Genomic DNA, 57,671 nt, shown 5'->3' on the forward strand with positions numbered 1-57,671 from the left:
AAAAGAAACAACTGATTTCAAGAAAAATGAAATTAAACTAAATGTTGCATTTTTAGTTGCAGGTGGTTTCGAAGGAACTTTTGAAAGGATTATAAACGAAGAATCTGCTTTTGGGGTTTCTTTATTTATCCCGATAATTGAGGACATTGAACCAAACTTTAGCGTAACACCATACTATCGTTATTATTTTGGCAAAAAACCTGCTGCAGGATTTTTTGCAGAAGGTTTTGGAATGTTGAATTCCTATGATAGTTATATTTATAATGACAATTCATTTAATTCAGACATAGAAACCAGAACTGATTTTGCTCTTGGTTTTGGTTTAGGAGCTAAATGGATTACCAAAAAAGGATTTCTTTTTGAGATAAATGCAGGTGTTGGACGAAATTTATTTAATAGTTCTGATACTGACTTCGAGATCGTTGGTCGAGGCGGAATAACTTTTGGCTACAGGTTTTAATATTTTAAAGAAGGCTTCTCTCTTGAGAAGCCTTCTTTAAAATAGTCTATTAAGCAAGTCTGCACAGCTACTATATTTTCATGAGCCAATTCTTCATTGAAACTTCATTTTCGATAATAGATTTTAAATCTGCAATAGCCACTCGGTCTTGTTTCATAGTGTCTCTGTGACGAATAGTAACCGTTTGATCTTCGATAGTTTGATGATCTACTGTGATACAAAACGGCGTTCCAAGCGCATCTTGTCTTCTGTAGCGTCTTCCTACGGCATCTTTTTCATCATACGTCACATTAAAATCCCAACGCAAATCGTCAATGATTTTATGTGCGATTTCTGGCAATCCGTCTTTTTTAACCAATGGCAAAATTGCTGCTTTAGTTGGAGCCAGAACCGAAGGTAATTTCAAAACAGTTCTTGTGGAGCCATCTTCTAATGTTTCTTCTTTTAATGAAGTGGCAAAAACTGCCAAGAACATCCTGTCTAATCCAACTGAAGTTTCTACTACATAAGGAACGTAATTCTGATTTAATTCAGTATCAAAATATTGTAATTTTCTGCCGGAAAACTGCTCGTGTGCTTTCAAATCAAAATCAGTTCTGGAGTGAATTCCTTCTAACTCTTTGAATCCAAAAGGAAAGTTAAACTCAATATCAGCCGCTGCATTGGCATAATGGGCTAATTTTTCATGATCGTGAAAACGATAATTTTCTCTTCCTAAACCAAGTGATAAATGCCATTTCAAGCGGGCTTCTTTCCAAAATTCATAATGCTTCATTTCATCGCCTGGACGCACAAAAAATTGCATTTCCATTTGTTCAAACTCCCGCATACGAAAAATAAACTGTCGGGCTACGATTTCATTTCTAAACGCTTTTCCAGTTTGTGCAATCCCAAAAGGAATTTTCATTCGTCCTGATTTTTGAACATTTAGGAAATTGACAAAAATACCTTGTGCCGTTTCCGGACGCAAATATAAATCCATTGCTGTATCTGCGGATGCACCTAATTTGGTACCAAACATCAAGTTAAACTGACGCACTTCGGTCCAGTTTCTGGAACCCGTTTCCGGACAAGCAATCTCCAGTTCTTCGATTAATGCTTTTACATCTTCCAAATCTTCATTTCCTAAAGAACGTCCCAATCGTTCCAGAATTTCTCTCTCTTTGGATTTATACTCTATAACGCGAGGATTTGTAGTCACAAATTCCTGTTCATTGAAGGTGTCACCAAAACGCACTCTTGCCTTTTCGATTTCCTTGATTGCTTTTATGTTGAGTTTTTCAGCATAATCTTCAATCAAAACATCGGCTCTATATCTTTTTTTTGAATCTTTGTTGTCTATCAATGGATCATTGAACGCGTCTACGTGACCCGATGCTTTCCAGGTAGTTGGGTGCATCAATATAGAGGCATCAAGACCTACAATGTTATCGTTCATTTGAACCATGGCGCGCCACCAATATTCGCGTATGTTCTTTTTTAATTCTACTCCGTTTTGTGCATAATCATAGACTGCACTTAAACCATCGTAAATTTCGCTTGACGGAAAAATAAATCCGTATTCTTTTGCATGCGAAATTACATTCTTAAATAAATCTTCTTGTTTTGCCATAATACTGCAAAAATATAAAAAGTGAACTTAAAAAAAAGGAAATTGTTAAAGATTGAAGCATTGTTTTGTCTATTTTTATAAATAAATCCCTGATTACATGTTTGAAAGCATTATTAATCTTTTTTTTCCAAAGGTCTGTTCCGGTTGCAACGCCTTTTTAATTGCGAACGAAAATGTGATTTGTACGGTTTGCAGACACGATATTCCGTTGACCAATCATCATTTGAATCCAGAGAATGATGCTTTCAAAAAATTTTACGGACGAATTCCTGTCGTGCATACTTCTGCTTTGTTTTATTTTCATAAAAAGGGAATTGTCCAAGTGCTTATTCATAATTTGAAATACAAAGGCCACGAAGAAATAGGAACAATTCTAGGGGAATGGTACGCTGAGGATTTGAAAAACATTGAATTATTAACAACTGTAAATGAAATTATTCCAGTTCCATTGCATCGAAGGAAACTAAAAGAAAGGGGATACAACCAAGTTACTGCTTTTGGAAAAGCACTTTCCACTCGTTTAAATGTAGCTTACAATGACTCACTTTTGATTCGGAATGTGTATTCAAAAACGCAATCCAAGAAAAATTTACTAGGCAGAACGGAAGGAATCGAATCTGTTTTTGATGTTTCCTTTACTGAAAAAAATCACAACAAACATTTCCTTTTAATTGATGATGTTATTACAACCGGAGCTACCTTAGAAGCGTGTTCCCGGGCTATACTTAAAATACCGGGTGCAAAAATCAGTATTGTTTGTATGGCGATGGCGCAGTCGTAATTTGGATATTTCGGTTCCAAAACATGTATTTAAAACAGAATGATACCTTAAAGCACAGTCGTTTTTTAGCCCTGATTACTTCACCTAACTTTTACTCTTATAGGAGTTCAGTGAACTTTGTTTGAAGTGAAAATCTTTTTTATGCGCCTTTTCGGTGGATAAAAGATTGGAACAGACGAAGTAAATAGCTTGTGAAAACAAGTATGTTACAACTCTAAAGAGCGCACTATTAATTAATTTTATGAAATTATAACGAAATAGAATTTCTATTTCCAAAGTTAAATGATTAAATTTGGATAAAATATTTATAAATCATTAAACAATCATATTATGGCTTTTGAATTACCACAATTACCTTATGCGTATGACGCATTAGAACCTTATATTGATGCTCGTACAATGGAAATTCATCACTCGAAACATCACAATGCGTATACTACCAATCTTAATGCAGCTATTGCTGGAACGGATATGGAAGGTAAGACGATTGAAAATATTTTGATTAATCTTGATATGAAAAACATGCCCGTTCGCAATAATGGCGGTGGTTTTTACAATCATAATTTGTTTTGGACGGTAATGACGCCAAATGGAGGCGGCCTTCCAACTGGAGATTTATTGGCTGCAATTGAAGCTGCTTTTGGAACTTTTGAAGAATTTAAAGCATCGTTCAGCAAAGCTGGAGCAACTCAATTTGGTTCTGGATGGGCATGGCTTTGTGTTCATAAAGGCGGTAAAGTTGAGGTTTGCGGAACTCCTAACCAAGACAATCCATTAATGCCAGGAATAGGTTGTGGCGGAACTCCAATTTTAGGAATGGATGTTTGGGAACATGCTTATTATTTGCATTATCAAAACAGAAGACCAGATTATATCGAAGCTTTTTTCAATGTAATTAATTGGACGGAAGTGGCGAGAAGATTTGCTTTAGAGAAATAAGCTCCCTAACACCCGAAGGGGGAATTAACAAAAGAGGCTAGAAAAAAAATTTTTTTCTAGCCTCTTTTGTTTCCTGCGAAAATATTTTTTATCTGCTTTGATTTCCCTTTAGTGGTTGGGGCTTTAATTTTATTCTAATAAAAAGGGTGGAATTTCTTCCAACCTTTTTGCCCCAAATCTACCACAAACTTAACCTATTAAAAATATGATTGTTATCTATTGTTACCAAAAATGTTAGACGAACAGCTTAGAAAACTGATTAAAAACCACAAGCTGAAACTTACTAGTAAGCTCTAGCATCTTTCCCCTCGTAAAAATTCATAAAAGCTCTATTAACGACCCTATTTCCTCCTGGCGTTGGATAATCACCAGTAAAATACCAATCCCCTAAATTTTTAGGACAGGCAATATGCAAATCTTCTACCGTTTGGAAAATGATTTTTACCTCGGCCTTTATCTCCGGTGAACTCAACATTTGCGCAATTTTATCTGAAACCTCTTGCGGTTGAAAAGGCGCATATATTGCTGTTACATAATTGATAACTTCGGTGTCATTGAAGTTTTCCTGTGCTTTACATTTTACATATACCTCATCAACAATATGATACATGTTTCTTTCTTTTAGCAATTCTAAAGCTGCTTTAAAAGCTACTAATCCTTCTAGTTTTGCCATATCAATACCGTAACAATCCGGATACCGTATTTGCGGTGCAGAGGATACGATTACAATTCTTTTTGGATTCAAACGATCCATCATTTTGATGATACTCATTTTCAGGGTTGTACCTCGAACAATACTATCATCGATTATTACTAAATTATCCGTTGGTTTGATAACTCCATATGTAACATCATATACATGGGCAACCAAATCATCACGGCTGCTGTCCTCGGTAATAAACGTTCTAAGTTTTGCATCTTTAATTGCGACTTTCTCCGTACGAATTTTGACAGAAAGGAGTTCTTGTAATGATTCCTTAGTTAAGGTATTTCTATTTTGAAGAATATAATTGTTCTTTCTTTGATTCAGAAAATCTTGAGCTGCTTCCACCAATCCGTAGAAAGACGTCTCGGCAGTATTTGGAATATAAGAGAAAACTGTATTGTCTGTGTCTTGATCAATTGATTTTAACACCGCCGGAAGTATCAATCTTCCTAATGTTTTTCTTTCCTGATATATTTCAGCATCACTTCCTCTTGAGAAATAAATTCGTTCAAAAGAACAGGCTTTTTTTACTGTTGGAGGAAGAATCTCTTCCATGGAAACCGTACCGTTTTTCTTAATTATTAATGCCGTGCCAGGTTCTATTTCTTGAACTTTTTCGAAAGGCACATTGAAAACGGTTTGTATAACCGGCCTTTCAGAAGCCACAACAACTACTTCGTCATCTTGATAAAAATAAGCGGGACGTATCCCGGCAGGATCTCTAAAGACAAATGAATCACCGTGACCTAAAAGTCCAGCCATAGCATATCCTCCATCTAAATTTTTAGAAGAACGTCTCAAAATTTTAGCAATATCCAAGCGTTCGGCAATTACAGGAGAAGCTTCTCTTTTAGACAAACCTTCTTCTTTACAATCCTGATACAACTGCATCACTTCTTTGTCCAGAAAATGTCCGATTTTTTCCATAACCGTCACCGTATCTGCCATTTCTTTTGGATGCTGACCCAATTCTACCAAATTTTGGAAAAGTTCTTTCACATTGGTCATATTGAAATTTCCGGCCAATATCAGATTTCGATGCATCCAATTGCTTTGACGCAGAAATGGATGAACGCTTTCAATACTATTTTTTCCAAAAGTTCCATATCGCACATGACCCAAAAACAATTCGCCTAGGTAAGGAATATTTTCTTTTTGAAGCGCTACATCATCCGCATATTCAGGATGAGCTGCCATCTCTTCATTTATTCTTTCATTTATTTGTTTAAATACATCTTGAATAGGCTGCGAATGGTTTGATCGTACGCGACTTATGTATCGCTCACCAGGTTCAACATCCATTTTAATACTTGCAAAACCTGCTCCGTCTTGCCCGCGATTGTGCTGCTTTTCCATAAGGAGATACATTTTTTGTATTCCGTAAAAAGCAGTTCCGTATTTCTCTTTGTAAAATTCAAGCGGTTTGAGTAGTCTAACTAGTGCTATTCCACATTCGTGTTGTAAAGCGTCGCTCATTGTGTTGTTGTTTGTTGTTGTGTTATTCTAAAAAATGAATTGGACTGATTTATATGTGGGCAATAATCAAACCAGATAGTATCTCTTCTATTTTTTTAACAAAAAAACCCCGTTTCCGAGGTTTCCATGTATTATAATTCTATGTCAAACTGTGTCAATGATTTAAATTGTTTTAATCTGGACACAACTTCCTCTTTATCTAAATTAACCATCCGCTCCGTTCCAAATTTCTCCACACTAAATGAGGCTAAATTAGAACCGTATATAACCGCATTTTTCATATTCTCAAAAGAGACGTTTTCACTCTGTGTTAAATATCCTGCAAAACCTCCTGCAAAAGTATCTCCTGCTCCTGTTGGATCAAAAACTTCTTCTAATGGCAGTGCTGGCGCAAAGAAAACTTCTTTATTGTGAAACAAAAGTGCTCCGTGTTCACCTTTTTTTATTACTACATATTTAGGCCCCATATTATGGATCTTAGCGGCCGCTTTCACTAAAGAATATTCTCCTGAAAGTTGTCTTGCTTCTTCGTCATTGATTGTAATCACATCAACACGTTTCATTACATCCAATAATTCAGGCAAAGCACAATCCATCCAAAAATTCATAGTGTCGAGCACCACTAATTTTGGTTTAGTTTCCATTTGGTCAATTACGCTACTTTGTACTAATGGATGTAAATTTCCTAACATTACTATATCGGCATTTTTAAAATTCTGAGGGACTTTCGGTTGAAAATCACCCAAAACATTAAGTTCCGTTGCTAATGTATCTCTTGAATTCAAATCGTTATGGTAAAGACCGCTCCAAAAAAACGTTTTTCCACCTTTTACTACTTCAAGTCCAGAAATATCAATGTTTCTTGCTGTCAATAAATCTAAATATTCTTGTGGAAAATCATCGCCAACGACAGAAACTATGGCAGATTGTAAATTAAAAAAAGAAGCCGAAAGTCCTATATAAGGTGCAGCTCCACCTAATATTTTATCCGTTTTGCCAAAAGGCGTTTCTATACCATCAAAAGCAACGCTTCCAACAATCAATAATTTATTCATTTATGTAGATTCAAATTAAGGCGCAAAGATAGGGTATAACTTGTGAAGTTGCAAAGAGTCTGAGGTGTAAAATTTTGCCAAATTAAGAGGTAGTCCTAGACTAATTTACGCCATAATTATTAGAGTTGTTATCCTTATTTGAATTTATGATTTAACCAAAATATTTTTATTTAATAAGTCAATAATAGCCTCATTTTCTTGGTTCACCGCATAATCCAAAGCCGTTTTTCCAAAAATGTCTGTTTGATGCGTATTAATTTTATATTTCAACAAAATTTCCACACATTTTTCCTGACCAAAAGTGGCAGCAAAAAATAACGCATTTGCCTTATTGTAATTTATTATGTCTGGACTTGCTTTGTGTGCCAATAACAATTCTGCTAAGGAAGAATACCCTTTAAAGCACGCACCCATCAAAGCGGAATTGCCGGAGGAATCCTGAATATCTAAATTTGCTTTTTGCGAAATCAAATACGTTGCAACCTCATAATTATTATTGTAAACCGACAGAATAAGCAAACTATAACCAGAGGAATTTAATAAATTTATATCATTTCCTTCCTGTACAAATTTTTCAATCGTTTTTAGATCATTGGTCCTTGCCGCTTCAAAAACATCCTTGTTTTGTGCGTTCAAAAAACCAGAAATTAAAATCAATAAGGTGAAAATTATTTTTTTCATTTTTTTAAAATTTAAATAGTAAAGGAGCGCTAAAAACGCTCCTTTATTAAGTTTCCTTACAATTATTGCATCATTAAAGATTCTAATTCTTTACGATCCATTTTAAGTTCTTTTGCTAAACGCATTCCGTATTCTCTATCCGCTTGATAAAAATGAGCAATCATCTTAGCAACAATTACTTTGTTTTTTACTTGTTTTAAAGCACCTGATAAATTAAAAATTAATGCATCTTGATCTTTCTTAGAAAAAGAACGGTACAAATCGCCCGCTTGTGCGAAATCATTTGGTTTCGAAATTTTTGACTGTGCAGTAGTTGCGTTTGCAAATTCTGATTTTGAATACTTGAATTTTGCATCATCCTTTACCTCCGGTTTATTTGTTGAAGGCTGATAATTTACATCACCAGTTTGAGGGCGCAACGACATATACCCATTTTCATTGTAGGTGTTCACTCCGTTTTTAGGCATGTTTACTGGAATTTGTTGAAAATTCCCTCCTAAACGATGGCGTTGTGTATCAGTATATGAGAACAATCTCCCTTGTAATAATTTATCTTCTGAAGGCTCAATACCTGGAACTAAAATTGCTGGAGAAAAAGCGGCTTGCTCTATTTGCTGAAAATAATTAGTAGGATTTTGATTCAAAGTCATCGTTCCTACTTTTATCAGTTTAGCAATTTTTTCAGGCCAAATTTTAGTAGGATCAACAGCATTAAAATCCAAAGCTAAAAAATCTTCTTTCTTCAACATTTGAACATACAAATCCCATTTTGGGAAATTCCCTTTTTCTATTTCATTACGCAAATCCAAAGTAGCATGTTCAATTTGTGTGGATTGAATTGCATTAGCTTCGGCTTGCGATAAATTACGTACTTCTTGTTGCGGAACCCATTTGTATTTTACGTAGGTTACTTCGCCTTTCGCATTTACCCATTTGTAAGCATGTACTCCATTTCCTTCCATTTGGCGAAAATTAGCAGGGATTCCATAGTCAGAAAATACCCAAGTAAACATGTGCGTTGATTCTGGTACATTGGAAAAGAAATCGAATGCTCTGTTCGGATCTGATGCGCCGTTTGTTATTGGGGACGGTTTAAAGGCATGAACCATGTCTGGAAACTTCATTGCGTCACGGATAAAGAAAACAGGCAAATTGTTTCCTACTAAATCATAATTTCCTTGTTCAGTATAAAATTTAACTGCAAAACCTCGAGGATCACGGTATGTTTCCGGGGAGCCTGCCTGATGTATTACCATTGAGAACCGAACCAATAATGGTGTTTTTTTACCCGCTTTATTTAAGAAATCTGCCATCGTAACATCCGAAAAATCAGAGGCAGCAACAAATTCTCCAAATGCACCAGTTCCTCGAGCATGAACCACTCTTTCCGGGATGCGTTCGCGGTCAAATGCAGCTAGTTTTTCAATCAAATGAATGTCTTCAAGCAGGACTTGTCCATCTTGTCCAATTGTTTTTGAATTTTGATTGTCTCCTACTGGAGCTCCGGAATTTGTTGTCAACGTTTGACCAAGTGTTAGCTGAGTTATCACTAATGCTAGTGATAAGACTAATGCTTTTTGTTTCATAAGGTTATTTTTTTTATTTAATTCATGCAAAAATATTGACAAAAATCATATTGACATAACTGAAATTTTATATCTTTGCTATAGACAATATCTATATATGAATATCCAACAATTAGAATATATAATTGCAGTAGATCGCTTAAAAAATTTCACTAAGGCCGCAGAGTATTGCAATGTAACTCAAGCAACATTGAGCGCAATGGTCAAGAAATTAGAGCAAGAGCTTGGAATAGTGATTTTTGACCGAAAGAAAAATCCAACTGAAACAACCGAAATTGGAATAGAAACTATTGAAAATGCAAAAAAAGTAGTTCTTCATAGCCAGCTTTTAAAAGACAACGCCAAAAAGAGTATTGGAAAAATTGAAGGAAAAATTAGAATTGGAATCATCCCGACAATAGCAAACTCTTTACTTCCAAAAATTTTAAAACCTATTTTAGAAAACTTTCCTGACTTAAAACTAGAAATTTCAGAACAAACAACCAACTCCATTACAAAACAGCTGAAAGAAGGGCAACTTGACATGGGAATTGTTGCGACACCTTTACATGACACTGAAATTGAAGATATCGTGTTATTTTATGAAACTTTAATGGTGTATGGCGACATTGACCCGGTACAGAACTATATTTTACCCGATGAAATTAGAAATCATAAAATCTGGCTTTTGGAAGAAGGTCATTGTCTTAGAGAACAATTTATTAAATTATGTTCTTTAAAGAAAAAAGAAAAAATGGTTGAAAATTTAAAACTTGAAGCAAGTTCTTTTGATACTTTATTGAATATGATTGACGAATTTGGCGGATTAACTTTGATTCCCGAATTATATTACAACACCCTTTCTACCGAAAGAAAAAAACAAGTCAGTTTTTTTAATGCTCCTATTCCGGTTCGTGAAATGAGTATTATTTACCACCGTCCTTATGCAAAAATCAGAACCATTGAAGCGCTTGCCAAAATCATTCACAGCACAATAAACAAAGATTTGATTTCAAATAAATATAAAAAAAGCGAATTAGCAATTACTCAAATATAATAATCACTCACACGTGCTTTCATAAAAAGCATCTATAGAAAGTTGTTTTTGCATTGAAGCCATAACAGCTAAGGCATCACATCTTTCGTTTTGGACATGATTGTTGTGGCCTTTGATCCACTTAAAATCTACTTTGTGTTTTCTGTATACAATTAAAAATCGTTTCCACAAATCAGCATTTTTCCGGTCTGCAAAACCTTTTTTTTCCCAACCCAAAACCCATTTTTTAATTACTGAATCCACCACATATTTAGAATCCGAAATCACCAAAACGGTAGTATTAGGATTTTTTAGCTTTTCGAGACCTGCAATTACTGCCAACAACTCCATTCTGTTATTAGTGGTTCGACGAAAACCTTCATAGAATTCCTTTTTATAAGGTTTTCCTACCCATTCCATAACAACGCCATAGCCACCGTTGCCTGGATTGCCTTTAGCAGCACCGTCTGTGTATATGTGTACGTCGTGAGCAATCAAAATTATAAATTATGAGTTAATAGTCTTTCAATCACTTCCGGAAAATACTTTTGTTCCAATTCATGAATTTTATAGGCCACTTCTTCTGGAGTTTCGTGACCTGATAAAATTATTTTTTTTTGAAAAAGAATATTTCCTTCGTCATAATTTTCATTAACATAATGAATGGTAATTCCGGTTTCTTTTTCATTATTTTCCACAATGGCTCGGTGAATATTCATCCCGTACATTCCTTTGCCACCATATTTTGGCAACAAGGCAGGATGTATGTTTATGATCTTATCCGGATAGGATGTGATGATATTTTCAGGAAATTTCAATAAAAAACCAGCCAAAACAATCAGATCAGGCTGAATTGTATTTATTTTACGTAATACTTCCCCTTCAATAAGTTGTTCTTTAGTAAAAATATTCGTTGCAACGCCATGGTTTTTTGCTTTGTCAAGCACCTTGGCGATGGAGCTGTTTGCAAAGACTGCTTGAACCGTTGCAAGTTTAGATTTTGCAAAATACTTTATGATGTTTTCAGCATTAGTACCCGATCCAGAAGCAAAAACGACAATTTTTTTCATAACCTAGCTTGTTTTAATGATGCAAAAAAAGGGATAAAAAATGAAAATAAATAACATTGTGGCAGCTTTGTTAAAATAAATTTCATAATTTAGTTGTCACATTTATTAACTAAATAGTTGTTTTCAAATAAAGTTTTTTATTTTTGCCAACAAATTAAATTCTAAAATTAAAGATTATGTCAGACATTGCATCAAGAGTAAAAGCGATTATCGTAGACAAATTAGGTGTTGACGAAAACGAAGTTGTAACAGAAGCAAGCTTCACTAATGATTTAGGAGCTGACTCATTAGACACTGTTGAGCTTATTATGGAATTCGAAAAAGAATTTGACATTCAAATTCCAGATGATCAAGCAGAAAACATCGCTACTGTAGGTCAAGCAATCTCTTACATCGAGGAAGCAAAAAAATAATAAATACGCACCCGTTTACAATCTTGTAAGCGGGTGTTATTATTATTTTGAAATTAAATTCGAGATTGGATTTCAATCAAAAAGATATTTATTGTAATACCCATGGCTCTTTTTGTAAAAATACAGTAAAGAAAGCATGGGTTTTATTTGTTTAAAGATAACAAAAAATAAAGAATTTATGGTATTAAGACGAGTTGTTGTAACAGGTTTAGGTGCTCTTACTCCTATTGGAAATAACATTCAAGAATATTGGAATGGACTTATTAATGGCGTTAGTGGAGCAGCACCAATAACTTATTTTGATGCTTCAAAATTTAAAACTCAATTTGCGTGTGAATTGAAAAATTTTAATGCGGAAGATTTCTTAGACAGAAAAGAGGCTAGAAAAATGGATCGCTATGCGCAGTATGCTATGGTTGCCTCTGATGAAGCGGTTGTAGATGCCGGTTTCAATTTTGAAAAATTAGACAAAGACAGAGTAGGTGTTATCTGGGGCTCTGGAATTGGAGGATTAGAAACTTTTCAAATTGAAATGTTGAACTTTGCTGCAGGTGATGGTACTCCTAAATTTAATCCTTTCTTTATTCCAAAAATGATTTCGGATATCGCAGGAGGACATATCTCTATAAAATACGGATTCAGAGGTCCAAATTTTACCACTGTTTCTGCTTGTGCTTCTTCTACAAATGCTATTATTGATGCTTTCAACTATATAAGATTAGGTCATGCTGATGCTATGATAACCGGAGGCTCTGAAGCTGCGGTGACCATAGCCGGAATGGGTGGCTTTAATGCCATGCATGCTTTATCTACCAGAAATGACGATCCTAAAACCGCTTCTAGACCAATGGATAAAGATCGAGATGGTTTTATCTTAGGCGAAGGAGCTGGCGCATTAGTCCTAGAAGAATACGAACACGCTATTGCTCGTGGAGCAAATATTTACTGCGAAATTGGCGGTGGCGGAATGTCAGCTGATGCCTACCATATTACGGCACCGCATCCTGATGGATTAGGCGCTAAAAATGTAATGTTAAACTGTTTGAGAGATGCCGGTTTACAAGCAACTGATGTAGATGGTGTGAATATGCACGGAACCTCTACGCCACTTGGTGACATGGCAGAATCTAAAGCAATACTTCATGTTTTTGGGGAACATGCTTACACGATGAATTTAAATTCGACTAAATCTATGACAGGCCATTTACTTGGTGCAGCCGGAGCAGTAGAAACAATTTCTTCGATACTTTCCTTAAAACATGGACTAGTCCCACCAACAATAAATCATTTCACAGATGATGAAAATATCGACGCTAAACTAAATTTTACGTTCAACAAAGTTCAGAAAAGAGAAATGAATGTAGTGATGAGTAACACTTTCGGTTTTGGAGGTCACAATGCTTGTGTACTAGTAAAAAAATTAGAAATCTAATTATAAATGCGTATAATTAGAAAAATATTTTCAAAATCCCGTTCTCCAGAAGACGGGATTTTTTTTGATTCTATTCAGAAAATTCTAGGATTTGCCCCATTAAACCTTGATTTTTATAAAAAAGCATTCACCCATCGTTCCTCTAATCGCCTTGATATTTTAGGAAATCCAATCAATTATGAACGGTTAGAATTTTTGGGAGACGCAATGTTAAGCTCCGTTATTGCGGCTCATCTATTCAATAAAGCACCTGCTGGTGACGAGGGATATTTGACTAAAATGCGTTCTAAAATTGTGAGTAGGGAGCATTTGAACGAATTAGGGAAAGACTTAAATCTTGTACAATACATAGAAAGTAAAGTGCCACTTCAGCATTTTGGCGAGAACATCCATGGTAATATTTTTGAGTCATTGGTGGGAGCGATTTACTTAGACCGAGGCTATGTATATTGCGAAAAATTTATTCAAAAAAGAGTAGTACTACCTTATGTAGATATTGCAAGACTCGAAGGAAAAGTAATCAGTTACAAAAGTCTGGTGATAGAATGGTGTCAAAAAGAAAAAAAAATATTTCATTATGATATTTTTGAGGACAATGCTATTGATGGGCAACGCTTATTTGGCGTGAAACTTAGCATTGACAATAAAGTGATTGCAAAAGCACGAGCCACATCAAAAAAGAAAGCAGAAGAAAAAGCATCCCAACGCGCTTATTTTGCATTTCAAGAAAAAATGGAAAGAAAATAATTTAATATACACAAAACTATATCGTTTTCGTTTATAAATTAACAAAAACATCACCTTGTGAGCGGTCAATACTTCGATAGAAATACTATATTTACATCTTATTTTTTCATGAAATGGCTATTCTTAAACTTGATCTGGGCGAATTTGACGAAATAGATTACTATCTTATTGCGATTCATACTTCATTAGAGGACTATCGTTTGGCATTTTTTATTAATCAAATGCTGCCTGTCAATCTTAGTAAAAGTAATAGTGAAATTCAAATTAATATTAAAGAAGGAGAAACAGGTTTTTCCAGATTTTATTATGAAGACATTGAAAGCGGCATTTCCTGGAATTTGATTCAAAATAAAAATGAAGTCATCCAGTATAAAAAAGGAAATAACCAAAATCTATTTTCTAACGTGTCCATGGAAGTTTCAACAAAAGTCTTTTTACTTCCTGAATTTAAAAAAGTAGATTATTTTTTAAAAATAGAACATCACGAAGATACCTTAAACGTATCCCAAACGCAACTCCTATTAAATACCATAAACAGCATATCTACTGTTTATATAGTAGATACAAATAAAATAAAATCTAAAAACAATTTAATTTTTTAATACAAATGCTTACAAACAAAAAAACTAAAATTGTAGCCACACTTGGGCCTGCATGCAGTACAAGAGAGATCATAAAAGACATGATCGAAGCTGGTGTAAATGTGTTCCGAGTAAACTTCTCGCATGCGGACTACAATGATGTAAAAGAAAAAATAAGCCTTATACGAGGTTTAAATGAAGAGTTTGGTTATACAACGGCTATTCTTGGCGATTTACAAGGGCCAAAACTTCGAGTAGGAGTTATGGAGGAAGGTGTCGTCGTACACGATGGGGATCTAATTACATTTACAACTGCCGAAGATATTCTTGGAACTGCTAAGAAAGTATTCATGAAATATCAAAACTTTCCAAATGATGTAAATCCTGGAGAAAGAATTTTGCTTGATGATGGTAAACTCATTTTCGAAATCGTGGAGACGGATAAAAAATCAGAAGTTATAGCAAGAGTAATTCAAGGTGGCGAATTGAAATCAAAAAAAGGAGTAAATTTACCTAATACAAAAATATCCCTACCGGCAATGACCGAAAAAGATATTGCAGATGCCATTTTTGCCATTGGCCAAAATGTAGATTGGATTGCCTTATCTTTCGTGAAAACACCACAAGATTTACAAGAATTACAAGAATTAATCGCCAAACATTCAGAACATAAAATTCCAATTATTGCCAAAATCGAAATGCCGGAAGCACTAGAAAACATTGACAAAATTGTTGCTTATTGTGATGGTCTGATGGTTGCCCGCGGAGATTTAGGAGTAGAACTTCCTGCTCATGAAGTACCGTTAGTTCAAAAAGAACTTATTCGCAGAGCCAAAACGGCTAGAATTCCAGTTATTGTTGCCACGCAAATGATGGAAACAATGATTACGTCTCTTACACCAACTCGTGCCGAAGTAAATGATGTTGCTAACTCCGTTATGGATGGTGCTGATGCCGTAATGCTTTCGGGAGAAACAGCAACTGGAAATTATCCGGTTCAGGTAATTCAAAAAATGACACAAATCATTGAAGCTGTAGAAGATTCACCGCTAATCCAAGTGCCACAAAATACGCCACAGATAAAAACAAAACGATTTATCACTAAAACAATTTGTCACCACGCTGCCTCCATGGCTAATGTAATCAAAGCAAAAGCAATTTGTACTTTGACAAATAGTGGGTATACCGCATTTCAAATTTCTGCATGGAGACCAAATGCACATATTTTAGTGTTTACCTCAAATAAGAGAATCCTTACTCAGCTTAATTTATTATGGGGTGTAAAATCTTTCATGTACACTAAAGATGTAAGCACAGATGATACCGTAACGGACATAAATGAAATTGTAAAACAAAAAGGGTTTGTACAAAAAGGAGATTTCCTTATCAATTTAGCAGCAATGCCTATTAAGGAAAAGGGGATGGTAAACACCCTGAGAGTTTCTGAAATAGAATAATAAAACATTCTCATTATGTATTAAAAATCCGTCTGGTTCGATCAACAGACGGATTTTTTTGTTAAAAACACGGTAAAAAATTGATTTTCAATAAGTAAATTACAATTGCACTTTACTTATTGGGTTATGACAGATTTGTCTCAATCTAAAATTGCTATTTTGCTTTTTTATCGTTAGTTCTAAATAGTACACTGATTATGTATCTTTGTTCGTGGATTACGGGGCTCCTTATTTTTAACTTTTGTCAGGCGTAAATAAACAACATTTGTTGCATTTGAACGAAAGGGCGGAAATGTCTTTTTTATAAAGTTACATTAATTAGCTGAATCTAGTACTTTAAACAAAAAACCTTGAAACAAATTCTCTTTAAAAATACCAACATCTCCTATTCCGATACCGGGAAGGGAACCGCTATTGTCTTACTTCACGGTTTCTTGGAAAATAAAGGCATGTGGGATTTTTACATTCCGGAGTTTGCTAAAAAAAACCGCATCATCACCATTGATTTATTGGGACATGGCGAAACGGAATGTTTGAGTTACGTGCAAACGATGGAGGATAATGCTGATGCTGTGCACGCTGTTTTATCGGAACTACGCATCCGTAAAGCCATTTTTGTAGGGCATTCTATGGGCGGTTATGTAGCTTTGGCTTTCGCCGAATTGTATCCGGACACGATAAAAGGATTGGTTTTATTAAACTCGACCGCAAGAGCCGACAGCGAGGAACGAAAAACAAATAGAGATCGGGCTATAAAAGCAGTAAAACAATCTTTTGTCAATTTCATCTCACTTTCCATTGCAAATTTATTCAGTGAAAACAACAGAGAGCGCCTTTTATCAGTAATTGAAAGCGTAAAGAAAGAAGCTTTAAAAACACCCCTTCAGGGAATCGTTGCCTCACTGGAAGGTATGAAAATACGACAAGACAGAGAAGTGTTGTTGCATTTAGCACCTTTTCCTAAACTTTTGATTCTGGGCGAAAAAGACCCGGTTCTAAATTACGAAGAAACCAAAGAACAGATAGAAGGCACAGCCATGAAACTGGTGACTTTTCCGGACGGACACATGAGTCACATTGAAAACCAAGACGAATTGTTGAACGTATTATTAGCTTTTTTCAAAAGCATCTAAATCATTCCAGGTTTCAAATACCCTTTTTCCACCAATTCGCTTTTGTCTTTTAAATGATGCATTTTTCCTTCTTTCATAAACGCCAGTTTTGTGGAGACTTTTATCACATTTTCATAATTATGATCTGTGATAATAATGCCTTTTGTGCTGGACATTGCAGTGATTAATTCATTAATTTTTTCAATCATTATGGGTGATAAGCCATTGTATGGTTCGTCTAGTAAAGCAAATTTAGATGCATTATTCAGGATTAATTTAATTTCTAAATACCGTAATTCTCCGCCAGATAAATGTTTTATTTTTTTCTCTAACATCGATTGAATCATATCGTCAGCATAAAAATCCTGTAATTTATCTTTGGCAATAGCCAATTGAATAGTCTTTTTTATCGAAAATGAATTTGGAATAAAATTATCTTGAGACAAATAACTGATTTCGTTTAGCAAATCACTAGTTTTTGATTTCACGTTAATTGTCAAAGTGCTTTTGTAAAACTCGAAGATATTGGCTAGTTTTCTGATTGGGAATTTTGTTTAAATTAGTTTTTCTTCAAAAGGAATGTTTTCATCTAAAATTTCGCTTAATAAAAGAACCATTTGCTCTAAATAATTACCTAATATTTCTTCATTTATAATTGCATTTATTTCGTTGATTTCTTTAAAATTAAACGCAAGAAAACCTGCTTTTAAATTCTTAAAAGAAATTATTCCTGCTTCAATTGGTTTTCCTTTAGCGTCATGCTCATACATATAAGCATACGCCAGCACCTGAATGATTTTGTCGCTTTTAATATCTTCAGTAAGTCCTTTCCATGATTTCAGTGTAACGCTTGCTTTTTCTACTTTTCCGGTTTTATAATCGATAATTCGAATGATTCCGTTGCGCTCTTCAATCCGGTCTACATTTCCTTTTATCAATACCGGAAAAGGCAAATTAGGATGATTTATAATTCGCTCGAATGTTTGTTCCAAAGCTATAATTTTTATTGCATCACCATTCTTGATACTTTCCAGTTCCACTTTCAGGAAATTGGAAACATTGCGCTTGGCGACTTCAAATGCCAGCAAATTTTTACCCTTTTTGATTTCACCTTCTTTGTACACCAATTTGAATTGTTTCAAAACCTCTGTATCTATTTGTTTGAAACAATTTAGAATATCACTTTCTGATATAAATTTATCAATTAAAGGCTCGTATAAAACTTTCAAAGTTTCGTGGATAATAGTTCCCAAGGTATTCAAGGCAATATTTTCCTCTACTTCTTCGACTTCGCTGATGCGTAAAATCTTCTGGAAATAAAACTGAATTGGATTCCGGATATAACTCGTCATCGCCGATGGAGAAAACCCTTTTTCGGCTATTTCTTTCAATCGCAGCATAACACGTTCTGATTTTGGAATCACCATAGGCTGATACGCTGTTTCGGGTAGCACGGCATTATAAATTTCGTGAGTCAGCGTATGATTTTTTTGTTTTTCGACTTCAAGTTGCGTGATGAATCTGCTTTTTTCTCCTGCATCCAATCCTTCACTTTCGGTATTATAAATTAAATAAATGTTCTTTGCTCTTTGTAATAGATGATAGAAATGATAGGTGTAAATTGCATCTTTTTCTTTGAATGTGGGCAAGCCCAATTCGCGTTTTACATCATAGGGGATAAACGAATTTTGCGATTTTCCGGCCGGGAATTTCCCTTCATTCATCGAAGTGACAATAACGGTGTCAAAATCTAATACACGGCTTTCTAAAACGCCCATAATTTGCAAACCATTGAGCGGTTCTCCTTCAAATGAAACCTCGGCCAAATCAATAACTTGTTTGTAAATGGCATAAAGAGTTTCGATTTTATCGATATGTTCGTGCTTTGAATAATAATTAATTAGTTTGTTAATGACTTTAAAAATAGCAAAAACAAAAGCTTTGGTGATTTTTTCTTCTTCGTTGTCGTTACTTAAATTTCCTTTGATGGTTTGCAATAATTTTGAAATGGTCTCTAAAACTGGAATCGAACCCTTTTCCCATTTTTGGAATAATAAAAGAAATATTTCACTTGGAATTCCATTCAATTCCATCAATTTATGATGCGTAATAAAAGTATAATTATTTTGGTTAATGGTTTGGACTAGCACGCTGGTTTTTGCGTATGGTTCCACCAAGGGATGGGTTAAAATATCTAAGATATCTTTGTAGTATAAGACATAGCTTTTAGCATTTCTGGACAATGCATTTGTGTGCATTTTGAATAATTTAGCAGTCAAAATCTGCGCTGGATTGTTCTTGCTGGAATATCCCATCGTAATATTCAAAGCGCCAACACTTGAGGGTAATGAATATAAAAGCGGTACCAAAAGATTTTCTTCGCCCAGAACCACAGCAACTTTATCTAGCGTTCCATCAGTTTCTAGGCTTTTGGATTCAATGATGATATTCTCGATAATACTCCCGGCTATTTTGGCTTGACCAATTGTTTTGGGTGTGCCAATGACCTGAATGTTTTTAGTTTGAGAAAAATCATTTACAATCCATTCAAATGGATGTAATTTATAATGTTTCCAATTTTCTTTAAAACGTCGTACAAACAAACCAGCATCATGATAGGGATCATTGAGAAAGGTTTGGTCTGCGTCCCAATATATTATGGCTTGATCAGAAGCGATGAGATGTTGGATTATTTTTTCTTCGGCTGCATTCAATGCATTAAAACCCGCAAAGACGAATTTTTTGTCATGTAGGGAATTCGCAAAATGATTTATGTTATGCACTGCTTCACGATAGATTAATCCTTGATAGCCGATTCCCTTGTTCAGTAAATGAGCGTACAATGATTGATAATAGTTGGGCAGTAGTTTCCAAAAATCAATATATTTTTCTAATAATGCCGTTTTGTTTTCTACTTCAATTCCCCATTTTTTGATATCTTCAATGTCTTTCAGATAGGAAAGAACATGGGATGGATCTAGTAAATAGCGGTCAATTTCATTGAAGTCCTGCAGGACTGTTTTGGCCCAATTGGCAAATAATTCAAAGGATTGTTGATTTGCTGTAGCGGTAATAGATAAATACACTTCATAGAATTCGAATAATAATTCGATAGGATCTATAGTGCGGATACCAGCTATGTTTTGAACAAAATCCTCAATACTTATAATTTCGGGTGAAATTATGTTGGTGGCGACTTGTTTCTTTAAGGCTTCAATCAGGAATATTTTAGCTCGTTTGTTTGGTAAAACAACAATCGTATTGGAAAGAGTGTCAGCGTATTTTGCGATTAAAACCGAAGCTATTTTATCTAGAAAAGAAGTATTTGTCATTTTATAAAAATAAAAAAAACGCCTCGATAAATCGAGGCGTTTTCTAAAAATTTTTGAACAATATTATTTTTGCAATAACAATTCAGTTCTTCTGTTTTTAGCTTTACCTGCAGCAGTTTTATTTGTTTCAACTGGAGTGCTTTCGCCAAAACCAACAGTATTTAAGTTTTCAGCTTTTATTCCTCTTTCGATCATAGCTTCTTTAACGATATTAGCTCTATCTTCAGAAAGTTTTTGGTTGTATTCATCTGAACCATCGCTATCTGTATGTCCTTCAATGCTAAATTTCGCATTTGGATAATTTTTCAGGATTTCTGCCATTGCATCTAATCTAGCTGGAACATCTCCAGTTTTGAAAGTTGCTTTACCAGAATTAAAGTAAACTGCTCTAGCTTGAATTTTAAGATTGTCTAAAGCTTCAGTAGTTACTTCAGGACATCCTTTGTTGCTAGCTGGGCCAGCAATAGTAGGACACTCATCATCTTTGTCTAGAACACCATCTCCATCAGTATCTGGCCATGGGCATCCACCGTTTTCTTTAGGACCTGCAACTGTAGGACATTTGTCATCTTTATCAGCAACACCGTCTCCATCTGTATCAGGACATCCTTTTAATTCTTTAGGACCAGCTTCATTTGGACAAGCATCATCTTTATCAGCAACACCGTCTCCATCTGTATCAGGACATCCTTTTAATTCTTTAGGACCAGCTTCATTTGGACACTCATCTTCACTGTCTTGAATTCCGTCTCCATCTGTATCAGGACATCCGTTGAATTCTTTTAAACCAGCAACTTCTGGACAAGCATCATCTTTGTCATATATTCCATCACCATCTGTATCTTTTCCACCAAATTTGAAGATAATACCGGCAGAGTGTTGAAAATGGGATGGAGCATCAGGAGTTGCAAAATCAATATCTCCTTCAGTTCTATCTCCAAAAGCTTTTTTATATCTTGTAGAAAGTTCTAAACCAACATTTTCCGAAAACCATAAAGTTAAACCAGCACCTGGATTTAAAGTTCCAAAACTACTGTCTCCAAAGAATGTATATCCACCACCAATAGAAAGAGATGGGTCAATAACTTTAGATTTAATCAAATTCATGAAGCTGTATCTGATCGTAGCATCAACACCATAGTACATTAAATCACCAGGATTAGTGACATGATATCCTCTAGAATCAGCACCTACAGTACCTGGAGAAAAAGTTACAAACTTATCAATTTTGTTTACAGATCCAGTAAGACCAAAAGAGAAATTATCTCCTACGTATTTGGATACACTTAAATAGGATACAGAAGGAAGAACGTTCCAGTTTGTTTTTGCGTCAAATGGTTGAGAAAAATGACGGTCTAGCCAATTATTACCACCTTCAGCACCAGCTTTAGTGTCGACGGCATTTACTCCAAAAGAGATTGCCCATGGGTTGTTACTGTCTTGTGCGTGAGAACTTAAACCCATCACCATCATCGCAGCAACTAAAATTTTGTTAAGATGTTTCATACTTAATTTTTTTAATGACAAATTAGTTAATTACTTGCAAAAATAGGACGTAAATTTTAAACTACAAAATGTTATGTTAAAAAAAACTTACAAGCAAGGCTAAAAGTGCGAATTATACAACATTTAGCTCTTTTCCTACCGCTACAAATGCATTTATTGCCTGATCTAAATGCGCTTTTGTATGTGCCGCAGAAAGTTGTACTCTAATTCTTGCTTTATCTTTAGGAACTACTGGAAAAAAGAAGCCTATGACATAAATTCCTCTTTTTAATAATTCATTTGCCATAGTTTGAGACAATTTTGCATCATATAACATCACCGGTACTATTGCAGAATCCCCATCAATTATATCAAAACCTGCTTTTTTAATCCCATCTCTAAAATAATTAGTATTCCATTCTAGTTTGTCTCTAAGTGTTGTATCTTTTTCTAAGAGTTCAAAAACCTTAATGGAAGCTCCAACGATTGCTGGTGCTAAAGAATTTGAAAATAAATACGGTCTGGAACGTTGGCGTAATATTTCTATAATTTCTTTTTTAGCGGTCGTATACCCTCCCATGGCGCCACCAAGTGCTTTTCCTAAGGTTCCCGTAATAATATCTACTCTTCCCATGACTCCTTTTAACTCAAGTGTCCCTTTTCCGGTAGCACCAATAAATCCGGCAGCATGGCATTCATCAACCATAACCATTGCGTCATATTTATCGGCCAAATCACAAATTTTATCCAACGGAGCTACAACGCCATCCATGGAGAAAACACCATCCGTAACAATTAATTTGAAACGGGTACCGGCTTCTGTAGCCTTAATCAGCTGCTTTTCCAGGTCTCCCATATTGCTATTTTCATAGCGATATCGCGTCGCTTTACACAAACGAACACCATCTATAATAGAGGCATGATTTAAACTATCCGAAATAATACAATCCTGATCTCCTAATAAGGGTTCAAAAACACCTCCGTTTGCATCAAAAGCGGCTGCATAAAGAATGGTATCTTCTGTGCCATAAAACTCAGAAATCTTTTTTTCTAAAGTTTTATGAATGTCTTGTGTTCCACAAATAAAACGCACCGAAGACATTCCAAAACCATGCGTATCAAGAGCGTCTTTTGCAGCCTGAACAACTTCTGGATGGGATGACAAGCCAAGATAATTATTGGCACAAAAATTTAAAACCGTTTCTCCTGTCGAAATCGTTATTTCTGCATCTTGTGGTGAGGTGATAATGCGCTCTGATTTGAAGATTCCATTGTCTTCTATTGTTTGTAATTCTGACTGTAAATAGTCTTTAATTTTTCCGTACATTTTTTATGTTTTTAAAATTCAATTTTGCGAATAATTCATTTTTTAGACTACAAATTTACTACATCGATTTCTTTTCCTATATAAATTAGTACTTTTTTTACCACTTTATACCCCATTAATTCAATTGCATTTTGATATTTTTCTAATTGTAAGTGGTATTTAGGATTATGTGTTCCTGTTTTATAATCCAACAGCAACACTTCTTTATTTTTTGTCAAAACCATTCGGTCCGGTTTTATAGTCTTTCCTTCCTTTTGAATAATTGTATGTTCATTCAGTACCTCGTTCCCTTCCGAAAAATAATCGGTTAGTTCTGTATGAGTGACAATTTCCTGTATGGTACTGTAAACGGCTTCCTTTTGTTTAAAAACCATGAGTCCGTTTTCAATCGCTTTTGTTATAGCTAAATCTATATCGTTTTTCGTTTTCACAAAAGATAAAATCTCATGAATGACGTTTCCATAGGCAATGGCTTCCTGTTGTTGTGTTCCCCACATCAATGCTTCTCTTTGTGCAATTTTGATGTTTTTTGGATTCAAAATTTCCAAAACTAACGGAATTGTTTTGGAGGTATCAATGTGTTTTTTTTCTTTTGATAATTTAGCGATATCCCCAAAATCATATTCCAATTTATCGGTTTCGAATTCCCCTTTGCTCTCTAAATAATTAATAAAAAAAGCACACATATTATTTTTTGGAACTTCCCCTTTACTGGATAAATTCATATTTGAAATCACATACAACTGTTCCTCCGCTCTGGTCAAAGCCACATAAAGCACATTGATATTGTCTAATAATTCTTCCTGTTTCTTTTGATTGTAAATCTCAGCCGCTTCCTCTCCAAATCCTTCTACGGCGCTATTGTTATCAATTAATACTTTTGACAGGCCAAAAATTCCTCCTTCAGCATTGAGCCACAATTTATCTTTTGGTTTCCTGTTGTAATCTTCCTCTGCAAATGGCATAATGACGACCGGAAACTCCAATCCTTTTGATTTATGAATTGTCATAATCCGAACGGCATTATTTCCTTCTGGTGAGGGAATACTAAATTTTTGTGCGTTTTTATCCCAGAAATTTAGAAAGTCAGAAATTCCTGCTTGGTTGCGAATGTCACGTTCCAGAACTATGTCTAAAAAATATTGGACGTAGGCATTCCCCTCCCCAACCTTCCCCGAAGCGGCAGGAGCCGACACCGATAAGTTGGAGTCTTGAATTTCTTCTCGTTGAATTAATTCTTCTTTTATTCGTTTTAAAACTTCCGAAATATTCTTTATAACCTGTTCATTGGTAAATCGAATGACTTTATACCCTAATTTATTTAGGGTAATTGTTCTATTATTATCTAACTGAACCTGCTCTTCGGTAAAATGATAATCCTCATCCACTTCAACAACCAGTTTTTTCGATAAACAAACAAAATGGACAATGAAATCAGCTATCAGATGGTGTTGCCTGAATTTATAATCTTCAAATGATCTAGATTTAAACTCCATCCAAAGAATTTTCTCAGTATGTATTGATTCAATACGATGGAATTTATCCTTACGATTAACCACTTCGTCATCCTTTTCTTTGGAGAGGGCCGGGGAGAGGAACTTTGCAATAATAACCTCCACCGCTTCATACAATGATTTTTTTCTAATGTCTTGAAACGACAATGAAATATTAAAACTCACCAGCCAATTTTCGAAATCCGTTTCCTGAAACAATGCCATTCCTTTGGCAATGAAATCAGCAACAGGTAATCTGTCCTGAATATGCGTTCCTATATAGTAAAGGAAATTCGCCTTAGCTTCTAAATCAGCGTTGTTTTTCAGGTATTTTAATAAATGAATAATCAATCGTACTTCAGTAGCATTTTGAATCATTAACGTTTCCGAGGATAAAAGCGGTATTCTTTGCTCTGTCAAATAGTTCGCAATCGCAATTCCCTGATTTCGTTTCCGGGTAAGAATGACAATATCTTTGTATTCAAATCCTTTTTGAATTACTTTTTGAATCGTATTCATCGTAGCCAAAACATATAAATCGGTTTTATCTAAAGCTTCTTCGTCTCCAGAAGCTTCCGGATTATCATTTGTTTTTTCCACTTTTGGGATAAAAGAAATATTCACATAACCTCCTGTTTTGTCATTGGTTTTTTGGTGGCTGTGATTTTCATACAACTCTTTGTAATCTAAATGAGCAAATTCACCGGACAACAATTTAAAAAATTCATTATTAAATTCGATTACCTGCGAATAACTTCGGTAATTTTTATCAAGATGTTCAAGTTTTTTATCAGGATTATTGAACGGGTTTTGATCTTTACTCAATTCAATAAACTGTTCGGCTTTTCCGCCGCGCCACCTGTAAATAGACTGTTTGGGATCGCCCACAATCATCAAGGTTCCTTTTTCTCCATAATTATCCTGTCCGGAAAGGGCATTATCAATAAGCGGAATCAGGTTTTGCCATTGCATCTCCGAAGTATCCTGAAATTCATCGATAAAAAAATGGCGGTAGCGTTCCCCCAATCGTTCGTATATAAAAGGCGCCGGCTGGTTTTGAATTTCCCTATGGATTATGGCATTAAATTCTGAAATGGAAAGTACATTTTGTTCACTTTGTATTTTGGCTAATTCATTACTTACCGTATTTAATAAGGAAAGTGGTGTAATGTTTTTCAGGAAGGCTTTATAGAAATGGATCTTTTCGAAAGCTTTGTAAACTTTGTCTAAGAATTGCAATAAATCTGGAATTATGTTTTCAATAATCGCACGATCTTTTGCCGTTTTATTTATGGCTATATCATCCAACTTACGAAAAATTTTATTCTTCGGATTGAATTTCCCCTGTTGAATACTATTGATATGATTGGGAAAAGTTCCTCTAGAAAAAGATTTTACATCAATTCCATTGGTATCAATCAGTAACAAAGCCGCTGTTGCAAAAACAACAGTCTGTTTTTCTAAATCTTTACTGGCTTCTACTAATTTCTTTTTTATTGCAACGAACTCAGCGATGGATTTATCCTGAAACTGCGTGATTTCGTTTCTGTTATTTTCATTGAGGATCAAACGGCCTGTCTCTAGAATTTCACGGGAAATATCCCAAGATTTATCATCGTCAGTTTTTTCCATCGTGAAATCGATGAGCAGTTTTGTTAACGTTTCATCTTCACCGGCCTGAGCAATTATAGCATCTACAGCCTCAATTAATAAATTTTCAGTGTCTAGGGTGACTTCAAAAGTCATGGGCAAATTCAAATCATGCGCAAAGGCCCGAATTACTTTATGCGTAAATTTATCAATCGTAGAAATATCAAATGCAGCGTAGTTATGAATAATATGCTTGATGATTTGCTGTGATTTAGTTTTGATTTCGAGGATCGAAAGTTCTGTATCTATTGCTAAATCTTGCATCAAGTCCTGTGCTTTGTGGCTGGGCTCGTCTTTTGCAAATTCAGAAAGACTACCCACAATTCGGCTTTTCATTTCGTGCACCGCTTTGTTGGTAAACGTAATGGCCAGTATAGTGCGATAGGCATCATTTTTTTTTGCAACAAGAATAATCTTGAGGTACTCTTTGACAAGCGCATAGGTTTTTCCGGATCCAGCTGATGCATCGTATATGGAAAATGAAGGTCTTTGCATGTTGCTATTATTATACGCTGTGAGTTATACAAATTAATACTTTTTTTATAAAAAGAATCCTTTTTTATGGTCTTCAAGTACAAAAAACCAAACTGCTTGTGCTTCCTTTTCAGGGTTGTGTCTTAATGAAAAACAAAGCAAGTAACAGGGAATTTTTCTTTTGCCAAAAGTGATTAAATAAATTTTCTAATGCTCATCATAATCCCAATGTGAAGCCCTTCATGAAAATCATTGAAAGCCATTGCATCCTGAGCACTTTCTAGCGTATACCCTGTTGATGTAGGATATTCAGTGAAGTTTTTGAAGTTTTTATTTTCAAAATCAAGTTTAGTTTGATTGATAGTTTCAAATAACAAATCCTTCATTTCGGCTAATTCTTCTTGTGTTGCAATATGTTCTGGCTTAGTTCCTTTTTTATATTTTTCTACCATTTCCTCAGAAACCATCATCGGTAAACCCGATAATTTATACACTAATACTTGCTGTGTCACTATTATATGACCGATGTTCCAAATCAGGTTATTGTTGAATCCTTCCGGAATCGTGTTAAGTTGCGCTAAAGTATATCCTTTTAAAAACTGTGAAACTATTTTTCGGCTGGTTAAAGTAATGTCTAATATTTGATTCATTTTTTTATTTTTTGATAAAAATAATCATTTTCCGTGTCAAATGAATTTTCTTTGCACAAAGAAATTGCTATTTATATGGACATAATATATTATCTCGCTTCTTGCGACACCTGCAGAAAAATCATAAAATCACTTCCTAAAGAGCATGATTTTAAGTTTCACGACATCAAACAAGATCCAATTACTGTTGCCGAATTAGAACGAATGCGCGAACTTTCCGGAAGTTATGAAGCGCTTTTTAGCAAAAAAGCACAACTGTACAAATCGATGGATTTAAAAAATAAATCCTTGACCGAAGACGATTATAAAAAATACATTCTGGAACATTACACGTTTTTGAGTCGCCCTGTATTTATCATCAAAGACAAGATTTATATCGGGAATACCCAACAAAATATGTTGCAGGTAATGAAAGCCTTGGCATAATGTCCAAAAGAAATCTTGCACTAATTGGTGCCACTTTTGTCTCTATTATTTACGGAGTCACGTTTACTATTGCCAAAGATGTCATGCCGTTGTATATTGATGCCTATGGTTTTATACTGTTGCGCGTAGGTGGTTCAATGATTTTGTTTTGGATCATTTGGCTTTTTATGCCGAAGGAGAAAATTGCCTTCAATGACTTTCCCCGAATTATTGCCGCAGCTTTCTTTGGCGTAGCATTTAATATGCTTACATTTTTCAAAGGATTAAGCCTTACTTCGCCTATTAGTGCTGCAGTTATCATGGTTTCGACACCAATGATTGTGTTGACGCTTTCGGCTATTATCATGAAGGAACGCATGCGAAAACGAATGGTTTTTGGAATTATACTTGGTCTGATAGGGACTGCTTTTCTTATTCTGTACGGAAAATCCATTGGCAGCGCCACAAACGCTGGATTGGGGAATTTTCTGGTATTGGTCAATGCTATTTCCTATGGATTTTACCTGATTATCGTCAAGAAATTAATGGATAAATACAATGCGTTTACGTTTGTAAAATGGATTTATTTATTTGGATTTATTATGGTTTTGCCTTTTGGCTGGAGCCAATTTCAAACGGTGGGCTGGGCTTTGGTTCCCATGGATATTTGCTGGAAAATTGGATTTGTTGTCGTCATTTCTACATTTCTGACCTATTTGCTTAATTTGCTTTCGATGAAAGAATTAAAACCAACGACGGTTGCCGTTTTTATTTATTTGCAACCGCTATTTGCCACTATTTTTGCGATAAGCTTGGGCAAAGACGAATTGAGTTTGGTAAAAATTGGTTCGGCAGTTTTGATATTTATCGGCGTTTATTTAGTGACACAGAAAAAGAGTGTGCAGTAATCAGCTGTTAGTGTTCAGCGCCTAAATTGCAGGTTATTGTCTTTTATAACGTTCGTTGGGCTATTTATATCAACTCAAAAATTAAAATTTGATTACTAAATATGTACTTATGCCGAGTCACTGTTTACTAAAAACGGACCACTGACCACTTTTTTAGTATCTTTGACCTCTTTTAGAAAATTATATGATACAATCAATGACGGGTTTTGGCAAAGCTACTTTGCAATTACCAACCAAAAAAATCACAGTAGAAGTAAAATCTTTAAACAGTAAAGGTTTGGATTTGAATGTGAGAATGCCTTCGCTGTATCGCGAAATGGAATTGGGTTTACGCAACCAAATCGCACTGAAGCTGGAAAGAGGCAAAGTAGATTTTTCTGTTTTTATCGAAACTACCGCCGAACAAACTTCTACGAAAGTAAATGTGCCCATTGTAAAAGGGTACATCAATCAGTTAAGAGAAGTGTATGCTGACGCAGATGAAACGGAACTGATGAAAATGGCGATCCGTATGCCGGACACCATGAAAATAGAACGCGATGAAATCGATGAAAACGATTGGGTACAAATCCAAACCGTTATCGAAGAAGCCTTGCAAAACATCTTGACCTTTAGAAGAGATGAAGGAATGTCTCTTGAAAAAGAATTTCAATTGCGCATTGGCAACATTAGGCAGTATATGACGGAAGCTTTGGCACTTGATCCAGAACGTGTTCAGGCAATAAAAGACCGTTTGCAAACTGCAATTGCTGAACTTAAAGTGAATGTAGACGAAAACCGTTTTGAGCAGGAATTGATTTATTATTTGGAGAAATTAGACATCACGGAAGAAAAAGTACGTTTGACGAATCACCTGGATTATTTCTTGGAAACCATCAACGGAACGGAGGCCAATGGTCGGAAATTAGGTTTCATTACCCAGGAAATGGGACGTGAAATCAACACGATGGGTTCTAAATCCAATCACGCACAAATGCAGAAATTAGTCGTTCAGATGAAAGACGAATTAGAAAAAATAAAGGAGCAGGTATTGAACGTATTGTAGAAAAGAGTTGATTAACAAATTTAGATTTAATGCTAAAAAATATAATTCTAACTGACGACAAGTTTTTTGAGAAAAAGAAGGGACTAACAAAAATTAAAACAGATAGTTCTGGTTGGTTAGTATATTATTTAGATGAAAATTTAGAAAAATGGATTGAGGAATATCCAAATTCAGAATATCACGGAGGGGGAATACCTCAATTAAGATTAATTGACAAATTCTCTTGGGATAAATAATATCTAATTATATTTAGATAAACACACACTGAGGGAAAATAAAAAGAGGGTGAAATTGCTTCGTTCCTCGCAATGACTTTAAAATGAAAAAAGGAAAATTAATCGTATTCTCAGCACCGTCAGGATCAGGGAAAACCACCATAGTTAGGCATTTATTAAGCAAAGAAGATTTGAATCTGGAGTTTTCTATTTCGGCAGCCTCCCGCGAGCCAAGAGGCGAAGAGGTAAATGGAAAAGATTATTATTTCATGTCTACCGAAGACTTTAAAAAACACATCAAGAACGAAGATTTTTTGGAATGGGAAGAAGTGTATCGTGATAATTTCTACGGAACTTTAAAAAGTGAAGTGGAGCGCATCTGGGCAAAAGGAAAAAATGTAATTTTTGATATTGATGTCTCTGGTGGATTGCGCATCAAGCATAAATTCCCGGAAGAAACGTTAGCCGTTTTCGTGAAACCACCAAGCGTAGATGAACTAAAAAGAAGATTAAAGGAACGTTCTACCGAAAGTGATGACAAAATCAATATGCGCATCGCTAAAGCTTCTGTTGAATTGGCTACAGCGCCACAATTTGATGTGATTATAAAAAACTACGATTTAAATATTGCTTTGGAAGAAGCATATCAATTGGTAAAGAATTATGTAAACAATTGAAATAGTGAATAGTGAGAAGTGAAAGGCTTCTTCTCACAATTCATTATTCACGACTCACTAAAATAAAATGAAAATAGGACTTTATTTCGGAACGTTTAATCCCATTCATATTGGACATCTTATCATTGCCAATCACATGGCCGAGCACGCAGATATAGACCAAGTATGGATGGTGGTTACGCCACACAATCCTTTGAAGAAAAAAAATACTTTGCTCGAAGATTATCATCGGTTGCAAATGGTGCATCTTGCCACCGAGGATTATCAAAAAATCAAACCTTCTGATATTGAGTTTAAATTGTCACAGCCCAATTATACAATAAATACCTTAGTTCACTTGCAGGAAAAATATCCCAATTACGAGTTTTCGTTAATCATGGGCGAAGACAATTTAAGGTCGTTGTACAAATGGAAAAACTACGAAGCTATTCTGGCGCATCACGAGATTTATGTGTATCCTAGACTCGAAAACAAAGACCAAACAGGCGAAGCCATTTCTTCGGAAGCAGAAAATACAACTTTCAATAATCACCCAAAAACCCACCTGATTGATGCTCCGGTGGTCGAAATATCGTCATCATTTATTCGGGATAATATCAAAAAAGGGAAAAATGTGCAACCTTTATTGCCTGCAAAAGTTTGGGAATGTATTGATCATAATAACTTTTATAAGAAGTAATTACGCCAGAATTATTTTTAATTCCAATTGAATATTCTCAAAAACAGGACTCAAATTATCGTTTTTACCGGATAATACAAACACATCCGTACTTGGCATTTGCTTGCTGTTCCACAACAATTGGATTTTCTTCTCTGCAATTAAATTTTTTGCGTTTATATCCCAAACAACTGCTATTCCGGTATTTTTCGAAATTATTTCCAGCATTTCATACTCCGAGGGAATGATATAATTGGGAATCATTGAGGGCCTTTTTTTATTAAAAACATATAGCCAAAACAACTTTATATGCGGAATCTGTGCATTGTGGCTGAACCACTTTTGGTCATTCAGCCAAAATTCGGTTGCCGTGAAATCTTTTATTTTGATATTGGACTTTAATTTGGAAGCATCGATCGTATTAGACCCAATAAGGATTTGTTTAATTTTTCCAACTTTTTTCTGAATCGTATCAAACGTGTCATATTGTTTGGTCACAATTGCAAAATCCAGTTTTTTAGAATCCACCAATTCAAAAAGCGTGTCGTTTTCATGAAAGCTGAAATCGATATATTCAAATTTCGCTATCAAACAACTTCCCACGCTGCGCATCAAGTGTTTCGAAATACCAATTGAAATTAATCTGTTGGCATTGAATGCTTTGGCGCGAAAACCATTCTCCACATTTTCCAGTCGGTCTAATGCTTCGATAATTAAATTATTGAGTAACTTAGCATATTCCGTTGGTTCCACACCTTTTGACTTTCGATTGAAAAGTTTGTATCCTACATGCGCTTCCAACATTGATATTTGTTGACTTACGGCAGGTTGACTGATAAATAATTCCTTGGCCGCCAACGAAAAATTACCGTTTTTATAAACCGATTTAAACGTTCGGTACCATTCGAGATTAACCATGATATAAATATATTTATCACAAACATAATTTAAATTATTTTTACAAATAACATATTCGCCCTAAATTTGTAAAAACAAAATAAGAAATGAAGAAAGTTGCATTTTTTGCCGTTATAGCATTAACAGTAAGTTGCATTACAGCAACTGCACAAAATAAAAAAAGTATGAAAAAAGTATTATTTGTTGTTACGAGTCACGATAAACTGGGTAACACGGGAGAAAAAACAGGATTTTGGACGGAAGAGCTTGCTGCACCATATTATGAATTAGCAGATAAAGGAGTTGTTATTGATATTGCTACCCCGTTAGGAGGACAACCACCTATAGATCCAAAAAGTGAAGATCCATCTGCAGCAACTGAAGATACTAAACGATTTGATGCTGATACCGAGTTATTGGCAAAACTAAAAAACACACATAAATTAGCCGATGTAAAAGAGTCGGATTATGATGCCGTTTTTTATCCAGGAGGTCACGGACCGTTATGGGATCTGGCTACGGATGAAAACTCAAGCGCTTTGATTGAAGCTTTTTACACGAATAATAAACCTGTCGCTTTTGTATGTCATTCACCAGCAGTCTTGAAAAATGTAAAAGTAAATGGAGAGTTTCTTGTAAAAGGCAAAAAAGTAACCGGATTTTCAAATACCGAAGAAGAAGCGGTGGGATTAACCAATGTTGTTCCATTTTTACTAGAAGATGCGTTGCAAGCTAACGGTGCCAAGTATTCAAAAGTAGGGGATTGGCAACCGTATGCAGTAGAAGATGGATTACTGATTACAGGACAAAACCCAGCTTCGTCTAAAATGGTTGCAGAAAAATTATTAAATCAATTGAATTTAAAAAAATAAAAACATGTTAAACTTCGAATTATACAATCCTACTAATTTAATTTTTGGAAAAGGACAAATTGAAAAACTTTCGACTTTAGTGCCACAGGGCGCAAAAATTCTTTTGGCTTATGGAGGCGGAAGTATTTTTAAAAATGGAATCCATGAACAGGTAGTTAATGCTTTAAAAGATTTTGAAATCGTAGAATTTTCTGGAATCGAGCCAAATCCACATTTTGAAACATTGATGAAAGCCGTAACCATTATTAAGGAACAAAACATCGATTTTATCCTTGCCGTAGGTGGGGGATCTGTAATTGACGGGGTAAAATTCATTTCGGCTGCCGTGAACTTTGAAGGAAACCCTATTGATATTCTTCAAAAACAAGTATTAACTAAAGATGTATCTAAAACAATTGCTTTTGGAACAGTTTTAACGTTACCAGCAACAGGAAGTGAAATGAATTCTGGCGGTGTAATTACCATTGAATCTACACAAGAAAAATTATCATTTGGAGGTAGCGCCTTGTTTCCAAAATTTTCTATTTGCGATCCAACCGTCATTGAATCTTTACCTAAAAGACAATTGCAAAACGGAGTTGTTGATGCCTATACCCATGTTTTGGAGCAATATTTAACTTATCCACATGAAGGATATCTTCAAGATAGAATTGCTGAAAGTATTTTGCAAACCTTGATTCAAGTTGGTCCTGATGTTGTTGAGAATCCTAAAGATTATGCTTTGGCTTCTAACTTTATGTGGAGTTGTACGATGGCTCTAAATGGATTAATCCAAAAAGGTGTCCCTTCAGATTGGGCTACGCACATGATTGGTCATGAATTAACCGCTTTGTACGGAATTGATCATGCCAGAACATTGGCGGTTGTAGGTCCAAATTTATACCGCGTAATGTTTGAAACCAAAAAAGGAAAATTGGCACAATACGGAAAGCGTATTTTCAATTTGACGGGAACCGAAGATGAAATAGCAAACGAAGCGATCAATAAAACAGTTGAGTTTTTCCATACAATGGGAATGGAGACTAAATTATCGGATTACACCAAAGATTTTGATAAAACGGCTGATTTTATAGTAGAACGTTTCAAAGAAAGAGGCTGGTTAGGATTGGGCGAAAAAGAAAATATTACTTTAGAAAAAGTAAAGTCAATTGTTGAAATGAGTTATTAGTGCAACAACTTATTCCTACTTAAGGCAGTTTAAATAAAAAGGCGTTCTCATTTTGTATGGGAACGCCTTTTAAAATTCAAATATATAACTAACTAATTCAATTCTATTTTTTTTGTTAAAATAGTAACTATAATAAAGCACTAACGGGATTAATGTATTTATATTGTGTTTAAAGATTAAATGTTTTAAATTTAATTTAATATATTGTGACATTGCTGTTGAAAACCCTAGTAAACCCGAGATTTAAGGCGATGCTTTTGTGGCTTGATTCATAGTTTTTAAGTACTTTTGAGTAAATTCAATAAAAAATGACTGAAAACATAAAATTTGCAGTAATTGGTGGCGGTAGTTGGGCAACAGCCATAGCTAAAATGTTATGCGTAAATCTTACCGAAATTTCATGGTACATGCGCAACGATGCTGCTATAGAACACATCAAGACCTACAAACACAATCCAAATTACCTAAGCTCTGTTGAATTTGATACCCAAAAATTGAAGCTAACCAATGATATTAATGAAGCAGTAGCCTATGCGGACTACATTATCTTTGCTATTCCTTCCGCTTTTTTAGAGGGTGAATTAGAAAAATTGACTGTTTCGTTGAAAGATAAAATTATTTTTTCGGCTATAAAAGGGATTGTTCCTGAGACCAGTTTGATTGTAGGGGAACATTTTCATGTGAAATATGATATTCCTTATTATAATATTGGTGTAATCTCTGGTCCTTGTCACGCAGAAGAAGTGGCTATGGAACGGTTATCATATCTGACAATTGCTTGTGGCGACTCTGATAAGGCAAAAATTATTGCCGATACTCTCGCTGGAAATTATATTAAGACTAAAATTACGGATGATATTATAGGAACTGAATATGCTGCGATGTTAAAGAACATTTATGCCATTGCCGCAGGAATGGCCCATGGACTGGGTTATGGAGATAATTTCCAATCCGTATTGATGAGTAATGGGATTAGGGAAATGAAAAAATTCATCAAGAAAGTCCATAAAATGAAGCGCAACATCAATGATTCTGCTTATTTAGGCGATTTACTGGTTACAGGCTATTCCGTTTTTTCGAGAAACAGAATGTTTGGTAATATGATAGGTAAAGGCTACACGGTGAAATCAGCAATGATGGAAATGAGCATGGTTGCTGAAGGATATTACGCTACTAAAAGTGCTTATAAGCTAAATCAGGCTTATGGTGCCAAAACACCTATTATTGATGCCGTTTATGAGGTTTTATACGAAGGAAAAGATGCGAAAACCATATTTAAGAAACTGACAGACAAACTGGATTAATTCTGCTATATATTTAATAATCAAAACACAATCACTTCATGAGCGAAAGATGGAAATATCAAATTAAAACTGGCGGAATTTGGGGTGTATTTATGACAGTTTTCAATGTGTTATTCGACATTAAAGAAATCCCTTTTTCAGTGCAGGTTGCTACCCCTAATTTTTATATTCGAGCAGCTGCTTATGTTGGTGTAGGAATTTTTGTTCTAGGTTATTTTACATGGAAGTCCAAAGTTAAACAACAAAATCGCTAAATCATTTTTATGGGTAAAAGGTGGCGATTTCAGATTAAAAACGGGATGGTTTGGGGAGTTATTCTTTCTTTAAGCTTGCTCGTTTTTGACTTATTCGAACGCTCTTTTGAGGATGCTTTTTTCTCCAAAAGAAACCTGTTCCGAACGCTTTATTTCATCTTATTCGGAATATTTGTAATAGGATATTTAAATTGGAAGAAAAAAAATAAACGCGACAATAGTGCTGATTTATCTCACGATAACACCATCAATAAATAAAATAGGCACTTCTTCGACTGCTGATTCGCAGATGGATTGTGCTTTGAAAATGTATTTTTTATCGTATAGTTTGTCTCCGATAAAGAAAGTCAGCATGAATTCATTGTTGAGTGCTAAAACGCTTTTTTCAATCATTTCGATTTTCATTACTGAAACTGGCGGAACTGCTACAAAAGCGTGGCGCAAGAGGGATGTTTTTTTCATTTCACCGTTGATGGTTCCAAATGCCTTAGAAACAACCATGACGCTTTCGATTAAAAAGTCACTGTCATTTATTAAATAGGCGTACCATACTTTTTCCATGAAATCGTCGCTCCATTCTTGGACTGCAGCTAGGAATACGTTTTCTACTTCGGGGGTGATGATGTCGGATTTCATTTGATTGTTGAGTGATGATTACCGATTTTTGATTTCAGATTTAAACTTCTAAAATCAAAAATCAGTGCTCTTAAATTTTTATATACTTGATTTGAATTGTTCTAAGAAACGCACGTCATTTTCGTAGAACATACGGATATCGCCTATTTGATACAACAACATGGCAATTCTTTCGATTCCCATTCCAAAGGCAAAGCCGTTGTATTCCTCAGGATTGATGCCGCAATTTTTTAAAACGTTTGGATCCACCATTCCACAGCCCATGATCTCTAACCATCCGGTTCCTTTGGTTATTCTATAATCAGTTTCTGTTTTAAGTCCCCAATAAATATCAACTTCAGCGCTTGGCTCCGTAAAAGGAAAGTAGGAGGGACGCAGACGGATTTTTGATTTTCCGAACATCTCTTTGGTAAAATACAAAAGGGTTTGTTTTAAGTCGGCAAAAGAAACATCTTTGTCTATATAAAGCCCTTCCACTTGGTGAAAAATGCAGTGAGAACGAGAGGACACGGCTTCATTACGAAAAACTCTTCCCGGAGAAATGGTCCGAATTGGCGGTTTATTTTCTTCCATGTAACGTACCTGTACGGAAGACGTGTGTGTGCGCAACAAAATATCAGGGTTGGTTTGTATAAAAAATGTATCTTGCATGTCGCGTGCCGGATGGTATTCCGGGAGGTTCAATGCGGTAAAATTATGCCAGTCGTCTTCGATTTCAGGACCTTCGGAAACATTGAAACCAATATTTGAAAAGATATCAATAATTTGGTTCTTCACCAATGAAATAGGATGGCGGGAACCAATAGTTATTGGTTCAGCCGAACGCGTGAGATCCCCGTAAAAGCCGTTCGTTTCTTCTTTGTTTTCTAAAGCTTCCTGAAGGGTTTTTACTTTGTCTTCGGCAGATGTTTTGAGCAGGTTGATTACTTGTCCGAATTCCTTTTTTTGATCGTTAGGCACATTTTTGAATTCCGCAAAAAGGTCTTTTAAAAGCCCTTTGCTTCCTAAGAATTTAATTCGGAACGTTTCTAGTTCTGCTGGGTTTTGCGTTGAAAAAGCATTTGCTTCGCCAATATATTCTTTTATCTTATCTATCATTTTCATTCCAATAATTAATTATGCAAATTTAGTGATTTTTGTTGATAGGGACAAGTCACGACTGGTCCGTACAATAAATAATATCAATCAATAAGTTTCTTCTCCAGGAAATAATTCACAATGGCTTCTTTCATTAAAACGGATTGTTCTCCAGCTTTTAGCGGTGGTAATTCCTCTTTTACTTTGTAATGTGGCCAACCTTCCTCGTCAAAAAATTCAAATTCATAGAATCCATAAGGCTCTAATAACCTGCAAATCGCGATATGCATTAGGTTTAGTTTTTCGTCTTTCTTGTATTCGTTGTGTACTTTCCCGAGTTCTTGTACGCCAATTAGATAAATAATAGCGTCTAAATCTAAATCTTCTCCTTGAGAAAATTGATTGGAAAGTATATTTACGAGCTGTTCCCAGCGTTCTTTAAGTTGTGTGTCTCTTGACATTTTTGTTTAATTATGAATTATGTGTCATGAGTTATTAATTCATTTATCATAAAATTATTTCGCGCAAAGATAAGAACTTGAAAATTGACTATGGTAAAGAATAATTCTTTTATATTTGCTGTTTGATCGTTGCAAATTAATTAAGTATGGGATTTTTTGATATCATTTTGGGTGTATTGCTTGCTTTTGCTTTTTACAAAGGCCTTCAAAACGGTCTTTTTATGGAGTTAGCATCACTAATTTCACTACTGGCCGGTATTTATATTGCAGTACAATTTTCTTCCTATATGCGGGACATATTAGTGGGATTTGTCAAATGGAATCCTAATACCATTCAAGTAGTAGCTTTTGTTCTTACGTTCATTATTGTAGTTGTTGTGGTTTCAGGTTTAGGTAAATTACTGACAGGAGTAGCTGATTTTGCTTTTTTGGGCTGGTTGAATGCTTTGGGAGGTGGTTTTTTCAGGGTGCTGAAAACTGTTTTGATTCTGGGTATTGTTTTCGCGGTTTTCGAGAAGATTAACTACAACCATCTGTTGGCCAAAAAAGAGACACTGGATAATTCTCTTTTTTATAATCCAATCCAAAAAGCAGCGCGATTCATGTATCCTTCACTACAGGAATGGTATGGTAGTTTGAAAAAAAAGTAAGTAGTAATGCGTTTTTAGTCGCAGCCTCAAAAAACAGGGGTGAAATCTGGATCAGTTGCCTTTTAAATCTGTAATTTTTTGTTTAAGCTTTTCGATTTTGTCTTTAAAGCGCTCAATGAGTTTTTCAGAGCGTTCCTTTATAAAAGTTGCATTGACCGTGACAGCTGCATGTTGGTTTTTGTAACTGCTATTTTATTTTCAACTAGTCCCGATCTAATAATAATTGGATCGGGACTTTTAGTATTATAGGCTTGTCAATTTCTTTAAATCAGCAATTGTAGCTGTTGGGTTTTCTGCTTTAAAAACATAACTTCCAGCTACCAGAACATCAGCTCCGGCTTCTACAAGTTGTTTTGCGTTTTTGTTGGTAACACCACCATCAACTTCTATAAGTGTAGTCGCCCCTTTTTTATGGATTAAATCTTTTAATTTTTTAACTTTTACGTACGTATTTTCGATAAATGATTGTCGGCCAAAACCTGGATTTACACTCATGATGCAAACCAAATCAATGTCGTTGATTACATCTTCTAGCAAGTCAATATTTGTGTGTGGATTAATGGCGACTCCAGCTTTCATTCCTTCGGCTTTGATGGCTTGCAGTATTTTGGTTTATTGGACAGACAGCACGGCCAATATCGAACTCCTTTTTCTTTTGGATATCCATACCATAGGAATAGTTTTTATGATCTCTAGAACAAACCATCAGGACTTAACGTAACCTTACAGCCGTGTCAGGAACACTTCTTTTACAGTTTCATTGGCAGTAAAAGGCGATCACTTACAGATCCAGTTTTCTTATTTTGGAAAGTTTCAACAGGACGATGTCTTTAAGAACCATTTTTAGTAGAAAAAAATTACTCCACTACTATAAATTCTCCTTGAGCAACACTTTTACAAGGTAATTCATCTGCTTTGCATCCCAGGAATAGAGATATTGCCATTAGAATTCCAATAATTTTTAAACTTTTGTGTATTCTTTTCATAATCATTTTTCTTTTAATATTATATTAATAAGTTTCCATTCATTTCCTAGCGTAATAACATAAGAGTTTGGATTGAGATTATTGAATACTACCTCACCATTTGTAATTTGTTTGGTTGAAACGGTCTTGCCATTACTTGTCATTACTACCGGGGCTCCTTCTTGTTTAGAGACAACTTTTATTACACCATTTACATTGCAAACAGCATCTTTTTTATAGAACAAAGTAGGAGTGCTTATTTGATTTACATTAACTGTATAACTGCTAAGACTTGATTCATCTTCAGAAAGGACTTCGTATGTTATTGCAGAAGAAAAATTATCCATAATTTCCTGCGATTTTTGTACAATTCTGTTTTTTAACAGCTTTCCCCCTTTACTCAAAGTAAATACAGGCTTTAGGGTAGCTATATTGGAACTGTCATACAGGCTAATGATTACCTTCCCACCATTAATTACCGATGACAAACTTTTTATGTCCATAAAATTGAAAGACAGAATTTCAGACTTGTCGTTTAAAGCAGGTTCGGCAATGCTATAGGATTGAAATAAATTCCCTTTGTGCTCATTTACTCCAAATTTTACTTGCTTGCTTACAGCCGTTATTTTATTAGTGGTACTGTCGTATAACTGGAAGGATACAGCTTCATCTTGTGTATTTGAAAACACGGTGAGGTAAGCATAATAATTGGCTTCACTAGCAACATAGGTTAAACTACTGATTCCTCTGCAACTACTGCCGACAAATGCGGCAACTTTGTCATTTTTGCCAATTAACTGCTTCCCATCCACATTAAGTTTTGCCATAAAAGTCATGGTGTATTGATAGCCACTCTCATTCACTGACCAAGTGGGAACCTGCGCGAATAATGCTTGGACAGAAAGGAAAAATAGTATAAATAAAAATGTTGTTTTTTTCATGAAAAAGATATTTATTCCGGAAAAGAATTTCTTAAAATAGAGCTTTTCCGGAATTATTATTTTAGTTTTTTATTATTTTTTCTGTTATTACTTTACCCTTAATTTGTACTTGAAGGAGATAAACACCACTAGGCACCGCAGGACTGATTTTCAATACTGCAGCATCCGAATTGATTTTAAAAGCGTCTTCAAATACGATTTGACCGAGTATGTTATAAATCAAAATTGTAGCTTCACCTCTTTCTTTGGTTTCAACTGCTATCTCTAGGTCATGATAAAATGGATTTGGGAAGATACTTATTTTTTCTTCCGATAAATCAATTAGAATTGGATCAGCAATACTACCCAAGATAGCATCTGTAGAAAAACGAATCGATTTGGTCGTCGCTTGGGCGCTATTCCCTTTACCAATATAGGCTGTAAGTGTTTCTGGTTGATTGCCATAAATAGTTATAAAAGCCAGATTTGTACCTTCAATATTTTGAGTCGTAGTGTTTCCTCTTAATTGTCCGGTTTCATTGTAAAAGGTAAGTTTTTCAAAACCAGAGGGTAATTTTACTACTGCACTCATCGTATTAAGGAATTGAGCATATTGATTTGACAATACCTCAGATTCTTTGCCGCTTTCAAGTCCTTTATTTTTAGAAATCATTTTGGCACTTGTTCGGTTTAAATATTCGGGATACGTAAACTTTTGTGCTTTACTTGTTTTTAGCATATACCCTTCACCCGCTTTTAAATATGACAGAGATCCTTTCCATCCAATATTGGGACTGTATATAGCAAATGAGGATTGGGACTTTATGAAATCACCATCACTAGCATCAAGATTAGCTAAAGCATCCGAAACGGGTACATTTTTTGAAACTACAAAGGGAAGCCAATTCCAATTTTGTTTCAAATCAAAAAACCAAGTATTTAAATCTACAGGAACACCTTTGATGTTTAATTTTTGCGCCGTTGTCAGTTTAATTTTATACATTTTGTTTGTTGAAATACCACCATTACTTGATACAGTCCCCGACCAGCCACTTTCAGTTGGATTAACTGCATTAACCTGATAAGCATCAAATAGTGCCGGAGCATTTGATTTTATCAAATCCGAAGTGTTGAGAACGAGAGTTTTTGTAAGGGCATTTAAATTTCCGAATCGAGCATCAGTTACGTTAAAAGAGGTCCATGTCCAGCCTTGGTTAAAAGAGATTTGCTGACCAGTTACGTTTGTATTATTAAAGATAGCGGGGCTGGTATATGTTCCAATAACTTCATCTGCCATATATGGGATAGTGAATACGTTGTTTAAAGTGGCTTCTTTTAATTTTCCATCGGAAGCATCCCAAATATAAAATGAAATATTTTCTCCGCTAACTTCGTTACTATACACCGTTAGATATACTAAATATTCCTTAAGACTTGGGTCATAGATAACACTTGCTTTTCCGCGAACTTCACCGTTAACTGCCGCAACCACCTTATCATAAAGGTCATCCGAAAAAAAAGCATCTAATTTTACTTTTCCTATGATGCTCATTGATTGGCTAAACTTGCTGGGATCAAGTTCTAATATAGGTTCTTTTTCCAATACCCTTAAGTCTAACTGTATTTTTTCGTTGTAACCATAATCTGTAGATAGGGATAAAACAGTATTGTAATTTCCAATTGCCAGATTATTATCAACTGTTGCTTTCAGCGTAACCGTTGTGTTTGACGCAATAGTTCCAGATTTTGCTGATAGCGTTAACCAATTAGGCAAGTCAATAGTGTAAGGTTGTGACATTCCTCCCCGGTTAATTATGGTAATGTCAAAAGTCAAATTTTCATTGGCTCTTTTCATTAAATTTACAATGTCATTGTGTCCTTCTACAAACCATTTTACTGGGTTTTGATTAATGAAGGCGCTCCAGGTTACTGGTGATTGTTGCCTGTTATCCGCCATATCATTAAGATTAGAAACCGTAATGTTAGCTACTTTTCCTTCTACGCTTGCCCAGTCTGTAATTTGTGGGTTCAACACTATTGCATCTCCATTTATTACAGCGTTTACAACAATTGATTCTGTAGGACGAATCGGTTTAATAGCAGGGGTTTCATCAGAAAAAGCAAGTGGTTTACTGTCTAATAAAGCGTAACTGCTTCCTTTTTCAAAAGCGTTTTGCGGATAATAATATGTGGGGCCATTCGCGTTTGCTGTTTCCGGTTTATTGAATGTAGAATATAATAGCAGTCCGGTACTTTTAAAATCGAGCTCATGGTACTGATCCGCCTTTATTTGCTCGGCGCTACGAGCCATATTCCAAAGGCACAATTCGTCCATTAAACCATTATACTTATTATCTATTCTATCGAGTGGGCTGCCGATTTGACCCCGGGCGCCAACGAAAATCTTACTGGCAGAAAATCCTCCTAAATCAGCACTTGCATAAGAACTTAGCTGATTACCATCAACATACATTCGCATGGTTCCATTTCTGGTTAAACTCAATGCAATATGATGCCAGCTGTTGTCGTTTAATTTAATACTGCCAAAAGGGAATGTTTTTGCTTCCGCTTGCAGTTCAATGTTACCGGCAGCATTCAGGTTTATTGCCCATTTATTTCGAAATCCATTGCTTTCGATTGCATCCGTAGCATCACCTTTACCATTAGATAATAGGGTTGCTGTGCCAGCTTGATTGGTTTTCATCCAAAAAGAAAGTGTGGCATCAATTTCTTTAGAAATAATTACTTTTGAAGCTTCTGTAAAATTTAAATAATTTGTACCATTAAAAGCATAAGCCGATCCTTTAGGAGTAATGTCCCAATTGGTATTGGCAATAACAAGATGTTTAAATCGGGCCAAATCATTGGCAATAATGCCATTTCCTTCATTTATTGGCCAGTATCCTAAAAGGTCTGTCTCGTTACCATTCAATACGACGTTCATATTAGCTACAGCAGCTTCTTTTGTTATACTGCGCTTCCAGAATCGTAGATCGTGTAGGTTCCCTTTAAAGGTGTTCCCTCCTAATACCACAGGATTCTCATTGGTGAAGTTTAACTTTGTGCTGGGCGTGCTTGTCTTTTTTTCCTTGTCATTTTCTATGATACTCAATTTATTGGCAGCAGCATCATAAGAAAGTGCATAGTGATTAAATGTATTGTCTTTTGTGATAGTGGCACTAATGCTTTGACCACCAATTGTGTATTTTAAATCACTATTTGTCAATTCTATTTTAATTCCGGTATTTTGACTTAATAGGGTAGAAGTTCCAGCCGGACTTGAATTTTTCAGCCAAAACTCGATGCTAAAATCTCCGGTTGTAATAGCAGGTTTATTGATGGTAGCCGTATTGCTTGAACCATTAAAAGCGAGTGACACCTCATGTTTTACCGGGCTTTGGTTTTTTTGAACTAAAAATTCAAATTTAGTTACTGTACCATTGGTTTTAATTGGCTCATTAAATCGTAAGGTAATATCATCACCAAGATTTAATATACCATTTTTTGGTGTAGGTGTGCCAAAGAGAACAGGAGCCGTGAGATCCACTTTCCCTTCTATAATTTCCGATTCGTAGGCAGTTTGGTTATTGCAACTTGTACGGGCATGAAGTTCATAGCTTCCATTGGCTAAACCTAGTGCGGCAATGTCCCAGGCATAATTTAACTCAGTACCTATTATAAGTTCTATATTGGAGTCTCCGCCAGTTTTAGCACTATTATAATCTTCCTGGGTTTTAAAATACGTTCTTAATCCAATCCAATTGGGTGTACCTTTTAGACGATATTCTAAATTAATCTTTTGGAAACTGGCAAAGCTGGTATTGTAACCCCCTAATTTAATATTTATGGGTTTAGTTACTATGCCATTATAGGCAGTATTCAGGTTCATCAGCCAGTTGTTTGACGGCGCCATAATCGTTACCGGAGAACAAGCAGGCACAAAAGTTGCCGATACCAGCACAGAAGCTACAGCATTTCCGTCGCAAGCAGATTCAAGAGACACGCTGATATTTTTATAATCAAACTGATCTTGTTTTACTTTTTTAAGGGTCATGGTGTACAATACCGTTTTCCCTGCTGGAACATTTACAATTGTTCCATTAGGCTCAATGTTGATCAGCGCATTACCTGGGTTTGTAGTTTGGTCTACCACAAGTTTAAAAGAAGCGTCTTTATTAATGGTGCTCGTATTGCGTAGTTGCAAAACAAACTCAGCATTCCGACCATCAAATACCCCTGTTACATCTGCTACTTTTACTGTTATTTCAGGTTTCTCTAAAGCGATGGTTGCTATTGATAGCGCTACACGATCAGATTCGGCAAGATCAACGATAGCCCCTGAGGTGTTTGTTACATTGGCATGAGTTGGGTTGTAAAAATGAGAAAGTTCTGCGCCCTCATAAGGACAAGAGGTTTCTCCCCCTTTGGTAATAAAAATAGGGCCGTTTCCATCAAAAGCGTTAATTACATCAACACTAAGTGAATTGCCTGAATCATTATCTTTAAGCGTATAGCTTATGTTTGTGGTTTCATTGCTACTGTCCTCACTGGAACTTCCAGATCCGGATCCGCTGCTTGTGCTTGTTTCCATTCCAAAACCAGCCTCGTTGACTGTAGCCCCAAGAGCTAAAGCGACTGAAGCATCAATTTGTAAATCGTAAGAGAGCGAATTAGAAGTTAAACGTTCTATTTGAAACCCTTTTGTAAATTCACCGATACCGGCATCAAAAGAAATATTTTCATAAAAGGTAGTATTCAATAAATCCTTAAGCTGCTTATCTGAGGCCGATAAAGTTTTAGTTACCGGGTCTTTCAAGCTTTCTATGATCGAATTTAAGGATGTTTTCAGTTTATCCTTGTCTGTAAGCGCTTGATATTTTGTCAATTCATTGTTTAAAATTATTTTTCTCCAAAGCTTAATTGAGGAATTATAAGCGATTTTTGTAAGAATACCATTCGTGTTTTCAACAAGAGCTTTAGAATCAATTTTACTAATAATGTCTAAATACTTTGGTATAACTTCATTTAATATGTTATGTTGAGAATAAACAAACAATGTTTTTTCCGGCGATTCTTTGAAATACATTGCTTTATTAATCTTAGGGTACAATTTTGTAGTATTTGATGCAGTTCCAGATGTGTAGGCAACCGAAATTGGTGTTGAATTAACTGTAGTTGAGGCAACTAATTCATTATAGGTTCCATAAAATTGGTTGGCCGATGTTCCAATATACAAATCGGCATCGCTACCAATCCAGCTTGGATCGTCACTCGTAGAAATAGTTTGATTAAAGCTATAGGTATTGGTTACACTTTTTCCGTTTGTTGAGGATTGCGCCATAGTAACCCCGGTAGAAATATCGTTAGTGGTTTCTGTTTTTATTACCGGCCCTAACATTCCGCCCCCTAAGCTTAGTTCGAATCCAAGAGAAATAGTTGCGCTTGATTCGCTGCCTGCATTTTTACTTAAAGTATTTTCTTTTGAAAAACTAAAAGAACTTCCTTTTTCTATAGTGGCCGAACTGCTTGATCCCGGCGGATCCCGCAATACAAAGTCAGGTAATTCCGGACCCGCAGTTACAAAGGTTTGTGTGCCATCAGCCACGCCTCCCAAAACAATACCATCTGTTTTATAACCCGTTAATGGATAATCAACCCCATCATTTGATCTGAATTTTAAATCAATGGTTCTTTTAAAGTTGGTAGCCGCATCTGTGTTAGGCGTTCCTCCTTTAAAAGTGTATATCAATATGCTTGGATCCTTGGAAGAAATAACAGATTTTTCACTATTTTCCAAGGCTAAATTATTGGTTGCAATTAAAGTACCTCCTTCTACCGGAACAGTGCTGATAACAGGTGTAGTAGCACTTTTGTCATAGTTATAATACAATTCCTGTCCTTGAACCTCAATCGTATAGTCGCCAAATTGACTGTAAATTGGGGTCTGATTTGGCGAAACGGTGTAGGTTGTACCACCAGAAATTATAGTTCCATCAGAAGTTTGGCTTAATACCTTGTGCACAGGCTTGGCAACATGAGTAAATTTCAGAACTTCCTGATAGGGCTTTCCTGTTATGGTGTCTTTTCCCTGAATAAAGGTTGGATATTGTAATCCTTTTATACCCGTAAAATTTATTGTTTTATCCGCGTCTAAAATGGGGGTATTGTCTGGATTTTTACCACTGGTAAATATCAAATCATTTTTAGATAGCATGTAACTTAAAGGCAATAGAGAAACACGGTATTCTCCTGTTTTATTATTGGTTACAAAATTTGTTTTATACTCTGGTGTTATACTGGTTGCGCCAGATGGGAGGTAACCAAGTGTTAATTTTGCACTTCCAATATTATTTTCAGAGGTATAAATTACCGTTCTATCTATTCCGCCTGCGTCTTTATAGGAGTAGGTTTTTTTTCCATCATATCCAAAACCAATCTTTTTATCGGCTTGTATAGTTCCGCCTACAACTCTTCCTACTACAAACACTTTGGTATTATCTATAAAGGTAATAGGCTCGTCACGGTCTTCATAAAAATCTTGGTAAGTATTGGCATAAGTGGTCACTCCGTTTACAGTAGTACTGTCTTTTGCTGGGTAACGCCCCTGTAAAGCAAAAGTATGCCCACTTTTAGTTATACTAATAGCATGTTTACCTATCGGTACTTCAATAGTAAATCGACCATTAATATCTGTTTGGATAGGAATATTGAAGGCATCAATGGCTTGCACATTATCAATAAATACGTTTGCCCCTGGAACCGGAATTTGCGCATATCTATTCAATTGTGTTTCCCCATTGGCAATTTTCACGGCCCAATATTCTCCTTTTTGATATTTACGGTCACCTTTAATATAAGCATTGTAGGATTCATTTTCTTTGATGTCTCCTGTAATTGGAGCATCTGAGGTAGCAGGGAAAACGCCTCTGCTATCATAAACCGCAATTCCTTTAAATACAAACGAAGATTTATCAATAAAGTCTATTTTATTAACCACTGTAGAACCTACGCCTAAAAAGGCTAACTGTTGATTAGGATTAAATGCATGTTTTCCAAACGAAGGGATAATGGTAAAAGAATCTCCATTTCCGCTGTAGGGAATAGCTGATATCACATAATTCCCAAACTCGTCTGTTACACCTAAAACACCTAGCTGACTATTTGTTGGGATGTTGGTGCCTGTATTATCAAATGTTGGTGTTTGAGCAATGGTTAATAGGGAATTACTCAGTTTTGCATTATTACCATGGAAATTAAAACCGGTATGGGCAATATCATAAGCGTAATCACCAATTTTTTCATTGGCACTAATATAGGTGTTTAAAAAAGCTTCATTCCCCTTCAAATAACGGCGATAATCGCGTCTGATTTGAGAAGGACTCAATGCTGTTTCCCATACTCTAAATTCGTCTAAATAAGCTGTTTCTCCTCCTCCCATTTTAAATTGCGTCCAGGTTTGTGGCTGTCCTTTAGTTGAGATGTTTAATTTAACAGGTGAATTTGTAATATCTATTCTAACTGGCGGTAATCCAGTCTTTGCTAAAATAGTAGTCATTTTAGCCCTATACGCCTCATTAATTAAGCGTCCGTTAATATAAAAATCAACAGCTTTATTATCTCTAATGACCGCACTAAAATGTGTGAAAGAGTTTGTTATAGTGTTTATCGGCAAAAGAATATCATCACCACTATTATCGATCTCACCACTTGGGTAATGTCCAAAAACTGCAACATATTCATTCCCTATCAATAATTGAATATATCCTCTACTAGCATCATAATAAGCTCTAAAATTCAAAGATTCGTTAGCATCACTTTCCAAATTGTATAACGTCAAGACCGACTTCCAATCATTTACTGGTTTTGCCCATGCTTGTAATGTGATAGAATCTTTTAAATTTTTATGCAATCTTGGCACCGAAACATAACCACCAGCCAGTACTTTTAAAGAACTACCGAATTTTAAAGAATTACCTGTTGGATTAGCAACTACCAATACATCTTTCACCGGATTTCCGCCTGTAAAAGTAATATTACCCGTAACTACACCTGTGGGGTTTCTGTAACCTACGCCTGTAATATAAGTTGAATATAGAATTTCTAAACCATCAATTTCTACGCCTTTTGCCGCTATTTTATAGCGATATAATTTGCCGCCGTCAGTATTAGCATCTACAAAAGTTCCCGCATCTGCCGGTAGTGTTTTTAGTGATTTTCCCCAATCTGGATTCACACTATTAATATCTTCTGTACGATACACAGATATGCTCACAATTTTCTCCCTGTTCATTTTCACATCCCAGTTGATCTCAATACGATCACTGAAATAGCCTTTGGATACCGTGAAAGCATCTTCTGAAAAAGTGCTATAACGGTAGCGAATGCCCCAGGGGAAACCTAAATCTTGTTTGTAGTATTGTGTAGGATTGTTGGTGTATGGTTTATCAGTTACCCCCATATAAGGCAAGCCAACCTGCAGACCTACCTTTTGTATGGTAAATGTTTTATTTACGCCATTCACCTTTTGGGTTAATGTGAGATTGAGATTCTCTTTTTGAGAAGCGGCAGCGCTAATTACAGAAGTTACGCCCTTTTTTTCTTGAGCAACTAAGTTGCTAAACCCAAAAAGCACTAAACACAGTACAAGAATATATTTCATTGTAGTAAAATTTTGTTAGGAGAATAAGGAACAGGGCAAGAAATCAGGTTAGATTATATTTTGATAATATAGTTTACACCATAGTTGATAGGGCGGGTTTCAGTTCCTCCGGTTGTATCAGTATTACCAGAAACAGTGTGAGTGTGGGCTCCGTCAGCTGCAATTGATTTCGAAAAACCTAAATTTGGTTCTGAGCCACTATTGTTATTATTATCTGAATTTGCAACGGTATATTTACTATCCATAGCTAAAACTTTATTAAAGACATTATCTTTATTATGATCATGTTCTCCCACATTATTGGTGCTTAAATTTACCCCATGCAAATGCGATTTAAGATCATCTTGTTGAACAATTTTTAATAGTGACCCAGTACGTCCGTTACCATTGCCGGCACCACGCAAAAACATCGATCTTAAGTCTGGTGTATTTGTGGTACCTAATAATGTTCTTAGGTTTAAAGTATTTGTAGTAATAGTAATGGCACTACCATCACAAAGCAGCCAGCCGTTTGGCGCTACGGTTCCTATAAAAGGCATAATTGAACCGGTGGGTACTCCATTTTGCGCATATATAGCATACGGAACCGCTTGCAATTTTTCATTAGAGAAAACTACACTTCCCTGCACAACCTTTAAATAAGCAGATTGCGTACTGATTTGATTATATTGTAATTGGTCTATATCCAATACATAAGAGAATACACCAAAATTATCGGTTCTTACATTTGCCGTTTTGGTTAAAATAAGTTGTTCACTATTGCCAGCACCTAAATAATATACGGTAAAAACAAGGGCCAATTGGTCAATGTTAGCTATAGCCGCATTGGTTTCATCACGGGCAATTCCTTGAATAGACATTCCAGATGAAGTTACATTCGTTTGGGCATTTGCATTTACGGTGATAAGAAGTACAATAAAAACGGTAAGAATTAGGTAGATTTTTTTCATAATAAAGAGTAGGTTACATTTAATATCTAGCAAATAACAAGAATAGAAAGATACAATACACATACTTGTTTTAAAACACCTATATTCGTGACATATTTTGAATATTTGACACATGTTTTTAAATGTTGTATCTTTACTAGTTGGTTTCTTGTGCCTATTTGTGGTGGTCTTAATGCTTTTTAATCCAAAACCAAATCGCAAAACAAATGTCTACCTAATAATGATTTTATTTGTGGCAGGATTGCAACGATTTGTAAATGCTATTGAAGTCTTGGGGTTCACGACAATTACGTACAGCCCATTAAAAATAAGACTGACGGTTGCCTTTTTTATTGTTCCGATTTACTACTTATTTTTCAGAAGACTTATTCGTAGAAACAGCAAACTCAAAAAAGAGTTGTTGCATTTTATTTTACCAACCGTGCTGATATTGATTGATATATTAATGGTTGATTACAAGCTTAGCTATCTTTTGTATCTGGCTTTCACTCTTTTCTATTTTGTATCCATAATGTTGCTGGTAAAGGAATTGATACAAATGAAGAAGCTTTCGATGTTCGAAAAGGGTAATTATAAAACCATAAGAACCTGGGCGCTATTAATTACTATTGTCACTTTTTTATTAGTTGTTTATTCTAATTATTTTTTATTTAGCGAAGCGAAACCAAGAATAAGTTTAAATGTTTTTTATCGGATTTCTTCTTTACTATGGCTGGCAGTATTGATCTATATGTTTAGAAATCCAATTATTATATTTGGAGAAAACAATTTATTGAAAAGCCTACAGAAAAACGCACCTCAAGACTTATTAATTTGGAATGTTAAACCTTTGAAAGTTATAGAAGAAAAAGACTTAATAGTTTATAATGCCATTAAAGCAAGAATTGATACCATTCTTATGGACATTCAAGTCCTGCAAAAATCAGTCCCATTAATAGCAAAAATCACCTTAACAGCAGATGCTTTGGCAAAAGAAATAAAAATACCTAGACGACACCTAGAGCTTATTTTTAAATATTATTGTCATTATTCCATCAATGATTTCAGTAATCTGGTCAAGATCAATTATGCAGTAACACTAATAAACGAAGGCTATCTGGAAAGTTATACCGTAGCTTCCTTGGGCGAAAAATGTTTATTTAATTCAAGATTTACATTTTCTAAAAACTTCAAAAAATTTATCGGAGTATCTGTTAGTGATTTTGTAAACACAATTACTCATTAGCATTTTTTGAAAGAAATTCTCTAAATACCTGATTTAAAATCGTAAGAGATCCTTGAGAATAAAAAGAGGAGAATAAGTAATGAAAAAGAATTGTATAGTACCGATAAAATTCAAAAATAATAGTGCCGATAAGTGATAGTAGCGGGCTTAAAAACAGGAAGATAAACACTATTTATTGCACATAATAAATACCCGTTCTAATAGGTGTGTAATAGAACGGGTGTTTTATTTTTTAGAAACGAGTTAGTTCCTTTAACTCTTTTATGGTTTGAACGGGATTTTCTGCTTTAAAAACATAACTTCCGGCTATCAGTACATCAGCTCCGGCTTCTACAAGTTGTTTTGCGTTTTTGTTGGTAACACCACCATCAACTTCTATAAGTGTAGTCGCCCCTTTTTTATGGATTAAATCTTTTAATTTTTTAACTTTTACGTACGTATTTTCGATAAATGATTGTCCGCCAAAACCTGGATTTACACTCATGATGCAAACCAAATCAATGTCGTTGATTACATCTTCTAGCAAGTCAATATTTGTGTGTGGATTAATGGCGACTCCAGCTTTCATTCCTTCCGCTTTGATGGCTTGCAGGGTTCTGTGAAGATGGGTACAAGCTTCGTAGTGTACGCTTAGAATATTGGCGCCCAATTCAGCAAAAGTTTTGATGTAGCGATCTGGATCTACAATCATTAAGTGAACGTCGATTGTTTTTTTTGCATGGCGGTTTATGGCTTCTAGAACTGGCATTCCGTACGAAATGTTAGGTACAAAAACACCATCCATGATGTCAATATGAAACCAATCGGCTTCACTGTCATTGATCATTTCGATATCGCGTTGCAGGTTTCCAAAATCGGCCGCAAGTACTGATGGTGCAATAAGTGTGTTTTTCATTGTGTAGTTGTTTTATAGAGATGCACTGTAGTGCGTCTTTACAGTTTGTGTTGTTAGTGCAAAAGTAGTTTTTTTGCAGCAATTGGTGAAAGTTTTTTTAGAAGGGACAACTCGCGAGTTGTCCGTACATTGCGCGTAAGGGATAGAGGTGGCATCCTCGTAGCGTAGCGGAGAGATACAGCCGATAGCCCGACCCGAAGTTTTTACGGAGGGTTACGCCATAATAGTGAAAAGTGAAAAGTTAATAGTGAAAAGTTAAAGCAATTCCGATTTAAAAAAATAAAACTCCGGACTCGAGAATGAAAGTCGAACAGAGCTAAGCCCGATCCGCCGCGGCGGAGAACTGATCTAAGTTTTATTGAAAAAATAAAACTCCGGTAATCAGCCGGAGTTTCAATCATCAATCAAAAAACGAACAGTTAATCAGACCGTCGTTACTTTTATTAGTCACAAAGTTTAAAAGTCTAAAGTCATAAAGTACGCTGACTTTAAAACTTTAGACTTTATGACCTTAGACCATTTTTATCCTAAATAGGTTTTTAGTATTTTGCTTCTTGAAGTGTGTTTTAATCTTCGGATTGCTTTTTCCTTGATTTGACGAACACGTTCTCGAGTCAGGTCGAAAGTTTCGCCAATTTCCTCTAAGGTCATTGGGTGTTGATCACCAAGACCAAAGTACAAACGAACTACATCAGCCTCTCTCGGAGTCAATGTTTCTAGGGAACGCTCGATTTCGGTACGCAATGATTCGTGGATTAATTCTCTGTCTGGATTTGGTGATTCGCCGGAACGTAAAACGTCATAAAGGTTAGAATCTTCTCCTTCTACAAGAGGCGCATCCATGGATAAGTGACGGCCAGAGTTTTTCATACTCTCTTTTACGTCATTTACGGTCATATCAAGTTCTTTTGCAATTTCCTCAGCAGAAGGTGGACGCTCGTTAGATTGCTCTAATAAAGCATACATTTTGTTGATTTTATTGATAGAACCAATTTTGTTCAAAGGCAAACGAACGATACGAGATTGTTCTGCCAATGCTTGTAAGATAGACTGACGAATCCACCAAACGGCATACGAGATGAATTTAAAACCACGTGTTTCATCAAAACGTTGTGCTGCTTTTATAAGTCCAAGGTTTCCTTCGTTGATCAAATCGGGAAGGGTTAATCCTTGATTTTGGTATTGTTTGGCTACAGATACTACGAAACGTAAATTGGCTTTCGTCAATTTTTCTAATGCTTTCTGGTCGCCGGCTTTAATTTTTTGTGCTAATTCTACCTCTTCGTCTGCGGTAATAAGGTCAACTTTACCAATTTCTTGTAAATACTTGTCTAATGAAGCGGTTTCACGATTGGTTACCTGCTTGGTGATTTTTAGTTGTCTCATGTTTTTTTGTCTCCTAAATTTTAAGTGTACAAATGGTTATACGTATGAAGTTGCCTAAAAGTTACAATTGTTTTTAATTTTATTTAGGAAAGATTTTTAAGGGCATTCCCTGCGGTCGGGCTATACGTTGCAATCTTTTTATTTTTAAAGAAAAAATAAAAAGGATTTCCACTGCTATCCCTAATGCAACTGACGCTAGAATTGAAGACTATCGTTTCAAACCTCTAGAACGCTTTCTAATGATTTTTTAAAATCATTCTCCACTTTATTATTATAAAAAGGAACTCCAGTAATTCTATATCTATCGGTATTAATTTTTATGGTTCTTTTTTCTCCTTCTATTTCTTTAAGAAAATCTTCTTTCCATTTATCGTGAGAAATTAAATGCCCTCCTTTGGGTTCAATAAACACTTGAAATGTCAATTCTTCGCCTTCTTTTTGCTTGCAAAATAAAAGAAAGTCAGGTTCGAAAGCACGACCTAATTTATCAATGATTTTTATTTCTCTTTCATTTCTGATTAAAAATATATTATCAAATTTCTTGTTTAAAATTTCAAATCTCTTAGCAAACATTGTCACAAAATCTTTTTCTTCACTTGTTCCATAATTTGCATTGTAAACATACCACGGTTCGTTGGCCACTAGACTTTCTTGTCCATCTGCTCGCTCATCATTTTTATAAATTTTTAATGGCTTATCTCTAAAAACTTCGTGTACTTTCTTCTGAATATAATCGGATCCCTCATATTGCGTTAAATTTGCCTTTATCTCGATTTCAATTGCCGATAATAATCCTTTAATTGCTAGTAAATAGTCCTCATTTGAAATATTTTCTAGTCTCTTTTTAGTTCCTATAAAAGCAATTTCAAGATTGCCTAAATAGTCGTTGTCGTTGATAAAAAAACTTGTTGACGGAATATTTGGGAAGTATTTTGATAATTTATCGAAATGGAAAAATGGATTTTGTGCTAATGCATATCTAATAATATGTTGGTTTATTACCTCATTCAGCTTGACATCTTTTGCAGTATTCTTATCGTCAAAAATTTCAAAATCAGAACTAAACATTCCTGACATTCTTCCACTTCCCGAAGACAAAATGTACTCATAATTTTTTTTGACAACACCTAAATCGGCAAATGACTTCACATAAGCATAACTCTTCTCTTTTCGCCTATTAAAAATGACTGTTCCTGTTTTGTAAAAATTAGTTGTTTTGAAATCTTCCTTAAGTTCAAGAGAAAATTGAACAAAATCTTCTTCTTTCTCTGTACTTCCAAAATGTTCTAACGCTTTTTTGAGCTCTGAAATATACTTGTTTTCGTCTTTGGTATGATAATACAATTCTTCCAGAACCTTGAAATCATTATCTATCGCATCATCATATTTTCTTCTGTATTTATCCTGATCTATATCTAAAATAAATGGAAAATAACGCGCGCCTCTACCAATTAGTTGAGCTTCGGCGACGGTAGTTTTTCCAAACGTTTTATTAGAACCTCCTGAATTTTGCCCTTCGTATAATCGTACAATGTCAAACAAATTCAAAACATCCCAACCTTCATTGAGTTTTTGAACGGCAAAAATAGCTCGAATAGGATTGTTTGCATCTTCTAGTGTATTTAGTTTTATTTGATTGGCTTCGTTTTCTTTTTCATCATTGGCACTCAAACAATTTTCTGGACGAAAATTAGATTTTAATCTTTTAGCCAATTCATTTGACGACAAATGAATACTGTCAAAAAAAGAAAAAGCTTTTTGAACAATTGTTACCGTTGAGGTTTTCCGAATGGAATCAATACTACTTCCGTCTAAACTTTCTATCAATTGATGAAAATTTTGCTTGTTTTGTTCAGACTCCTTTATAGTTTGTTTTGCCTTGAAAAGTATTACAGGTTTTAAATTAATGTTTTGTTTGGTTGCCAATTCCTGTCGGTATTGATTGAGGATAATAGCTTGAATGACACGTTCCCTTTCATCATAATTAGACCGGATTAAATTGATTTCTTTTGAAAATTTGTCTAATCGAAACTGTTTTAAATCATATTTAAAGAGTACTTTATCTTCGTATTTTTTTACAATATCTGATTTTTCATAGTCCAATGTAGCTGTAAATTCTAACAGTATATTATTCAAGTCAGCTTGATGAATATCTTCGATTAACTTTTCCCAACTTTGAAACAATTGCGTTTGACTTTGTGTATTGGCATTATAATGATGTGCTTCATCTCCTAATAAAACTATCTTTCTGTTTTTAAAATCTTCTAAACTCAATGCGTTTTCTTTCTCGCTTTGCACTAAATCTGAATGCAATTTTTGAATAGAAGTAAAATGAATGTTGATATTTCTATCATCGGCTTCATCAAAATTTCGCACTTCTTTTACACATACTTTTTGACCATTGACAACAATATTTTGATTAAATAAATATTTACTCGCTGAAGCATTCAAGAAATTTTCTCTGGTTTTATCTAAAATGGTATTTGAATGCACAAAAAATAAAAAGTTACGATATCCTTTTTCGTACAAGTAGAGCATTAATCCAGCCATTATAAGTGTTTTACCACTTCCTGTCGCCATATTGTACATTAAATGAAATGGTTTTCTTGGCTTGCCTTCAAAATCTTCGTTATAGAAAAGTATAAAACGCTGAAAAGCTTCTTTTTGATAGTGTCTTTCTCCATAACCTGGTTTAAGATTATCGGAAATATAATTGGGTACTTCAATTTTAGTAATGGCTCTTTTGCCAAACTCTTTGATTAATGTATCGTATAAATAAGCCATAAATATTTGTTTTTACGTTCAACTCTGTCAGGGTTTTGAACCCTGGCAGAGTTTCTGACGAGACTATTTTTTGAGTTGATAAAAATCCTGTGTTACTTTTAATTCTTCAGCAGTACATTCAAAATCATTATCCTCTAAAGAAGAAAGATTCACATACAATTGATTTTTATCTAACAAAGCAATCAAAAGTTCTTGTTGCGCCGAAAATTCTAATCGTTTGAAGTCTTCTATATGTTTATCTTGTTTTTGAATAGCGATATTATAATTCAAAAAAGATTTGTTTTTCATTTCCTCCCAAATGACTAACAAAGTTTTGCTGTCTTTGGCTTCGAGTATTTTATCTATAAAAGTTTGATTGTATTTTTTGAGTTCTAAATAAGTGAAAGAACCACCCCCTTGCCAATTGACGGATTTTGAGATTCCGCCTTGTTCGCTCGTTATGACTTTTTTAAGACGTTCAACAGCAACTGTTTCTATATAATCTAATTGCTCAATACCAATATATTGTCTTTTCATCTTATGAGCTGTTGCGCAGGTTGTTCCACTACCAAGATGATAATCAAGTACAATGTCATTTTCTTCAGTTACAGCTTTTATTAAAAAGGCAATTAATGTTTCAGGTTTGGGATATGAATCAAAATTTAGCTTTAGAGAATCAATATGTTTTTTTGAATCTTCATTCGTTTCTACCCCAATAGCTTTTGACAAATAATTTTCGTCTAAAAATTTATCAGGTGCAATATTTGAAGCTATTTTTCTTTGATATCTAATTGAAAATAATAGTGTTTTAATTAAAAAATAGGTACCATTTGTAATCTCATTATCCAAAAAAGATTGCTGCCATTTAAATCTTCCCTTTAATTTAACTGTATTTTTGTTGAGTCCATTTTCTACAACTAAATCATCAATTAATTCAATTTTATCATAACTACCTTTTTTATAAATTCCATCAGTAATTTTGAATTGAATTAATCCGCTATGAAATTCCAATATTGTTATTGGATTACCACTATTTAATAATGGCGCATCGTCATTATCACTATTTCTTCCTTTATAACTTTTAGAAGTATTAATGATTTTTTCATAGCAGTGTATAAACTCAATATTTTTTCTTGATTTTTTCGAT

At 35.0% G+C, this 57,671-nt stretch carries 47 protein-coding genes and 1 pseudogene (2 of these 48 cut by a window edge); 22 read left to right on the forward strand and 26 right to left on the reverse strand.

All coding sequences use genetic code 11. From position 1 onward, the window contains the following. Positions 1-460: the 3' portion of a DUF3575 domain-containing protein gene (locus EKM02_RS05025; protein ID WP_158614720.1), read on the forward strand. The gene continues 59 nt to the left of window position 1, outside the view; 460 of the gene's 519 nt are visible here — the last part of the coding sequence; its start codon lies off the left edge, out of view; its stop codon occupies positions 458-460. 70 nt (positions 461-530) lie between these two features. On the opposite strand, the gene EKM02_RS05030 is transcribed toward EKM02_RS05025, so the two are convergent. Next, positions 531-2,072, reverse strand: a complete 1,542-nt coding sequence (locus EKM02_RS05030) for a glycine--tRNA ligase (protein WP_126452713.1) — start codon at positions 2,070-2,072, stop codon at positions 531-533. Positions 2,073-2,169: 97 nt separating this feature from the next. Between EKM02_RS05030 and EKM02_RS05035 the strand changes: the two genes are divergently transcribed. Next, on the forward strand, positions 2,170-2,853 hold the full coding sequence (locus EKM02_RS05035) for a ComF family protein (RefSeq protein WP_126452715.1): 684 nt from the start codon (positions 2,170-2,172) through the stop codon (positions 2,851-2,853). 330 nt (positions 2,854-3,183) lie between these two features. Then, complete coding sequence (locus tag EKM02_RS05040; RefSeq protein ID WP_126452717.1) at positions 3,184-3,792, forward strand: superoxide dismutase; 609 nt, start codon at positions 3,184-3,186, stop codon at positions 3,790-3,792. Positions 3,793-4,075: 283 nt separating this feature from the next. On the opposite strand, the gene EKM02_RS05045 is transcribed toward EKM02_RS05040, so the two are convergent. From EKM02_RS05045 to EKM02_RS05060, 4 genes are all read right to left on the reverse strand, one after another. Beyond that, positions 4,076-5,974 carry an amidophosphoribosyltransferase gene (locus EKM02_RS05045; protein WP_126452719.1) on the reverse strand — a complete coding sequence of 633 codons (1,899 nt, stop codon included), beginning with the start codon at positions 5,972-5,974 and terminating at the stop codon, positions 4,076-4,078. Between the two features lie 131 nt (positions 5,975-6,105). Then, positions 6,106-7,029, reverse strand: coding sequence for a PfkB family carbohydrate kinase (locus EKM02_RS05050; RefSeq protein WP_126452721.1), 924 nt, complete (start codon positions 7,027-7,029; stop codon positions 6,106-6,108). Positions 7,030-7,173: 144 nt separating this feature from the next. Then, on the reverse strand, positions 7,174-7,710 hold the full coding sequence (locus tag EKM02_RS05055) for an ankyrin repeat domain-containing protein (RefSeq protein ID WP_126452723.1): 537 nt from the start codon (positions 7,708-7,710) through the stop codon (positions 7,174-7,176). Positions 7,711-7,772: 62 nt separating this feature from the next. Further along, positions 7,773-9,296: a catalase gene (locus tag EKM02_RS05060; RefSeq protein ID WP_126452725.1), complete on the reverse strand. Its 1,524-nt coding sequence runs from the start codon at positions 9,294-9,296 to the stop codon at positions 7,773-7,775. A gap of 97 nt (positions 9,297-9,393) precedes the next feature. Here EKM02_RS05060 and EKM02_RS05065 point away from each other — a divergent pair, with 97 nt between their 5' ends. Beyond that, a complete protein-coding gene (locus tag EKM02_RS05065; protein ID WP_126452727.1) occupies positions 9,394-10,332 on the forward strand; it encodes a hydrogen peroxide-inducible genes activator in 939 nt (312 codons plus the stop codon). 3 nt (positions 10,333-10,335) lie between these two features. Here EKM02_RS05065 and rnhA read toward each other — a convergent pair whose 3' ends face one another. Then, on the reverse strand, positions 10,336-10,806 hold the full coding sequence (gene rnhA / locus EKM02_RS05070; RefSeq protein WP_126452875.1) for a ribonuclease HI: 471 nt from the start codon (positions 10,804-10,806) through the stop codon (positions 10,336-10,338). Positions 10,807-10,811: 5 nt separating this feature from the next. Further along, positions 10,812-11,381: a phosphoribosylglycinamide formyltransferase gene (locus EKM02_RS05075; protein ID WP_126452729.1), complete on the reverse strand. Its 570-nt coding sequence runs from the start codon at positions 11,379-11,381 to the stop codon at positions 10,812-10,814. Positions 11,382-11,557: 176 nt separating this feature from the next. Between EKM02_RS05075 and EKM02_RS05080 the strand changes: the two genes are divergently transcribed. From EKM02_RS05080 to EKM02_RS05105, 6 genes are all read left to right on the forward strand, one after another. Next, positions 11,558-11,794, forward strand: coding sequence for an acyl carrier protein (locus EKM02_RS05080; protein ID WP_007137004.1), 237 nt, complete (start codon positions 11,558-11,560; stop codon positions 11,792-11,794). A 178-nt stretch (positions 11,795-11,972) separates the two neighbouring features. Then, positions 11,973-13,226 carry a beta-ketoacyl-ACP synthase II gene (gene fabF / locus EKM02_RS05085; RefSeq protein ID WP_126452731.1) on the forward strand — a complete coding sequence of 418 codons (1,254 nt, stop codon included), beginning with the start codon at positions 11,973-11,975 and terminating at the stop codon, positions 13,224-13,226. A gap of 6 nt (positions 13,227-13,232) precedes the next feature. Beyond that, entirely contained in the window at positions 13,233-13,973 is a 741-nt protein-coding gene (locus tag EKM02_RS05090; RefSeq protein WP_126452733.1) for a ribonuclease III family protein, read from the forward strand. Positions 13,974-14,086: 113 nt separating this feature from the next. After that, positions 14,087-14,575 carry an IPExxxVDY family protein gene (locus EKM02_RS05095; RefSeq protein WP_126452735.1) on the forward strand — a complete coding sequence of 163 codons (489 nt, stop codon included), beginning with the start codon at positions 14,087-14,089 and terminating at the stop codon, positions 14,573-14,575. A 5-nt stretch (positions 14,576-14,580) separates the two neighbouring features. Next, positions 14,581-16,011 carry a pyruvate kinase gene (gene pyk / locus EKM02_RS05100; protein ID WP_126452737.1) on the forward strand — a complete coding sequence of 477 codons (1,431 nt, stop codon included), beginning with the start codon at positions 14,581-14,583 and terminating at the stop codon, positions 16,009-16,011. Positions 16,012-16,361: 350 nt separating this feature from the next. After that, on the forward strand, positions 16,362-17,144 hold the full coding sequence (locus EKM02_RS05105; protein WP_126452739.1) for an alpha/beta fold hydrolase: 783 nt from the start codon (positions 16,362-16,364) through the stop codon (positions 17,142-17,144). Here EKM02_RS05105 and EKM02_RS05110 read toward each other — a convergent pair. The 6 genes from EKM02_RS05110 to EKM02_RS05135 form a co-directional block, all read right to left on the reverse strand. Continuing rightward, positions 17,141-17,590, reverse strand: a complete 450-nt coding sequence (locus EKM02_RS05110; RefSeq protein WP_233592272.1) for an ATP-binding cassette domain-containing protein — start codon at positions 17,588-17,590, stop codon at positions 17,141-17,143. The two genes, EKM02_RS05105 and EKM02_RS05110, sit on opposite strands and share 4 nt — an antisense overlap. A gap of 87 nt (positions 17,591-17,677) precedes the next feature. Then, on the reverse strand, positions 17,678-20,455 hold the full coding sequence (locus EKM02_RS05115) for a PD-(D/E)XK nuclease family protein (protein WP_126452743.1): 2,778 nt from the start codon (positions 20,453-20,455) through the stop codon (positions 17,678-17,680). A 63-nt stretch (positions 20,456-20,518) separates the two neighbouring features. Next, complete coding sequence (locus EKM02_RS05120) at positions 20,519-21,961, reverse strand: OmpA family protein (protein ID WP_126452745.1); 1,443 nt, start codon at positions 21,959-21,961, stop codon at positions 20,519-20,521. 112 nt (positions 21,962-22,073) lie between these two features. Continuing rightward, the gene (gene kbl, locus EKM02_RS05125; RefSeq protein WP_126452747.1) at positions 22,074-23,267 is read right to left on the reverse strand and encodes a glycine C-acetyltransferase; all 1,194 of its coding nucleotides are present in this window, start codon (positions 23,265-23,267) and stop codon (positions 22,074-22,076) included. Between the two features lie 47 nt (positions 23,268-23,314). Then, a complete protein-coding gene (locus EKM02_RS05130; protein WP_126452749.1) occupies positions 23,315-26,905 on the reverse strand; it encodes a UvrD-helicase domain-containing protein in 3,591 nt (1,196 codons plus the stop codon). Positions 26,906-27,078: 173 nt separating this feature from the next. Then, the gene (locus EKM02_RS05135) at positions 27,079-27,534 is read right to left on the reverse strand and encodes a DinB family protein (protein WP_126452751.1); all 456 of its coding nucleotides are present in this window, start codon (positions 27,532-27,534) and stop codon (positions 27,079-27,081) included. A 75-nt stretch (positions 27,535-27,609) separates the two neighbouring features. On the opposite strand from EKM02_RS05135, the gene EKM02_RS05140 reads away from it, so the two are divergent. The 6 genes from EKM02_RS05140 (at position 27,610) to nadD (ending at position 31,463) form a co-directional block, all read left to right on the forward strand. Further along, positions 27,610-27,960, forward strand: coding sequence for an arsenate reductase family protein (locus EKM02_RS05140; RefSeq protein WP_126452753.1), 351 nt, complete (start codon positions 27,610-27,612; stop codon positions 27,958-27,960). Beyond that, positions 27,960-28,847 carry a DMT family transporter gene (locus EKM02_RS05145; RefSeq protein ID WP_126452755.1) on the forward strand — a complete coding sequence of 296 codons (888 nt, stop codon included), beginning with the start codon at positions 27,960-27,962 and terminating at the stop codon, positions 28,845-28,847. The genes EKM02_RS05140 and EKM02_RS05145 overlap by 1 nt, the downstream gene beginning before the upstream one ends. A gap of 184 nt (positions 28,848-29,031) precedes the next feature. Continuing rightward, on the forward strand, positions 29,032-29,892 hold the full coding sequence (locus tag EKM02_RS05150; protein WP_126452757.1) for a YicC/YloC family endoribonuclease: 861 nt from the start codon (positions 29,032-29,034) through the stop codon (positions 29,890-29,892). A 29-nt stretch (positions 29,893-29,921) separates the two neighbouring features. Further along, the gene (locus EKM02_RS05155) at positions 29,922-30,128 is read left to right on the forward strand and encodes an Imm27 family immunity protein (protein ID WP_126452759.1); all 207 of its coding nucleotides are present in this window, start codon (positions 29,922-29,924) and stop codon (positions 30,126-30,128) included. An 83-nt stretch (positions 30,129-30,211) separates the two neighbouring features. Continuing rightward, entirely contained in the window at positions 30,212-30,784 is a 573-nt protein-coding gene (gmk, locus tag EKM02_RS05160) for a guanylate kinase (RefSeq protein WP_126452761.1), read from the forward strand. A gap of 67 nt (positions 30,785-30,851) precedes the next feature. Continuing rightward, positions 30,852-31,463 (forward strand): nicotinate (nicotinamide) nucleotide adenylyltransferase, encoded by a 612-nt coding sequence (gene nadD, locus EKM02_RS05165; protein ID WP_126452763.1) that lies wholly within the window; start codon positions 30,852-30,854, stop codon positions 31,461-31,463. Here the strand turns inward: nadD and EKM02_RS05170 are convergent, their stop codons facing one another. Further along, a complete protein-coding gene (locus EKM02_RS05170; RefSeq protein WP_126452765.1) occupies positions 31,464-32,360 on the reverse strand; it encodes a LysR family transcriptional regulator in 897 nt (298 codons plus the stop codon). Positions 32,361-32,446: 86 nt separating this feature from the next. On the opposite strand from EKM02_RS05170, the gene EKM02_RS05175 reads away from it, so the two are divergent. The 4 genes from EKM02_RS05175 (at position 32,447) to EKM02_RS05190 (ending at position 35,937) form a co-directional block, all read left to right on the forward strand. Beyond that, positions 32,447-33,211, forward strand: coding sequence for a type 1 glutamine amidotransferase domain-containing protein (locus EKM02_RS05175; protein WP_199878460.1), 765 nt, complete (start codon positions 32,447-32,449; stop codon positions 33,209-33,211). A gap of 4 nt (positions 33,212-33,215) precedes the next feature. Then, positions 33,216-34,379: an iron-containing alcohol dehydrogenase gene (locus EKM02_RS05180; RefSeq protein ID WP_126452767.1), complete on the forward strand. Its 1,164-nt coding sequence runs from the start codon at positions 33,216-33,218 to the stop codon at positions 34,377-34,379. A 308-nt stretch (positions 34,380-34,687) separates the two neighbouring features. Then, positions 34,688-35,683, forward strand: a complete 996-nt coding sequence (locus EKM02_RS05185; RefSeq protein ID WP_126452769.1) for an NAD(P)H-dependent glycerol-3-phosphate dehydrogenase — start codon at positions 34,688-34,690, stop codon at positions 35,681-35,683. 38 nt (positions 35,684-35,721) lie between these two features. After that, a complete protein-coding gene (locus EKM02_RS05190; RefSeq protein WP_126452771.1) occupies positions 35,722-35,937 on the forward strand; it encodes a hypothetical protein in 216 nt (71 codons plus the stop codon). 228 nt (positions 35,938-36,165) lie between these two features. Here the strand turns inward: EKM02_RS05190 and EKM02_RS05195 are convergent, their stop codons facing one another. The 3 genes from EKM02_RS05195 to EKM02_RS05205 form a co-directional block, all read right to left on the reverse strand. Next, entirely contained in the window at positions 36,166-36,573 is a 408-nt protein-coding gene (locus EKM02_RS05195) for a hypothetical protein (RefSeq protein WP_126452773.1), read from the reverse strand. 78 nt (positions 36,574-36,651) lie between these two features. After that, a complete protein-coding gene (gene pheS / locus EKM02_RS05200; protein ID WP_126452775.1) occupies positions 36,652-37,671 on the reverse strand; it encodes a phenylalanine--tRNA ligase subunit alpha in 1,020 nt (339 codons plus the stop codon). 83 nt (positions 37,672-37,754) lie between these two features. Next, a complete protein-coding gene (locus tag EKM02_RS05205) occupies positions 37,755-38,111 on the reverse strand; it encodes a hypothetical protein (protein WP_126452777.1) in 357 nt (118 codons plus the stop codon). Between the two features lie 146 nt (positions 38,112-38,257). On the opposite strand from EKM02_RS05205, the gene EKM02_RS05210 reads away from it, so the two are divergent. Beyond that, positions 38,258-38,761, forward strand: a complete 504-nt coding sequence (locus EKM02_RS05210) for a CvpA family protein (RefSeq protein ID WP_126452779.1) — start codon at positions 38,258-38,260, stop codon at positions 38,759-38,761. A 243-nt stretch (positions 38,762-39,004) separates the two neighbouring features. Here EKM02_RS05210 and EKM02_RS05215 read toward each other — a convergent pair. From EKM02_RS05215 to EKM02_RS05230, 5 genes and pseudogenes are all read right to left on the reverse strand, one after another. Continuing rightward, positions 39,005-39,370: pseudogene (locus tag EKM02_RS05215) on the reverse strand (ribulose-phosphate 3-epimerase); the annotation flags it as partial. 248 nt (positions 39,371-39,618) lie between these two features. Then, a complete protein-coding gene (locus EKM02_RS15155) occupies positions 39,619-39,747 on the reverse strand; it encodes a hypothetical protein (protein WP_255416275.1) in 129 nt (42 codons plus the stop codon). A 2-nt stretch (positions 39,748-39,749) separates the two neighbouring features. Beyond that, positions 39,750-40,667 carry a hypothetical protein gene (locus tag EKM02_RS05220; protein ID WP_126452781.1) on the reverse strand — a complete coding sequence of 306 codons (918 nt, stop codon included), beginning with the start codon at positions 40,665-40,667 and terminating at the stop codon, positions 39,750-39,752. A 61-nt stretch (positions 40,668-40,728) separates the two neighbouring features. Continuing rightward, a complete protein-coding gene (locus EKM02_RS05225) occupies positions 40,729-49,305 on the reverse strand; it encodes a LamG-like jellyroll fold domain-containing protein (protein WP_126452783.1) in 8,577 nt (2,858 codons plus the stop codon). A 53-nt stretch (positions 49,306-49,358) separates the two neighbouring features. Further along, positions 49,359-50,255, reverse strand: coding sequence for a tail fiber protein (locus EKM02_RS05230; RefSeq protein WP_158614721.1), 897 nt, complete (start codon positions 50,253-50,255; stop codon positions 49,359-49,361). Positions 50,256-50,367: 112 nt separating this feature from the next. Between EKM02_RS05230 and EKM02_RS05235 the strand changes: the two genes are divergently transcribed. After that, on the forward strand, positions 50,368-51,480 hold the full coding sequence (locus tag EKM02_RS05235; protein WP_126452787.1) for a helix-turn-helix domain-containing protein: 1,113 nt from the start codon (positions 50,368-50,370) through the stop codon (positions 51,478-51,480). Positions 51,481-51,712: 232 nt separating this feature from the next. Here the strand turns inward: EKM02_RS05235 and rpe are convergent, their stop codons facing one another. From rpe to EKM02_RS05255, 4 genes are all read right to left on the reverse strand, one after another. Further along, entirely contained in the window at positions 51,713-52,375 is a 663-nt protein-coding gene (gene rpe, locus EKM02_RS05240) for a ribulose-phosphate 3-epimerase (protein WP_126452789.1), read from the reverse strand. Positions 52,376-52,897: 522 nt separating this feature from the next. After that, positions 52,898-53,761: an RNA polymerase sigma factor RpoD/SigA gene (locus EKM02_RS05245; protein ID WP_007137700.1), complete on the reverse strand. Its 864-nt coding sequence runs from the start codon at positions 53,759-53,761 to the stop codon at positions 52,898-52,900. A 216-nt stretch (positions 53,762-53,977) separates the two neighbouring features. Continuing rightward, a complete protein-coding gene (locus EKM02_RS05250) occupies positions 53,978-56,545 on the reverse strand; it encodes a DEAD/DEAH box helicase family protein (protein WP_126452791.1) in 2,568 nt (855 codons plus the stop codon). A gap of 63 nt (positions 56,546-56,608) precedes the next feature. Continuing rightward, positions 56,609-57,671: the 3' portion of a DNA methyltransferase gene (locus EKM02_RS05255; protein ID WP_126452793.1), read on the reverse strand. The gene runs 863 nt beyond the window's last position; the window shows 1,063 of its 1,926 coding nt (coding positions 864-1,926); its start codon lies off the right edge, out of view — the gene reads right to left on this strand; it ends in the stop codon at positions 56,609-56,611.

The organism is Flavobacterium sp. RSP49 (genome assembly GCF_003968735.1).
Lineage (GTDB): Bacteria > Bacteroidota > Bacteroidia > Flavobacteriales > Flavobacteriaceae > Flavobacterium.

Excerpts from the sequence above, each read along its gene's own strand:
- EKM02_RS05030 (WP_126452713.1), bottom strand. The coding sequence starts at position 2,072 with ATGGCAAAACAAGAAGATTTATTTAAGAATGTAATTTCGCATGCAAAA.
- EKM02_RS05035 (WP_126452715.1), top strand. The coding sequence starts at position 2,170 with ATGTTTGAAAGCATTATTAATCTTTTTTTTCCAAAGGTCTGTTCCGGT.
- EKM02_RS05040 (WP_126452717.1), top strand. The coding sequence starts at position 3,184 with ATGGCTTTTGAATTACCACAATTACCTTATGCGTATGACGCATTAGAA.
- EKM02_RS05045 (WP_126452719.1), bottom strand. The coding sequence starts at position 5,974 with ATGAGCGACGCTTTACAACACGAATGTGGAATAGCACTAGTTAGACTA.
- EKM02_RS05050 (WP_126452721.1), bottom strand. The coding sequence starts at position 7,029 with ATGAATAAATTATTGATTGTTGGAAGCGTTGCTTTTGATGGTATAGAA.
- EKM02_RS05055 (WP_126452723.1), bottom strand. The coding sequence starts at position 7,710 with ATGAAAAAAATAATTTTCACCTTATTGATTTTAATTTCTGGTTTTTTG.
- EKM02_RS05060 (WP_126452725.1), bottom strand. The coding sequence starts at position 9,296 with ATGAAACAAAAAGCATTAGTCTTATCACTAGCATTAGTGATAACTCAG.
- EKM02_RS05065 (WP_126452727.1), top strand. The coding sequence starts at position 9,394 with ATGAATATCCAACAATTAGAATATATAATTGCAGTAGATCGCTTAAAA.
- EKM02_RS05075 (WP_126452729.1), bottom strand. The coding sequence starts at position 11,381 with ATGAAAAAAATTGTCGTTTTTGCTTCTGGATCGGGTACTAATGCTGAA.
- EKM02_RS05080 (WP_007137004.1), top strand. The coding sequence starts at position 11,558 with ATGTCAGACATTGCATCAAGAGTAAAAGCGATTATCGTAGACAAATTA.
- fabF (WP_126452731.1), top strand. The coding sequence starts at position 11,973 with ATGGTATTAAGACGAGTTGTTGTAACAGGTTTAGGTGCTCTTACTCCT.
- EKM02_RS05090 (WP_126452733.1), top strand. The coding sequence starts at position 13,233 with ATGCGTATAATTAGAAAAATATTTTCAAAATCCCGTTCTCCAGAAGAC.
- EKM02_RS05095 (WP_126452735.1), top strand. The coding sequence starts at position 14,087 with ATGGCTATTCTTAAACTTGATCTGGGCGAATTTGACGAAATAGATTAC.
- pyk (WP_126452737.1), top strand. The coding sequence starts at position 14,581 with ATGCTTACAAACAAAAAAACTAAAATTGTAGCCACACTTGGGCCTGCA.
- EKM02_RS05115 (WP_126452743.1), bottom strand. The coding sequence starts at position 20,455 with ATGACAAATACTTCTTTTCTAGATAAAATAGCTTCGGTTTTAATCGCA.
- EKM02_RS05120 (WP_126452745.1), bottom strand. The coding sequence starts at position 21,961 with ATGAAACATCTTAACAAAATTTTAGTTGCTGCGATGATGGTGATGGGT.
- kbl (WP_126452747.1), bottom strand. The coding sequence starts at position 23,267 with ATGTACGGAAAAATTAAAGACTATTTACAGTCAGAATTACAAACAATA.
- EKM02_RS05130 (WP_126452749.1), bottom strand. The coding sequence starts at position 26,905 with ATGCAAAGACCTTCATTTTCCATATACGATGCATCAGCTGGATCCGGA.
- EKM02_RS05135 (WP_126452751.1), bottom strand. The coding sequence starts at position 27,534 with ATGAATCAAATATTAGACATTACTTTAACCAGCCGAAAAATAGTTTCA.
- EKM02_RS05140 (WP_126452753.1), top strand. The coding sequence starts at position 27,610 with ATGGACATAATATATTATCTCGCTTCTTGCGACACCTGCAGAAAAATC.
- EKM02_RS05145 (WP_126452755.1), top strand. The coding sequence starts at position 27,960 with ATGTCCAAAAGAAATCTTGCACTAATTGGTGCCACTTTTGTCTCTATT.
- EKM02_RS05150 (WP_126452757.1), top strand. The coding sequence starts at position 29,032 with ATGATACAATCAATGACGGGTTTTGGCAAAGCTACTTTGCAATTACCA.
- EKM02_RS05155 (WP_126452759.1), top strand. The coding sequence starts at position 29,922 with ATGCTAAAAAATATAATTCTAACTGACGACAAGTTTTTTGAGAAAAAG.
- gmk (WP_126452761.1), top strand. The coding sequence starts at position 30,212 with ATGAAAAAAGGAAAATTAATCGTATTCTCAGCACCGTCAGGATCAGGG.
- nadD (WP_126452763.1), top strand. The coding sequence starts at position 30,852 with ATGAAAATAGGACTTTATTTCGGAACGTTTAATCCCATTCATATTGGA.
- EKM02_RS05170 (WP_126452765.1), bottom strand. The coding sequence starts at position 32,360 with ATGGTTAATCTCGAATGGTACCGAACGTTTAAATCGGTTTATAAAAAC.
- EKM02_RS05175 (WP_199878460.1), top strand. The coding sequence starts at position 32,447 with ATGAAGAAAGTTGCATTTTTTGCCGTTATAGCATTAACAGTAAGTTGC.
- EKM02_RS05180 (WP_126452767.1), top strand. The coding sequence starts at position 33,216 with ATGTTAAACTTCGAATTATACAATCCTACTAATTTAATTTTTGGAAAA.
- EKM02_RS05185 (WP_126452769.1), top strand. The coding sequence starts at position 34,688 with ATGACTGAAAACATAAAATTTGCAGTAATTGGTGGCGGTAGTTGGGCA.
- EKM02_RS05190 (WP_126452771.1), top strand. The coding sequence starts at position 35,722 with ATGAGCGAAAGATGGAAATATCAAATTAAAACTGGCGGAATTTGGGGT.
- EKM02_RS05195 (WP_126452773.1), bottom strand. The coding sequence starts at position 36,573 with ATGAAATCCGACATCATCACCCCCGAAGTAGAAAACGTATTCCTAGCT.
- pheS (WP_126452775.1), bottom strand. The coding sequence starts at position 37,671 with ATGATAGATAAGATAAAAGAATATATTGGCGAAGCAAATGCTTTTTCA.
- EKM02_RS05205 (WP_126452777.1), bottom strand. The coding sequence starts at position 38,111 with ATGTCAAGAGACACACAACTTAAAGAACGCTGGGAACAGCTCGTAAAT.
- EKM02_RS05210 (WP_126452779.1), top strand. The coding sequence starts at position 38,258 with ATGGGATTTTTTGATATCATTTTGGGTGTATTGCTTGCTTTTGCTTTT.
- EKM02_RS15155 (WP_255416275.1), bottom strand. The coding sequence starts at position 39,747 with ATGAAAAGAATACACAAAAGTTTAAAAATTATTGGAATTCTAATGGCA.
- EKM02_RS05220 (WP_126452781.1), bottom strand. The coding sequence starts at position 40,667 with ATGAAAAAAACAACATTTTTATTTATACTATTTTTCCTTTCTGTCCAA.
- EKM02_RS05225 (WP_126452783.1), bottom strand. The coding sequence starts at position 49,305 with ATGAAATATATTCTTGTACTGTGTTTAGTGCTTTTTGGGTTTAGCAAC.
- EKM02_RS05230 (WP_158614721.1), bottom strand. The coding sequence starts at position 50,255 with ATGAAAAAAATCTACCTAATTCTTACCGTTTTTATTGTACTTCTTATC.
- EKM02_RS05235 (WP_126452787.1), top strand. The coding sequence starts at position 50,368 with ATGTTTTTAAATGTTGTATCTTTACTAGTTGGTTTCTTGTGCCTATTT.
- rpe (WP_126452789.1), bottom strand. The coding sequence starts at position 52,375 with ATGAAAAACACACTTATTGCACCATCAGTACTTGCGGCCGATTTTGGA.
- EKM02_RS05245 (WP_007137700.1), bottom strand. The coding sequence starts at position 53,761 with ATGAGACAACTAAAAATCACCAAGCAGGTAACCAATCGTGAAACCGCT.
- EKM02_RS05250 (WP_126452791.1), bottom strand. The coding sequence starts at position 56,545 with ATGGCTTATTTATACGATACATTAATCAAAGAGTTTGGCAAAAGAGCC.